The sequence below is a fragment of the Streptomyces sp. So13.3 genome, assembly GCF_005860785.2.
Taxonomy (GTDB): Bacteria; Actinomycetota; Actinomycetes; order Streptomycetales; family Streptomycetaceae; genus Actinacidiphila; species Actinacidiphila fildesensis.
Genome location: NZ_CP048835.1, coordinates 6,075,504 through 6,133,174 on the forward strand (window position 1 = coordinate 6,075,504; position 57,671 = coordinate 6,133,174).

Consider the following 57,671-nt stretch of genomic DNA (forward strand, 5'->3'; position numbering starts at 1 on the left):
GCGGCCAGGTACGGTAAGTCGACCCGGACCCTGCCCACCCGGCTGTGGACGTCCCAAGGAGCTGCAAGGTGTTCTTCGACATAGGCCCGATGGAGATGATCGCGCTTGTCATCCTTGCGGTGCTCGTCTTCGGCCCGGACAAGCTGCCGAAGGTCATCCAGGACACGATGTCGTTCATCCGAAAGGTGCGGGCCTTCTCGGACAGCGCCAAGGAGGACATCCGCAAGGAGCTGGGGCCCGAGTTCAAGGACTTCGAGTTCGAGGATCTGAACCCCAAGACGTACATCCGCAAGAACATCCTGGAGAACGAAGAGCTCGGTCTGCAGGATCTGCGCAACGGTTTCGACTTCCGCAAGGAGATGGCCGAGGTCACGGATGCCGTGAACGGCACCGACACCACGGCCGCGGCCGCCGCCGGCGCCGCGGGTGCCGCCACGAGCACCCCGGACCGGCTCCGCAAGCGCGAGACGCTGGACAAGGACGAGCCCCCGCCGTTCGATTCCGACGCGACCTGAGTCAACCTGTTTGTCCCGTTCCACCCCTTGGGGTGGCTATTCTCCATGTGTCCGCCATCACCGTGCGCCGTTTTGGCCTCCGGGCCCGGCTCCGGTCCGGCAAGATGGCGGAGCCCAAAAGGGCATGGAGGAGGCGCCACCCCGATGGAGACGAAGACCGGCACAGCGGATCGAGCGGTCGACGGCTACTTGATGGCCGACTTCCCGTGGTACGGGCTGGACGAGGCGTTCACCGGACGCCGCTGGCTGACCGCGGTCGGCACCAGCGCGGACGGAACCGTGGAGCACGGCTCGATAGGGCATGGCGACGAACCGTCCATCAAGGCGGAGACCACCGACCCCCAGGCCCAGCGGTTCGCCGTGGTCGTGACGGTCGCCCGGCGTCCCGGCCGGCGCAGCTCGGACGGCACCGGCGTACTGGAGGCCACCTCGGTGTCCTCGGCGGCCTGGCTGGCGGGCTCCGGCCTGCTGTCCTGCACCTGGCCCAGCCATATGGAACGCGCACTGCGCCAGGACTGGCTCGACCAGCAGATCGCGACCGCCTGGGACCTCGCCGACGATCTGGCCGGCCCCCACTGGTCGACCCTGACGCTCCCGGTGGACGGCGAGCCCACCACGTTCCACTACCGGGAGTCCGCGTACGGCTGGGTCCTGGCGGGCTCCGCGCGCGGCGCCCACCTGGGCGCGTACGGGCGCGGCATGAGCGCGTACGGGCTGGGACTGGCCGTGGTGAAGGACATCACCTCGTACGACGGCTGACGGCCGGCATGACGGTGCCCCCGACCGCACTGCGGCCGGGGGCACCGTCATGAACTCAGAACTTGTTCCGCGGGGTGATCCCCAGCGACATACCCGCCAGGCCGCGGGCCCGACCGCCGAGCTTGCCGGCGATCGCCTTGAGGGCGAGCGCCGCGGCGGAGTCCGGGTGGCTCAGGACGACCGGGCGGCCGTCGTCGCCGCCCTCGCGCAGCCGTACGTCGATCGGGATCTGGCCCAGCACCGGCACCGTCGCGCCCGTGGTCCTGGTCAGGCCCTCGGCGACCCGCTCGCCGCCGCCGCTGCCGAAGACGTCGACGATCTCGTCGCAGTGCGGGCACGGCATCCCGGACATGTTCTCCACGACGCCGACGATCTTCTGGTGGGTCTGCACCGCGATGGACCCGGCGCGCTCCGCGACCTCGGCGGCCGCCTGCTGAGGCGTCGTCACCACGAGGATCTCGGCGTTCGGGACGAGCTGCGCGACGGAGATCGCGATGTCGCCGGTGCCCGGCGGCAGGTCCAGCAGCAGGACGTCCAGGTCGCCCCAGTACACATCGGCGAGGAACTGCTGCAGCGCGCGGTGCAGCATCGGGCCGCGCCACACCACGGGCGCGTTGCCCGGGGTGAACATGCCGATCGAGATGACCTTCACCCCGTGCGACGACGGCGGCATGATCATGTTCTCGACCTGCGTCGGCCGGCCCTCGACACCGAGCATGCGCGGTACCGAGTGGCCGTAGATGTCCGCGTCCACGACGCCGACCTTGAGGCCGTCGGCGGCCATCGCCGCCGCCAGGTTCACCGTCACCGAGGACTTGCCGACGCCGCCCTTGCCGGAGGCGACCGCGTAGACCCGGGTCAGCGAGCCGGGCTGGGCGAAGGGCACCTCGCGCTCGGCGGTGCCGCCGCGCAGATTGCCGGCGAGCTCCTTGCGCTGCTCGTCGCTCATGACGTCCAGCTCGACGGTGACACCGGTGACGCCCGGTACCCCTTCGACTGCCGTGGTGACATTCGTGGTGATCGTCTCGCGCATCGGGCAGCCCGACACCGTCAGATAGACGGCGACCTTCACGGTGCCGTCGTCCGCGATGTCCACGGATTTGACCATGCCGAGATCAGTGATCGGCTTGTGGATCTCCGGGTCGTTCACCGTCGCGAGCGCCGCGCGCACGGCGTCGGCGGTCGGAGCGGATCCGTGAATGTCGGTAGCCATACGGTCGATGGTACGGCGCTCACCGGTCGGTTCCGGCGTCGCCTTCGTCACGCCGCTCTTCCAGTTCCTTCAGCAGATCCTGGAGCTCGGAACGGATCCAGTCGCGGGTGGCGACCTCCCCGAGGTTCATCCGCAGCGACGCCACCTCCCGCGTCAGGTATTCGGTGTCGGCGATGCTGCGCTCGTTCTGTTTGCGGTCCTGCTCGTGGGTGACGCGGTCCCTGTCGTCCTGCCGGTTCTGCGCGAGCAGGATCAGCGGGGCCGCGTACGACGCCTGGAGCGAGAGCATCAGGGTCAGGAAGATGAAGGGGTACTGGTCCCAGCGCATCGAGTCCGGAGCGAAGACGTTCCACAGCACCCACAGGATGATGAGGACCGTCATCCAGACGATGAAGCGCCCGGTGCCCAGGAAGCGCGCGATCCGCTCCGAGAACCGGCCGAACTCCTCCGGGTCGTAGGCCGGCAGCAGCCGCCGCCGGGTCGGGCGGGGCTGGTCCAGGCGGACCCGGTGCCGCGGCGCGGCGGTGGAGCCGCCCGGTGTCTTCGCGCGCTCGCGCTCCACGTCAGCGGGCATCGGCGGGCCTGTTCTCGTCCGGGCGGGCCTCACCGACGTGGTACGCGCCGGCCGCGCCGTGCAGCTCGGTCTCGCGCCAGTCGTCGGGCAGCAGGTGGTCCAGCACGTCGTCGACCGTCACCGCGCCGAGCAGCGATCCGCTCTCGTCCACGACGGGTGCCGAGATCAGGTTGTACGTGGCGAGGTAGCTGGTCACCGCGGACAGCGGGGTGCCGGGCGGCAGCGGCAGCAGGTCGGTGTCGACGATGGAGCCGACCAGGGTGAAGGGCGGGTCGCGCAGCAGCCGCTGGAAGTGCACCAGACCCAGGTACTTGCCGGTCGGGGTCTCGTCGGGCGGCCGGCAGACATAGACCTGGGCGGCGAGCGCGGGGGACAGGTCGGGGTTGCGGACCCGGGCGAGCGCGTCGGCGATCGTCGCGTCGGGCCGCAGCACGATGGGCTCGGTGGTCATCAGGCCGCCGGCCGTGCGCTCCTCGTAGGAGAGCAGCCGGCGCACATCGGCCGCGTCCTGCGGCTGCATCAGCGTGAGCAGGCGCTCCTGGTCGACCTCGGGCAGCTCGGAGAGCAGGTCGGCCGCGTCGTCCGGGTCCATCGCCTCCAGGACGTCGGCCGCGCGCTCCTCCTTGAGCTTGCCGAGGATCTCCACCTGGTCGTCGTCCGGCAGCTCCTCCAGGACGTCGGCGAGCCGGTCGTCGTCCAGGGCGGCGGCGACCTCGCCGCGGCGCTTGGGCGACAGGTGGTGCAGCACGTTCGCGAGGTCGGCGGGGCGCAGCCGCTCGAACGTGGCGAGCAGGTTCTCGGCGCCCTGTCCGTGCTCCTCCAGGGAGAAGCCGGTCACGGCGGACCAGTCCAGGGTCAGCGTCTCGCCGCGCCTGCGCAGCGCACCGCCCTTGCCCCGGCGGACGAAGACCTTGTCGATCTCCCAGTCGCGGCGGGCCGGCAGCTGCACCATCGAGATGTCCAGCACCGTCACCTCCTCGCCGGTCGCGACGATCCTGACCCGCCGGTCGAGCAGTTCGCCGAGGACCAGGGTCTCGGTCGGCCGCTGCTCGAAGCGCCGCATGTTGACGACGCCGGTGGTGATCACCTGGCCGGACTCGACGCCGGTCACCCGGGTCATCGGCAGGAAGATCCGCCGCCGGCTGACCACCTCGACGACCAGCCCGAGCACCCGCGGCGGCTTCCCGCCGACCCGCAGCATGACGACAAGGTCCCGGACCCGGCCGACCTGGTCGCCGCCCGGGTCGAAGACCGCGACACCGGAGATGTGGGAGATGAACACGCGCGGGGCACCTGCGGCCATGCGGTGCCTCCTGGCGTCGTGCGGGTCACGGTTCGTCGCTGTCAGGCTAACCCGCTCGGATCTTGGCTGCTGCACGGTGCTGCTCCGCGGGGCGGCGGGCGACCCCGGGCAGGCACCGGGCAGGCACCGGGCAGGCCCTGGCAGGCCACAGGCTCCAGGTCGCCCGTGGAATGGTGCGGTCCGGGTCTCGGCAGGGAGCTGTACGCTGCGGTAGCTTCGGGTCTCCCCACCACCGTTCCCCTGCCGCTGGAGGAAGAGAACACGTGTTTCCCGGCCGCCGATCCGTTGTTCTCGTCGGGGCGCTGTGCGCCGGACTGACCCTCGCCGGCTGCGGCGACCCGGACGCCGGGACCAACGGGGTCGCCAAACTGCCCCCCAAGACGATCGAGCAGCGAGCCCGCGACGCCGCCGCCGCGGCACAGACCGTCCGGCTGTCCGGCACCGTGGTCAGCAAGGGGAAGACGTACAAGCTCGACATGCGGCTGCGCGGCAACGGCGGCGTCGGCGACGTCTCGACGCAGAGCAGCACGTTCCAGCTGCTGCGGGTCGACGACGACCTGTATTTGAAGGCGGGCGCCGACTTCTACGGTGACGCCGGCTCCGACAAGAACAGCCAGGCCGCCGCGGCGAAGCTGAAGGACAAGTACGTCAAGGTGCCGGCGGGTGACCCCGCCTACCAGCAGTTCAGTGGCTTCACGGACAAGAAGGTGCTGCTCGACGCGCTCTTCGCGCTCAACGGCGAGCTGTCCACCGGCGACCAACGCAAGGTCAACGGCACCCGCACCATCGCCCTCGCCGCGGACGGCGGCGGAGGCGGCACCCTCGACGTCTCCCTGGAGGGCAGCCCCTACCCGCTGCGGTACGAACGCGCGGGCGGCTCCGGCACCCTCACGCTCGCCGACTGGGGCAAGGACTTCGCCCTCGTGGCGCCGGACGCCGCCCATGTCGTCGACTACGGCAAGTCCGTGACAGGCACCTCGGGCGGCTGACGCCGCCCCGGCCGTACGGTCCGGCTACCGTCAGCCGCGCTTCCTGCGGCGGGCCAGCAGCCGCGGCAGCGCCTCCGGCATCGGCTGCCGGGTCGTGGCGGGCGACGGAACGGGGCCGGCCGCACCCGAGCCGTCCGGCATGGTGCCGGGCTGCTCGCTCGGCGGTCCTGACGGTACGAGCCGCAGCACCTGGCACTCACGCGCCCAGCGCACGGTCATCGTCTCGGCGTCCGGTGCGTTCAGCCGCTTGCCCTTGAGCTCCTCGACGGCGGCGGTCCACCCGTCGCTGTCGGGGACGAGCGCGGAGACGGTGGCGGGCCACGCGACCAGCCGGCCGCCCTTGTCCTTGCTGCGCACCGTCACGACCGCGGTGCCGCCGTCGGTCAGCCCGCCGAGCGGCTGCTCCCCGGGGCCGCCGCCGACCACGCACATCGCGCCGTCCACCCAGGCGTGCCACACCGCCTGCGGCGGGCGGCCGGTCGGGGCCTGGACCCAGACCAGGCCGGACTTCTTGGTGGCCTCCTCGACGAGGGCGGTCTGTTCGGCGGTTTCCGTCATGGGGCTCACCTTATTCGGTGCGCCCTTCCCCGCGGCGTGCTCCGCGGCGTTCCCTGCGGCCCTCCAGGCGGGTCCAAGCGCTGGACGACAGGAGCATGCTCTTGTCACGGCCCTTACGCTGGTCGGAGACCCTGTTCCGACTGAGGAGAACCCGTGTCCGCCGAGCCGCGCACCGTCGCCCCGCCAGTCGCCGTGCCCCCCGCGGCAGCGGTCGCGCACCGGCCGCTGGACCTGACGCTGCTGGCCGTCGCCATCGCCGGCGTCTCGTTCTCCGCGCCGCTGATCGCGGCGACCGCCGCCCCGGCGCTGGCCATCGCGTTCTGGCGGAACGCCATGGCGATCGGGGTGCTCACCCCGTTCGTGCTGCGCAGCAACCTCGGCGAGCTGCGCCGGATGGGCCGCCGCTCGCTGCTGCTGTCGGTGGCGGCGGGCGCGACGCTCGCACTGCACTTCGGCCTGTGGCTGCCGAGTCTGTCGATGACGTCGGTCGCGACCTCGACCGCGCTGTGCACCACGACCCCGATCTGGACCACGATCATCCTGCGGATACGCGGCCACCGGCCGCCCCGCATGGTGTGGGCGGGCACCCTGCTGGCCGTGGTCGGCGTCATCATCCTGACCGGTATCGACATGTCGACCGACACCCGCGCGCTGGCCGGTGACGCGCTCGCGCTGGGCGCGGGCATGGCGGCGGCCGCGTACGTCCTGCTGGGCGCCGAGGTCCGCAGGACCGCCAGCACCACCGCGTACACCTACATCTGCTACTCGACGACCGCGGTCGCGCTGCTCGTCGCGTGCCTGGTCTCCGGCGCCTCGCTGGGCGGGTACAGCGGTGAGACCTGGCTGAAGCTCGTCGCGCTCACCGTCGCCGCGCAGCTGCTGGGCCACTCGCTGCTGAACCGGGTGGTGCACGGGCTCGGCCCGTCCACCACCTCGACCGCGATCCTGCTGGAGACACCGGGCGCGGCCCTCATCGCGGCACTCTGGCTCGGCCAGACCCCGCCGGCGATGGCCTACCCGGCGCTCGGAGTGATCCTCGCCGGCCTGGCACTGGTGATCCTGGCGGACCGGAAGGCCGGCCCGGTGCCGGCAGACCTGCCGGCGACGCCCGGGGGAGCCTGACCACCACCACTGCCGGCAGCGGCCACCTACAGCCAGCCGTTCCGGCGGAATCCGCGGTGGATGCTGAAGCAGATGGCGACTGTCGCGCACAGGACCATCGGGTAGCCGTAGCGCCAGTGCAGCTCCGGCATGTGGTCGAAGTTCATGCCGTACACCCCGGTGATCATCGTCGGGACGGCGAGGATGGCCGCCCATGCGGTGATCTTGCGCATGTCCTCGTTCTGCGCGACGGTCGCCTGCGCCAGGTTCGCCTGCAGGATCGAGTTGAGCAGATCGTCGAAGCCGACCACCTGCTCGTGGACCCGCGCCACGTGGTCGGCGACATCGCGGAAGTACTTCTGGATCTCGGGGTCGATCAGCCGCATCGGCCGCTCGCTGAGCAGCTGCATCGGCCGCAGCAGCGGTGAGACGGCGCGCTTGAACTCCAGTACCTCGCGCTTGAGCTGGTAGATCCGGCCGGCGTCGCCACCGCGCGCGGACTTGCCCTGCGCGGCGGAGAAGACGTCGATCTCCACGTCGTCGATGTCGTCCTGCACGGCCTCGGTGACGGCGAGATAGTCGTCGACCACCTGGTCGGCGATGGCGTGCAGCACGGCCGAGGGGCCCTTGGCGAGCAGCTCGGGGTCCTCCTCCAGCCGGTGCCGCAGCGCGCGCAGCGAGCCGTGGCCGCCGTGCCGGACGGTGATGACGAAGTGCCGGCCGGTGAAGACCATGACCTCGCCGCTCTCCACGACCTCGCTGGTCGCGGTGAGTTCGGTGTGCTCGACGTACCTGATGGTCTTGAAGACGGTGAACAGGATGTCGTCGTAGCGCTCCAGCTTGGGGCGCTGGTGGGCGTGCACGGCGTCCTCGACGGCCAGCGGGTGCAGCCCGAACACCTCGGCGATGCCGGCGAACTCCTGCTCCGTGGGCTCGTGCAGACCGATCCAGACGAAGCCCTCGCTGCGGCTGCCGGTGCGCACCTTCTCCAGCGCGACGGCCGGGTCGATGTGGTCGCTGCAGCGCGCGCCGTCGCGGTAGACGGCGCAGTCCACGACCGCGCTCGTCGCGCTCGGCGTACGGGTCGCGCCGTAGTCGTATGAAACGGCGCTCTTGCGCAGGGAGGGACGGACCACTGCACGCAGGTCACGGATCATCGACATGGCAAGCTCCTTCACGGACTGGCCGACGGCACGGAAGCCGCACTGAAATGCTGATCAAGGCAGGGTGATCACAAGGCAGTTCAGGGCGCTCTTCCGGCGCGATGCCCGCGGCGGGCGCGGATCCATGGGGAAGTGAGAACTTCCGTGTTTCCCGGCGACGGTGCTGGGTATGGAACGCGAAGACTCAGCCGGCGAGGCGGCGGAAGGAAGAGCGGGCAGGACTGCAAGGTCGACTATGATCCATGTCAACCCCACCTCCTCCGGCCGATCCCCGCTGAGGGATGACGTATACCCATGGCAGCGCCGGACTTCACGGCGGGCCAACGCCCCACCTTAGCAAGCGCCCGGAGCGCTCCTGCCCGGCTTTGCCTGTTCCATACGGTTCCCCTACCTGTCGCGGGCACGGCGGACCTATGCTCCGCGGTATGGGCGATCTTCTTCAGCTGGTCGAGGCGCGACTGCACTCGGCGTTCGGTGAGCGGCACAGCAGGGCGGCGGTGACCTTCCTCGGCACCGACCGTATCGAGGTGCTGCGCTTCGTCGACGGCGATGTGCTGCGCTACGCGACGCTCGGCATGTCGCGGCAGCCGATGAGCGATCCCCTCGCCACCGTCGCCGACCCGCTGCGCGGCCCGCGCGCCGAACTGGTGCTGTCCGTACGGGCCGGGCTCGCCCCCGTGGACCAGGTGCTGCGGCCGCTCGCCGTGCTCGCCGCCTCGCCCCAGGTCGAGGGCGTCGTGGTGGCTCCCGGTGCCTCGCTGGACGTCGGCGGACCGCTGTGGACCGGCGCGCCGTTCTCCGCCGTGCTGGTCGCGGAGCCCGGCGGCCTGGTCGAGGACCTCGGCCTGGACGAACCGCTGGACCCGGTCCGGTTCTTCCCCGTGCTGCCGATGACACCGAACGAGGCGGCCTGGAAGCGCGTCCACGGCGGCGCCGCGCTGCAGGAACGCTGGCTGAAGTACGGCACGGATCTGCGCGACCCGCTGCGGGCGTCGGTACCGCTCACCGACTGACCCGGCCGACCCGTCCGGACCCGCCCGTCGTACGTCCCGCCGCACGTTCCGTCCCCACAAGTCCCGCCCCTGGAGCCCGTCCCGCCGTGCGTACGGCTGATCTCTCGACGCCGGACGGGTGATCGTCCTTGACGCGGGCACGTCGCGGGAGGACCGTTGGGCTCTATGAGGGGCGAACCCAGTTGCCCGAAGTGTGGTGGCCGGGTGCGAGCGCCCGGCCTCTTCGCCGATGCCTGGCAGTGCGGCGTGCACGGGACCGTGTATCCGCTCCAGCCGGTCGTCCCGCCGAGCGTCGAGGCGCTCGGGGTGGTGGTGCACCGCGCGAAGGTACCGGTGTGGATGCCCTGGCCGCTGCCGGTCGGCTGGCTGTTCTCCGGGGTGGCCTCCGCGGGCGACGACCGCAGCGGCGGGCGGGCGACCGCCGTGGCCTGCTCCGGTCCCGGGCCGCTCGGCGGCCCCGGTGAGCTGCTGCTGATCGCCGAGGAACTGGGTGTGGGCCTCGGAGCGCGCTACGCGGGCATCCAGGGACCCGATCCCGGCCCCTCGATGTGTGTGGACCGGTCCCCACACACCAAGGTGCTGGCCGCGGGCCGGCCCACCCCGCTGTGGCATGTGGAGGACGCGCCCGGTGACCGGGCGGTCTTCGCGGGCGAGGCGCTCGGGCTGTGGCTCTGGGCGATCGTGTGGCCCGAGCAGTCCGGGCTGATGATGTACGACGAGCTGGTGCTCACCGATCTGCGGGACGCGGGGGCGGAAGTCGACCTGCTGTCGTGCGGTGCGCTGTCTCCCCGGCTGCTCTCCTGAGATTCGCAGGTTCCCCGGCCCGCTATCCTTATTTTCCGAAAGCCTGTGCCGTATACCGCCTAGCGCCGTTGGGAGCCGTGCCGTGCGCATCGACCTGCACACCCACTCCACGGCCTCGGACGGTACGGACACCCCCGCCGAGCTGGTGCGCAACGCCGCCGCCGAGGGTCTCGACGTCGTGGCGATCACCGACCACGACACGGTCGGCGGCCATGACGAGGCCGCCAAGGCGCTGTACGACCTCGGGTCGCCGCTGACGCTGGTGACCGGCGCGGAGCTGTCCTGCAAGGTCGACGGCATCAGTATGCACATGCTGGCGTACCTCTTCGACCCCGTGGAGCCCGAGCTGTTCCGGGAGCGCGAGCTCGTACGGGACGACCGGGTGCCGCGTGCGCGGGCCATGGTCGGCAAGCTCCAGGAGCTCGGCGTCCCGGTCACTTGGGAGCAGGTCGCCGCGATCGCCGGTGACGGCTCCGTGGGCCGGCCGCACATCGCGACCGCGCTCGTCGACCTCGGCGTCGTGGACACCGTCTCGGACGCGTTCACGGACCGGTGGCTGGCCAACGACGGCCGCGCGTACGTCGGGAAGCACGAGTTCGACCCCTTCGACGCCGTACGCCTGGTGAAGGCGGCCGGCGGGGTCACCGTCTTCGCGCACCCGGGCGCCCACAAGCGCGGCGAGACCGTTCCGGAGCGCGTCATAGCCGCTCTGGCGGCGGCCGGACTCGACGGCATCGAGGTGGACCACATGGACCACGACGAGGCCACCCGGGCCCGGCTGCGCGGCTTCGCCGCCGAGACGGGGCTGCTCGCCACCGGCTCCAGCGACTACCACGGCAGCCGCAAGGCCTGTCGGCTCGGGGAGTTCGTCACCGACCCCGAGGTGTACCGGGAGATCGCGCGCAGGGCGACCGGCGCGGTCCCGATCAGCGCCGTCTGGCGCTCCTCCCGCCCCCCGGCGGCCCCGGCGCCCGCGTCCCGCCGCCTCCCTCGCCGCTCGTTCCCGCCGTGCGTCCTGATGCCCCGGCCTCAGACGCCGGCGCCCCGCCCGTTTTGCCGGCCCACCGCGGAAAGCCCCCACTGAAATGCTCGACGTCACCCTCTTCGGGTCGGTCTTTGTCACGCTCTTCGTGATCATGGACCCGCCCGGGATCACCCCGATCTTCCTCGCGCTGACCTCCGGGCGCGCCACCAAGGTGCAGCGCCGGATGGCCTGGCAGGCGGCCTCCGTCGCCTTCGGCGTCATCACCGTCTTCGGCCTCTTCGGCCATCAGATCCTCGACTACCTGCATGTCTCGGTCCCCGCGCTGCGGATCGCCGGCGGTCTGCTGCTGCTGCTCATCGCGCTCGACCTGCTCACCGGCAAGATGGACGAGCCGACCCAGACCAAGGACGTGAACGTCGCGCTGGTGCCGCTGGGGATGCCGCTGCTGGCCGGGCCCGGTGCGATCGTGACCGTGATCCTGGCGGTGCAGAACGCCCACGGCTTCGGCGAGCAGGCGTCGGTGTGGCTGGCGATCGCCGCCATGCACGTCGTGCTGTGGCTGGTCATGCGCTACTCGCTGGCGATCATCCGGCTCATCAAGGAGGGCGGTGTGGTGCTGGTGACCCGGCTGTCCGGGATGCTGCTCTCGGCCATCGCCGTTCAGCAGGTGGCCAACGGGGTGCTGGGGTTCGTGCACGGCGAGGGCTGACCCGGACGGCCCCCGTGGCGCCCACCGGACGCAGAAGCGCCCCTGTACGTCTTGCGTACAGGGGCGCCGTCGTCGAATGCTGTCTCAGATCGCCGGTCGGATGTAGATCCGCTGGCCGATGGCCGCGGCCTGTTGGACGATCTTGTTGACGGCGGCGGCGTCCACGACTGTGCTGTCCACAGCGGTGCCGTTCCGGTCGTCGAGTCGCATGATCTCGAAGCGCATGGTGCTTCTCCCTTCGTCGCACTGTCCATGAGTAGTCAACGAACCCCCTCACTAAAACATTCCCTACGCTAATGAAAACTTTTCCGAGCCTAAGTACTCACGAGTACGGGACAATGGCGGACCTATGGACAACGACAACGCGCTGGCCGCCATGGCCGCCGGTATCGAGCGCACCAACGAGCTCCTGCAGCGGGTCCTGGCCGAAGTCGCCACCACCCCCGCCACCCACGCCGTGTTCGTGGACGCCGGCTACGTCTACGCCGCCGCGGGCCGCCTCGTCGCGGGCACCGAGGACCGGCAGACCTTCGACCTGGACGCCGAGGGCATCATCGAGGCGTTCATCGACAAGGCGCGCTCGCTCTTCCCGGACAGCCGGCTGCTCCGCGTCTACTGGTACGACGGCGCCCGCCGCCGGATCCACACCCGCGAGCAGGAGCGCATCGCCGAACTCCCCGACGTCAAGGTCCGGCTCGGCAACCTCAACGCCAGCCGCCAGCAGAAGGGCGTCGACTCCCTCATCCGCACCGACCTCGAATCGCTCGCCCGGCACCGCGCCATCAGCGACGCGGTCCTCATCGGCGGTGACGAGGACCTGGTGTCCGCCGTCGAGGCGGCCCAGGGCTACGGCGCGCGGGTGCACCTGTGGGGCATCGAGGCCACCGAAGGACGCAACCAGGCGGACCCCCTGCTCTGGGAGGTCGACAGCCAGCGCACCTTCGACCTCGAGTTCTGCAAGCCGTATCTGACCCGGCGACCCGTGCCCGAGTACGGTGACGCGCCGGTGCCCTCGCGGGCGGACGTGCACTTCGTGGGCGCCCGGGTGGCCGGCCAGTGGCTCGCCGTCCGGGGCCGCGACACCCTCGCGGAACTGCTGCCCGGCCGGCCCTATCTGCCGCCGGCCTACGACCAGGAACTGCTCGTCGAAGCCGAGGGATTGCTCGGCATCTCGCTGCGCGCCCACGCCGACCTGCGACGTTCGCTGCGCGACGGCTTCTGGGACCACCTCACCGCCCAGCTCTGACTCCTCACTCGCCCTTCGGGCTCCAGAAATCGATCAGCGCCTCGGCCGTCGCCTCCGGCTGGTCCACATTCGGTGAGTGCTCGGCGCCCTTGATGACCACCCGCCGCGCGCCCAGCCGCAGCGCCATCTCGTCGAGCCACTCCGGCGGCCACGCGTAGTCGACGTCGCCGGAGAGCACCAGCGTGCGGATCGGTACGGCGGCCAGCTCGGCGACCCGGTCGGGCTCCGCGATCAGCTGCTTGCCGGTCGCGATCAGCTGCTCGGGGACATTGCCCATCCAGCGCCGGTACAGGAACTCCGCGATGGCGGGCGGGACGTCCGGCGCGTCGGCGTTCTCCGCGTCCATGTCGCGCATCGCCTGCCAGACCGCCTCCATCCCCATCGCGGGCAGCGCCTCGACGAGCATCCGCGTCCTGGCCTGCTGCTCGGCGTCGATGGCGGCCGGCCCGGAACTCATGATCGTCAGAGACGTCCACGGCGGTGCCGCGTCGATCGCCGCCGCCCGCACGATCAGCCCGCCCAGCGAGTGGCCCAGTACGTGCACCGGACCCGAACCGCCCAGCGCCTCGGTCTGCGCGAGGACGTCGGCGGCCAGTTCGGCCTGGGTGTACGCGCTCTCCTCGGGCGGGCCGCCCGTCTCGTGCTGCCCTCTGCCGTCGACCGCGACCACCCGGTAGCCGGCCAGTGCCAGCGGTTCGAGCAGCGCGATGAAGTCCTCTTTGCTCCCGGTGAACCCGGGCACCAGCAGGGCGGTGCCCAGGACCGCCGTTCCGGCGTCCAGCACCGCGAAGTCGCCCCTCGCGGTGGCGAGGCGGTACGCACGGGCCCCTTCGGGCAGCTCCAGTGTCGGCGGTCTGCTCATGCCGTGAGATTACGCGACGCGTGTGTACGACAGGTTGCGGACAGCGACAGAACGCCGACGCCCCCGGTGGAGAACCGGGGGCGTCGGCGTTGCTGGTGGTGCTGTTCCGCTGTGCTGTTCCGCGGGTCGGTCAGCTGTCGGCCGGCTCGGCCTTCGCGGGACGGGTACGACGACGGCGGCGGGCCGGCTTGGCCTCGTCACCCTCGGCGGTGGGAGCCTCGGCCGGAGCGGCCTCGACCATGGTCGCCGGAGCGCCCTCCGCGGCCGGAGCGGCGGCGCGGGTACGGCGACGGCGGCGCGGGGCCGCCTTCGCCTCGCCCTCGGTGTCCGCCACGTCGATGACCGGGGTCACGGCCGCGGCCGCATCCACCGCGACGACGGCGGTCTCACCGGCACGGGTGCGGGTGCGCTGACGCGGGGTGCGGGTCCGCGGCGGACGCTCCTCGGTCACGGTCGCCGCTGCGGCGACGGCGGGCTTGCGCCCACCGGTCCTGCCGCGGCCACCGGTCTCGCCGAGGTCCTCGACGGTCTCCGCGCCGAGGCCGGCACGGGTCCGATCGGCCCGGGGCAGTATGCCCTTGGTGCCGGCCGGGATGTTGAGCAGCTCGTACAGGTGCGCGGAGGTGGAGTACGTCTCCTCCGGCTCGTCGAACGGCAGGTCCAGCGCCTTGTTGATGAGCTTCCAGCGCGGGATGTCGTCCCAGTCGACCAGCGTGATCGCGATACCGGTCTTGCCGGCGCGGCCGGTGCGGCCGACGCGGTGGAGGTACGTCTTCTCGTCCTCCGGCGACTGGTAGTTGATGACGTGCGTCACACCGTCGACGTCGATACCGCGGGCGGCGACGTCGGTGCAGACCAGCACGTCCACCTTGCCGTTGCGGAACGCGCGCAGGGCCTGCTCACGAGCACCCTGGCCCAGGTCGCCGTGGACCGCGCCGGAGGCGAAGCCGCGCTGGGCGAGCTGGTCGGCGATGTCGGCCGCGGTGCGCTTGGTGCGGCAGAAGATCATCGCGAGGCCACGGCCGTCGGCCTGCAGGATGCGGGAGACGAGCTCCGGCTTGTCCATGGAGTGCGCGCGGAAGATGTGCTGCGTGATGTTCGCGACAGTCGCGCCCTCGTCGTCCGGCGAGGTGGCACGGATGTGCGTGGGCTGCGACATGTAGCGGCGGGCCAGGTTGATGACCGCGCCCGGCATGGTGGCCGAGAACAGCATCGTCTGGCGCTTCGGCGGCAGCATGGCCATGATCCGCTCGACGTCGGGCAGGAAGCCCAGGTCCAGCATCTCGTCGGCCTCGTCCAGGACGAGGGCGCGCACCGACTTCAGGTTCAGCTTCTTCTGGCCCGCGAGGTCCAGCAGCCGGCCCGGGGTGCCGACGACGATGTCGATGCCCTTCTTGAGGGCCTCGACCTGCGGCTCGTAGGCGCGGCCGCCGTAGATGGCCAGGACGCGCACATTGCGCACCTTGCCGGCGGTCAGCAGGTCGTTGGTGACCTGCTGGCACAGCTCACGGGTGGGGACGACGATCAGGGCCTGCGGCCCGTCGGGGAGGTCCTCGGCCTTGGCGCGGCCGGCCTCGACGTCGGCGGCGACCGTGACGCGCTCCAGCAGCGGCAGGCCGAAGCCCAGCGTCTTGCCGGTGCCGGTCTTGGCCTGGCCGATGATGTCATTGCCCGCCAGGGCGACCGGAAGGGTCATCTCCTGGATCGGGAACGGATTGATGATGCCGACAGCCTCAAGGGCTTCGGCGGTCTCGGAAAGGATTCCGAGGCTGCGGAAAGTCGTGGTGGTCAGGATGCTTGCCTCTTCTGTGAGACGCGGCACTGGGCTGTGAGGGGGGTCGAGCGTCCGCGTCCGGAAAGGAACGCCGGGCGCTGACCGCGCAGGTGTCGTCCAGCCGTGGGTGGCTGAGAAGCGCGGGACCGCTGCCCTCGCACATGCCGCGAGTGGGCCCCTCCTGCTGTCAGGAGGGCGGTCGGTGTAGGAGCCGATCGGGCCACCGACCGGGCATCCAGATACTGCGTACAGTGCACAGGAAATTGCCGAAAATCGGCGGAGTGCATTACCACTCTACCCCGGAAACACGCAGCTGCACCCGATCAAATGTTTCGGCGGGGGCTACGGGGGTGGTCCGGCGGGACCCGGACTTGGCTATTGTGCGCAGCATGGAGACGCCTGACGAGACGACCGCACCTGCCACCGGAATCGCTGCCCTGGACTGGGCCGGAGCTTCCGCGGACCCCCACTACCGGGCCGCGGTGGTGGATCTGCTGGGTGCGCTGGCCTACGGCGAACTGGCCGCGTTCGAACGCCTCGCGGACGACGCGAAGCTCGCGCCGGAGCTTGAGGACAAAGCTCAGCTGGCCGCCATGGCGGCGGCTGAATTCCACCACTTCGAGCGGCTGCGGGACCGGCTTTCCGAGATCGGGGCCTCCGCGAAGGAAGCCATGGAACCCTTCGGCGCCGCGCTGGACGAGTTCCACCGGCAGACCGCTCCGTCGGACTGGCTGGAGGGTCTGGTCAAGGCCTACGTCGGCGACTCGATCGCCTCGGACTTCTACCGCGAGGTCGCGGCGCGGCTCGACACCGACACCCGCACGCTCGTGCTGGCCGTACTGGACGACACCGGCCACGCCAGCTTCGCCGTCGAGAAGGTCCGCGCCGCCATCGAGGCGGACCCGCGGGTCGGCGGCCGGCTCGCGCTGTGGGCGCGGCGGCTGATGGGTGAGGCGCTGTCACAGGCGCAGCGCGTCGTCGCCGACCGGGACGCGCTGTCCACGATGCTCGTCGGGGGAGTGGCCGGCGGTTTCGACCTGGCCGAGGCCGGCCGGATGTTCACCCGGATCACCGAAGCGCACACCAAGCGGATGGCGGCACTCGGGCTGGCTGCCTGACCCTCGCTCAGGCCTGGTCCTCAGCTGTGGTCCTCAGCTGTGGTCCTCAGGCCCGCCCCGCGACCGAGTGGCGGAGAAAGCGCCGGTCGTCAGCGGGGCGGAGGAGCAGGCTGAGCAGCGCCGCCGCGACGAGCGCCGACACCGGGAGCGTCACGGCCGCGTGGCCGGCGCCGAGAACCGTACGGGTGATCAGACCTCCGACCAGGGCCGCGATCGGACCGGTGGCGAGGACGAGGACGCGGGACGGGAAGCGTTCGGGCAAGAAGTGCGTGGCGGCGTAGGCGATGCCCAGACCGAGCGCGGCGAATGCGACTGCTTCCCACATGTACGGGGTCCTTCCCGAGGGGGCCGACCGTTGCATAACGGTCCTACCCCTTCGGGGAGCCGGACAAAACGGAGGGCTCGCACCCGATTACGGTGCGAGCCCTCCGCCGTCGTCACATCGACGCGCCGAAGCCGACCTTCCGGCTGGCGGGCTGGCCGATCTCCACGTACGCGATCTTGGCTGCGGGGATGAGGACCTTGTGGCCCTTCTCGTCCACCAGGCTCAGGAGCGGCGACGCGCCGGAGAGGGCGTCAGCGACGGCCTTCTCGACCTCCTCGGCCGACTGCACGCTCTCGATGCTGATCTCGCGCGGCGCGTGCTGCACGCCGATCTTGACCTCCACGGCTCTGTACCTCCAGGTCTGGCGGTGTGCGCGTCTTCGCGCCGTACGCAGGAAACACTAGCCGGGCTCGGAGGGGTGGAATCCGAAGATGATGAACGCCGGTAGCGAACAGCGACGGGGAATAACCGGCGGTGGCCGTCCGCGGCAGCCGTCAGTGGTGGCCGGCGGCCGTCAGTGGTGGCCGTCCGTGCCGTGCAGCGGGAAACCGGCGATACCGCGCCAGGCCAGCGACGTCAGCAGGTTGACGGCGGTGTCCCGGGGGATCTGGCTGTTGCTGGAGAGCCAGTAGCGGGCCACGACCTGGGAGACGCCGCCGAGGCCGACGGCCAGCAGCATCGACTGTTCGCGGGGCAGCCCGGTGTCCTCCGCGATGACCTCGCAGATCGCCTCGGCGCACTCCAGCGAGACCTTGTCGACGCGCTCGCGGACCGCGGGCTCGTTCGTCAGGTCCGATTCGAAGACCAGCCGGAAGGCGCCGCCCTCGTCCTCCACGTACGCGAAATAGGCGTCCATGGTCGCCTCGACGCGCAGTTTGTTGTCGGAGGTGGAGGCCAGTGCGGTACGCACCGCTTGCAGCAGTGACTCGCAGTGCTGGTCGAGCAGCGCCAGATACAGCTCCAGCTTGCCCGGGAAGTGCTGGTAGAGCACCGGCTTGCTGACGCCGGCCCGCTCGGCGATGTCGTCCATCGCGGCGGCGTGGTAGCCCTGGGCGACGAACACTTCCTGGGCCGCGCCCAGGAGTTGTTCGCGGCGGGCCCGGCGGGGCAGGCGGGTGCCGCGCGGGCGTGCCTGAGTGTGCTCGATGGCTGTCACGCCGCCTCCCAATCTGTTGAAGGAACACTGCGGGTGCCATCGTACTTTTCGGTAACGGGGCTGTGCGCGGTGCGAGAGCACATTCTCACTACCTGGAACCTTTCAGCGATAGTCCTCCTCGTCCAGGTTGACGACACGACGTTGTTCCGCGACGTCCGCGGGATCGGCGGACGCGACGGGCGAATCGGAGTCCTCCCCGGCCGGGACGTCGTCGCGGTGGACGACATCGGTGTGCTGCTCGGCGGCATCGGCTTCGGGGGTTTCGATGTCCATCTCGATGGCCGGATCGTCGGCGGCGGCCTCGAATTCATCCTCGGAAATCTGGACTTCGTCGGACACGGTGACTCCCTTCCTTACTGTCGAGCGTAGGAGCGCGGGGTCCTGAGCGCAGCCTGTGAGGGCGAACACACAGGCGCATGCGTGATCGTCTCGTAACATTGCCCCATGTCCTCGACGGAGTCTCCTCAAGCTGCGATCGCTCCCGCAGCCGTCCCCCCGCAGGGGCCGCGGCTCGGACCAGGGGAAACGCAGCGAAATGTGAGCCTGCCCGGTCTCTCTCTGGTGGTCCGCGAGCGGACCTCGGAGCGCGACGGACTCGAACCGGCCGTTCTTGTGCACGGACTGGGCGGTTCGTCGCAGAACTGGACACAACTGATGGACCGGCTGGCCGACCGGCTCGACAGTCAGGCACCGGATCTGCCCGGCTTCGGCTTCTCGCCGCCGCCGGACGACGGTGACTACTCGATCGCCGGACACGCCCGGGCGGTGGTCCGGCTGATCGAGTCCGGCGAGCGGGGTCCGGTCCATCTGTTCGGCAACTCGATGGGCGGCGCGGTGGCGACGAAGGTCGCGGCGGCCCGTCCCGACCTGGTCAGGACGCTGACACTGGTCTCGCCCGCGCTGCCGGAGCTTCCGCCGCAGCGCACCGCGTGGCCGACGGCGTTCGTCTCGATGCCGGGGATCCCGGCGCTCTATCTGCGGGCGACCAAGGACTGGCCGGCCGAGCGGCGGACCCAGGAACTGCTCACGCTGTGTTACGGCGACGCCTCGTCGGTCGGTGACCGGGCGCGGGCGGAGGCGGTCGAGGAGTACGAACGGCGGATCGCACTCCCGTACTTCTGGGATGCGATGGTCCGTTCGACACGGGGCATCGTCAACGCGTACACCTTGGGTGGACAACACTCTCTGTGGCGGCAGGCGGAGCGGGTACTCGCGCCGACGCTGCTGGTCTACGGGGGGCGCGACAAGCTGGTCTCCTTCCGGATGGCGCGGAAGGCGTCCCAGGCGTTCCGCGACTCCCGGCTGGTGACGCTGCCCGACAGCGGGCACGTCGCGATGATGGAGCACCCTGACGTGGTGGCACGGGCCTTCCGGGACCTGCTCGATCAGACGGACGGTCACGCGGTGAACGAAAAGACGGGCGCTCGCGTAATGAACGACACGACGAGCGACGCGGCGAGCAGGAGCTGATTGAGGGCGTGGGGAAACACAGCGCGGGCGGCGGCCGGCAGAGCCGCGACAACGACATATCGAGCACCCTCGGTGGCGGTCGTGCAGGCCAGGGCCGCAGACGCCGGGGTGACGTCGGCGTTCCCGTCTCCGTCCCGTCCCAGGCTCCGGCGCCGGGCGCCCGCTACGACGGCGGTTACGTCGTCGGCGACCACCCGGACTCCCGCCCGCACCCCGAGCACCGTGAGCACGCCGCCTGGGGCGCCCAGGACGGCTGGGCGGCGGAGAGCGGCCGTGGCCGGAGCACCGGCTACCGGCCGGACGAGCTCCCGGACCCGTACGACACGGGTCAGTGGCAGACGTTCGACGAGCCCGTCCTCCCCGTCCCGGATCCGTACGACACCGGTCAGTGGCAGACGTTCCAGCAGTCCGTCCACCCCGTCCAGGACCCGTACGACACCGGCCAGTGGCAGACGTTCGACGAGCCGGTCCTCCCGCCGCAGTCCTTCGAGGCCCCGCCCGGCCGCCGGATACCCCGGCAGCGCATCGAGCAGGAGACGGTTCCGGAGCCGGAGCCGGAGCCCGTCCTGGACTCCGACCTGCCGGAGGCCACGGCCGCCGACACCGGCCGGAAGAGCGGTGGCAAGGGCCGTACGTTCACCGGGATCGCCGCCGCCGCGGTGGTGACCGTGCTCGCCGTGGTCGTCGCCGGGCAGGTCGGCAGCGGTGGCGCCGGACACAGCGAGGCCGGGGCCTCCGACGGCGCGACCCGCGACGGCAGCGACGCGGCCTCACGGTCGAAGGACCGTCCGACGCCCGGCGTCGCACCCTCCAACGCACCCGCCGTGGCCGTCGCCGGCTACGACCAGCTGATGGCCAGGCAGTACCCGCTCGACGCCAAGCTGGCCCTGAGCGGCCAGTTCCAGACGATGCCGGGACACGACCCGGCGCCGGGCAAGGGGAAGGTGCTGCGCTTCCGGGTGGACGTGGAGAAGGGCCTGCCGCTCGATTCCGCGCTCTTCACCCGGACGGTCTTCACCACCCTGAACGACGACCGGAGTTGGGGGCACGGCGGGACCAAGACGTTCGAGCGGGTGTCATCGGGCCCCGTCGACATCGTCGTCACGCTCGCCAGCCCCGGCACCACTGCTAAGTGGTGTGCGAAATCCGGCCTGGACATCACCGTTGACAATGTGTCATGTGACGCCGCGTCCACCGAGCGCACCATGATCAACGCGTTCCGCTGGGCACAGGGCGCCGTCACGTTCGGCCCCGACCGGATGCACGAGTACCGGCAGATGCTCATCAACCACGAGGTCGGCCACCGGCTCGGGCACGGCCACGTCGGCTGCCCGAAGGCGGGCGAGCTCGCGCCGGTCATGATGCAGCAGACGAAGTTCCTGTCGCTCGACGGCGGCCCCACCTGCAAGCCCAACGCCTGGCCGTTCCCGAAGGCCTGACCAGCGGTTTCGACCGCCTGAGCACGAATGATCCCGCCGACCGGATTTTGACATCGGCGGGATCGTCGTTCACTCTTCTCCCATGTCGCACCGCCACGCACCCGAGGACGCCAGCATCAAGCTGGTGCTCATCGGCGTGGCCGAAATCTGCGTAGCCGACATTCTCTGTCGGTGACCCACGGTTCGGTCGCGTAGAGGCTTTCCGCCTCCGCCCCGAGCTGTCCATCCGTGGGCAGACGCACCCCCCTGAGTTCGAGCCATTTCTCCGTTGAGGGGAAGCGGCTGCTGCTGCCCGCGGGTATTCGTTGAATCCTGCCGTCATACCTCGCAGCCGCGAAAGGCCGATCTCTCATGCGTCAACTGTCCCTCATATCCCGCCGCGTGGCAGCGGTAGCCGTTGGTCTGGCCCTCGCCGGAGGGGCCGCCGCCTGCGGCCCGAAGGACAGCGGCGGCGCCAAGGCCTCCACCGACGCCAAGCCCGCCAAGGGCGGCACCCTCTACGTGCTGAACAACCAGGCGCAGGAGGACTTCGACCCGGCCCGCCTGTACACCTCGGGCGGCGGAAACGTTCCCTCGCTGGTCTACCGCACGCTCACCACCCGCACCCGGGCCAACGGCGCCGAGGGCTCGAAGGTCGCCGCGGACCTGGCCACCAACACCGGCGAGCCGAGCAAGGACGCCACCGTCTGGACGTACCACCTCAAGGACGGCCTGAAGTACGAGGACGGCTCGCCCATCACCACCGCCGACATCAAGTACGGCATCGAGCGCTCCTTCGCGGCCGAGCTGTCCGGCGGCGCGCCCTACCTGCGCGACTGGCTGATCGGCGGCGCCGCGTACCAGGGCCCGTACAAGGACAAGAACGGACTGGCCTCGGTGGAGACGCCGGACGCCAGGACGATCGTGTTCCACCTGAACAAGCCCGAGGGCGAGTTCCCGTTCCTGGCCACGCAGACCTCGTTCGCCCCGGTGCCGAAGGCGAAGGACACCGGCACCAAGTACGCCGAGCACCCGGTCTCCTCGGGCCCGTACAAGGTGATCAAGAACGAGAACAACGGTGAGCACCTGGTGCTGGAGCGCAACCCCAACTGGTCGGAGGCCACCGACGACCAGCGCAAGGCGTACCCGGACAGCATCGACGTCCAGTCGGGTCTCGACCAGGCCGTGATCAACCAGCGACTGTCCACCGGCACGGGCAAGGACGCGGCGGCCGTCACCACCGACACCAACCTCGGCCCGGCCGAGCTGGCCAAGGTCAACGGTGACAAGGCGCTCGCGAGCCGGGTCGGCACCGGCCACTTCGGCTACACCGACTACATCGCCTTCAACCCGAAGGTGAAGCCGTTCGACAACCCGAAGGTGCGCCAGGCCATCGCGTACGCGGTCAACCGCACCACCGTGGTCAACGCGGTCGGCGGCTCCTCGCTCGCCGACCAGGCCACCACGTACCTGCCGGAGCAGGCGTCCTTCGGCTACACGCCGTACGACCCGTTCCCGGCCGGCAAGACCGGGGACCCGGTCAAGGCCAAGCAGGTGCTGGCGGAGGCCGGCTACCCGAACGGGATCACCGTCTCGCTCACCCATGACGTCACCAAGGCCGACGAGCAGGGCCCCGAGGTCGCCACGGCCGTCCAGGACGCGCTGAAGGCGGCGGGCATCACCGTCAAGCTCGACGGCCAGGAGCACAAGGCGTTCAGCGACAAGATCCACAACGTGTCGACCGAGCCGGGCTTCTTCCTCACCGGCTGGGGTGCGGACTGGCCGTCCGGCGGCCCGTTCCTCGGCCCGATCTTCGACGGCCGGCAGATCGTCAAGGACGGCTCCAACTTCAACAACGCGCAGCTCGACGACCCGGCGGTCAACAAGGAGATCGACGAGATCAACAAGCTGACCGACCTCAAGGCCGCGGCGGTCCGCTGGGGCGCGCTGGACAAGAAGATCGGCGAGCAGGCCGTCACCGTGCCGCTCTTCCACCCGGTCTACAAGCGGCTGTTCGGCAAGGACATCAAGAACGTCGTGATCAGCGACTGGACCGGCGTCCTGGACATCTCGCAGGTCTCGGTCAAGTGACCACCCAGGACCTGACGGCCGTCGAGGCGGGGGCGGCCGGCAACCCGGCCGCCCCCGCCCCGGGGGCCCGGCAGGTCTGGCGGCGGCTGCGCGCCCAGCGCGCGGCCGTCGCCGGGACCGCCGTCATCGCACTCCTCGTCCTGGTGGCGCTCGCCGCACCCCTGCTGAGCGCCATCGAGGGCCAGAACACCACGGCCTACCACCCCGAGCTGGTCGACTCCGCCTCCGGCGGCGTACCGCTCGGCTCCTTCGGCGGGATCAGCGGCGACCACTGGCTCGGTGTCGAACCCGGCACCGGGCGCGACATGTTCTCCCGGCTCGTGCACGGCGCCCAGATCTCGCTGGCCGTCGCACTCGGCGCCACCCTCGTGCAGATCCTCGTCGGCGTCGGCACCGGCCTCGCCGCCGGGCTCGGCAACCGCTTCGTGGACAACCTGCTCAGCCGCGTCACCGACGTCATGATCACCATGCCCGCGCTGGTCTTCGCCATCGCGCTGATGGCCGTGGTGCCCGACAGCTTCCCGCGCCCGCTGCTGCTGGCGCTCATCATCGGCTTCGTCGCGTGGGGCAGCATCTCCAAGCTCGTCAGGGCCCAGGTGCTCAGCCTCAAGTCACTGGACTACGTGGCGGCCTCCCGGCTCGCCGGCTCCGGCACCTGGCGGATCGCCCGCCGCGAACTGCTGCCGTCGCTCGTCGCACCGGTCATCACGTACGCCGCCCTCCTCATCCCGGCGAACATGGTCATCGAGTCCGGGCTCTCGTTCCTCGGCATCGGCGTGAAGCCCCCCACCCCGTCCTGGGGCCAGATGCTCTCCAGCGCCAACACCTGGTACGAGGCCGATCCCGCGTACGTGCTGCTGCCCGCCGCGATGCTGTTCATCAGCGTGCTCGCCTTCACCGTGCTCGCCGACGGCATCAGGACCGCCCTCGACCCCCGGGCCGCCAGCCGGCTCCGCATCGGCACCGGCCGCAAGCGCGAGGAGGCCGCGTCATGATCCGCTTCCTGCTGCGCCGCACGGTCTCCGCCGCGGTGGTTCTGCTGGTGCTGGCCGTCGTGCTGTACGCCGTGTTCTACCTGGCGCCCGGCGACCCCGCGCAACTGTCCTGCGGGCCCAAGTGCTCGCCCGCCCAACTCGTGCAGATCCGCGAGCAGATGGGCCTGAACGACTCGGTGTACGTACAGTTCTGGCACTTCCTGCAGGGCATCGTCACCGGTCACGACTACAGCACCGGCACCGGTACGGTGCACTGCTCCGCGCCCTGCTTCGGCCAGTCGTACCGTACCGGCGAACTCGTCAGCGACATCCTCATCGCCAAGCTGCCCGCCACCGCCTCCCTCGCCATCGGCGCGATGGTGCTGTGGCTGCTGCTCGGCATCGGCACCGGCGTGCTGTCCGCGCTGCGCCGCGGCCGGCCCACCGAACGGCTGCTCACCGGGCTCACCCTCGCGGGCACCGCCACCCCGGTGTTCATCATCGGCATCCTGCTGCTGATGCTCTTCTGCTCGGTGCTGCAGTGGCTGCCCTACCCCTCCTACGTGCCGTTCACCGACGACCCGCAGCAGTGGGCCTGGAACCTGCTGCTGCCCTGGCTGGCGCTCGCCCTCGTCGAGTCCGCCAAGTACGCGCGGCTGACCCGCAGTTCCATGCTGGAGACGCTCGCGGAGGACCACATCCGTACCTTCCGCGCCTACGGCGTCAGCGAGCGCGCGATCATCGGACGGCACGCGCTGCGGGCCGCCCTCACCCCGGTGATCGCGCTGTCGGCGCTCGACCTGGGGACGATGTTCGGCGGCGCCCTGCTGACCGAGTCGCTGTTCAACGTGCCAGGGCTCGGCCAGAAGCTCGTGCAGTCCGTCGAGCTCAAGGACCTGCCGGTCGTGGTGGGCATCGTGCTCGTCATGGGCTTCGCCGTCGTCATCGCCAACGCCGCCGCGGACGTGCTCTACGCGCTGGCCGACCGAAGGGTGGTGCTGGCATGAGCGCGGCCACCGATTCCGCAGTGGATCCCGCCGCCACGGCCGGCCTCGCCGAGCCGCTGGTGGAGGTCAGGGACCTCGTCATCGACTTCCCGACCGCGTCCGGCACCGTACGGGCCGTCGACGGTCTCAGCTTCCGGCTCGAAGCGGGCGGCGCCCTCGGCATCGTCGGTGAGTCGGGATCCGGCAAGAGCGCCACCGCGTACGCCCTGCTGGACCTGCACCGGGGGACCGGCGCGCGGACCGGCGGCACCGTACGGGTCGCCGGGACGGACGTCCTCGGCGCCGACGACACCGAACTGCGGCGGCTGCGCGGCGGCCGGGCGGCGATGGTCTTCCAGGACCCGCTCTCCTCGCTCGACCCGTACTACGCGATCGGCGACCAGATCGCCGAGGTCTACCGCGTCCATGTGAAGGCCACCCGGCGGGCGGCCCGCGAGCGGGCCGTCCAGGTGCTGGACCGGGTCGGCATCCCGGACGCGGCCCGGCGCTCGCGCGCCCGGCCGCACGAGTTCAGCGGCGGCATGCGGCAGCGCGCGCTCATCGCCATGGCGCTGGCCTGCGAACCACGGCTGCTGATCGCCGACGAGCCGACCACCGCACTCGACGTCACCGTCCAGGCCCAGATCCTCGACCTGCTGCACGAGCTGCGCGCCGAGACCGGCATGGGGCTGCTGCTCGTCACCCACGACCTGGGTGTCGTGGCCGGCACCGTCGACGACGTACTCGTCATGCGGAACGGCACCGCCGTCGAACGCGGCGCGGTGAGCGCCGTCCTGGACGACCCGCGCGAGCCCTACACGCGGGCACTGCTCGCGGCGGTGCCGCAGGTGGACGCGGCGCGGCCGGTCGTCCTCGTGAAGCAGCGGACGGGCGACGAACGGAAGGCTGCCGTGGAAGCGCCGCTTCTCGAAGCGGTCGGTCTGCGGCGGGAGTTCGGCAAGCGCCAGGACACCGTGACCGCCGTGGACGGCGTGTCGCTGACCGTCCGGCGCGGCGAGACGCTCGGCATCGTCGGGGAGAGCGGCAGCGGGAAGACCACCCTCGGCCGGATGCTGGTGCGGCTGCTCGACCCCACGGCCGGTGAACTCCGTTACGACGGCCGGGACATCGGCAAGCTCGGCGACAAGGCGCTGCGACCGCTGCGCCGCGAGCTGCAGATGGTCTTCCAGGACCCGGTCTCGTCGCTGAACCCGCGGCGCAGCATCGGCGAGTCGATCGCCGACCCGCTGCGGGCGGCGGGAGAGCTTTCGGACAAGGCGGTCGTCGAGCGGGTGCGGGAACTGCTGGAGCGGGTCGGTCTGGAACCGGACTGGTACCACCGGTACCCGCACGAGTTCAGCGGCGGTCAGCGGCAGCGGGTCGGGATCGCGCGGGCGCTGGCACCGGCCCCGAAGCTGATCGTCTGCGACGAGCCGGTCTCGGCGCTCGACGTGACGACCCAGGCCCAGGTCGTCGCGCTGCTCGGTGAACTGCAGCGTGACCTGGGGCTCTCGCTGGTCTTCATCGCGCACGACCTGGCGGTGGTGCGGCAGGTCAGCGACCGGGTCGCGGTCATGCGCGCCGGGAAGATCGTCGAGGAGGGGCCGGCGGACGTGGTGTACGACTCGCCCCAGCACGCGTACACCAAGGGCCTGCTGGCGGCCGTGCCGGTGCTCGACCCGGTCGAGTCCGCGGTGCGGCGCGCGAGCCGGAAGGGGCTCGCCGAAGTCTGAGAAACGCTTCCCGGGAGTCCGGGAAACGCTTCCTGCCGGAGCGCGGCACGGTCGCGGACAGGGTGAGTGGAGTGTGTTGTTCCGCGCACCCTAAGCGACGACAACGCGTTGTGGTGCGAGAAGTTACGACCGTTCACCCCTTCTGGTGGCGCGGCGGACAACCGTCCGTCGCGCCACTGTCGTACCGGCATACCGTCGTCGCGCCGGGCAGACGTATCCGCCCTCCCGGCCATGCATCCGGCGGACCGGCGAAGGAAGGGGGGCGTACACATGCGCATCGCGTTGCTCACCGAGGGTGGCTACCCGTACGCACGAGGTGAAGGTGGCGCCTGGTGCGACCGGCTCGTGCGCGGGCTTCCGGGCCACGAATTCGAGGTGTACGCGCTCAGCAGGTCCGAGCGGACGGAGGCCGGGGGACGGGTCGAACTGCCGTCGCAGGTACGGCGGGTGCGCAGCGAGCGCCTGTGGGGCGCGCCGCCGGAGGACGACGGCAGCCGCGGCCGGGCGGCCCGCCGGGCGCGCCGCCACCGGTTCCTGCACCACTACCGGGAGCTGGCCGCCGCGCTGGCGGGCGGCGACGAGGGATCCACCGCGGGCTGCACCGATGACGTCATCGGCGTGTCCGGTGCGGGAGCCGACGGCTACGGAGGTGCCCGGGCGGACCGTTTCGCCTCCGGTCTGTACGGGCTGGCCGAACTCGCCCACGAGGACGGCGGACTGCCCGGGTTGCTCCGGTCCGAGCACGCGCTGCGCGCCCTGGAGGACGCCTGCCGCGCTCCCGGCGTACGACCCCTGCTGGCCACCGTCGGCGTGGCGGACCTGCTCACCGCCGCCGAACTTCTGGAACGCGCCTTGAGACCGCTGTCCGCGCCCTGGTACGAACCGGACGAGCTCGGCGCCGCCGATCTGTGCCACGCCGTCTCCGGCGGTCCCGCGACCCTTCCCGGCCTGCTGGCCAAACGGTTCTTCGGAACGCCGCTCCTGGTCACCGAGTACGGCGTCCGGCTGCGCGAGGCGCTCCTCGCGCACCGCGCCTCCGGCCTCTCCGCCGAAGTCCGCGCGCTCCTCACCGCGTTCCACCGGCTGCTCGCCGGTGAGTCCTACCGCGAGGCGGCCCTGATCACCCCGGGCAGCACCCATGCCCGCCGCTGGCAGGAACGCTGCGGCGCCGACCGCTCCCGGCTGCGGACCGTCTACCCGGGCATGGAGGCCGCCCGCTTCGCCCGCGCCGGCGAAGCCGCGGAAGCGGCCGGCGCGGACGTCCAGGGCGGGCACACCGACCCCACGCTCACCTGGGTCGGCCGCCCGGACCCGGCCAAGGACCTCATCGCGCTCCTGCACGCCTTCGACGCGATACGCACGGCGGAACCGGGCGCACGGCTCCGGATCCTGCATGTCCGCGGCGGCGTCGACTCCTACCTGGCGGGCTGCCGCACGCTGGCCGCCCAGCTCTTCCCCGACGAGGCCCAGGACGCGGTGACGGTCGGCGAGAGCCCCGTCACCTTCGAGGAGATCGGCTCACCCGGCGCACCACAGCTCGCCGACGCGTACGCCTCCGGTGACGTCGTCGTGCTGTCCAGCATCGTCGAGGGCTTCCCGCTGAGCCTCGTCGAGGCGATGTTCTGCGGCCGCGCGACGGTCTCCACCGACGTGGGCGCCGTCCGCGAGGTCATCGGCGGCACGGGTCTCGTCGTACCGCCCCGCAACCCCAAGGCGCTCGCCGACGCCTGCCTCGCGCTGCTGCGCGAGCCCGACCGCGCCGCCCGGCTCGGCGCCGCCGCGCGTGAGCGGGCGCTCGAACTCTTCACCGTCGAGCGGTGTGTGGGCGCGTTCCGCGAGATCTATCTGGAGCTCGTCGCGCACTGTCCGGTGCGCCGCGAGCCGCTGCTCGACACCGACGGCGTGCCGCGCCCGTTCTCCGAGCCCGCCGAGGCCCATGTCCCCGGCCGCCTCACGCCCGTGCTGCCCGCCCCCACCTGGGCCCGCCGCCCGCAACCCGCGGGCTTCCCGTTCCCGGGAGGTGACCTCGCATGACCGCCACCGGAGGCTCCGCGCAGGCCGCCCTCCTCGCCCGCATCCTCTCCGACGTCCCCACCGACCCGACCCCGCCCAACGAGACCTTCCCAGGCGCCGACCTCCTCCCCCCGGCCTTCCGCCGGGCGGCCTCCGGCCCGGTGGATGATTCCGCGACCGCCGCGGAAGAGGTCCTGACCGACGGCACCGACGGCACCGACGGCACCGACGGCACCGACGGCACCGACGGCGTCGACCGCCCGGCCGGCGGTCGGGCCGGTGACCCGGCTCCGGCCCCGGAGTCCGAGCCGGAGCGCGAACCGGAGCCGGAGCAGGAGGACGGCATCGCGACGGCCGAAGCCGCAGCCGAGGGCCTGAGCGGCTGCGTGGGTCCTTCCGACGAGGCGGATCCCGCCGCGGCCCCGGACCGCGTGAACGCGGACGACACCATCGCGTGGCCGGAACACGAAGCCGCCGCCGAAGCCGCCTCCGGGGCGGAGCCGCTCATGGAGGCGCCCAGCCGCGGACTCGACGCGGCGGGCGACATCCGTGCGCGGGTCGTGGCGGCCCTGGGCTACGGCCCGGGAACGGACGGCCGCACGCCTCTGGCGGAGCCGGCTGTGGAGGGCGGGGTGTTGTTCTCGGGGGCGCGGCCCAGCCTGGCGGAGGCGGCTGCGGACGACCGGGTGTTGCTCTCGGGGGCGCGGCCGGGGCCGGTTCTGCCGGTCGGTGGCGGTGGGGTTCCCGCCTCGGCGGCGGGTCCGAGTGGCCGGGATACCGGTGGGTCGCACGCGCCGGAGTTGCCCGTCGTTGGCGGGGGTTCGTACCGCCCGGTGGAGGCGGCTGCGGACGACCGGGTCCTGCTGTCGGAGTTGCAGCCCGAGCTGATCCTGCCGGTCGGTGAGGGCGGGGGTCTCGCCTCGGCGGCGGGTCCGGGCGCCCGGGATGGTGTCCTGCCGGATCGCGACTCCGAACCCGCCGGGAGGGCCTCGGTGGCGCGGCGGCGGGGGCCTGCTGATCCGGTGCGTGGGGTGATGCACCGGCATGAGGAGTTGTGCGCCGGGGCGGTGGATGTGCTGGAGATCGCCGCAGGGCTGGAGGCGCACGGTGTCACCGACCGGGTGGCGGGACGGTTCCGGCACCGGGACGTGTTCTCGCTCGCGGACGAGTTGTACGCCCGCGTCCCGCACGGCGCCGCGGGGGAGCGGGCCGGCGGGCAGCGGGTGGCGGCGCGGGTCGGACCGGTACGGGTCGGGCTGCTGCATGTGGTGCCCGGCGCGGGCTGCGCCGCGGCGGCCGCGTTCGTGGTGCGGTCGCCCGCCGTCGGCGCGGTGATCGCCCTGCTCGTCGCGCTGGCCACCTGGGCGGCGCTGCGACGCGGCCCGCTGCGTACCGCGAGCGCCGGCGGGGCGCTCTCGGGCGGGTGGCTGCTGGCGTTCGCGCTGTGCGGCGGTCCGCTGCTGACGAGCCTGCTCGGCGCGCCGTTCGACCCGCCCGCCGGCGGCCCGTTCGTGGCGCTGGCCCTCACCCTGGCGCCCGCCGCGTGGTGCGCCCACCGGTTCGCGCTGCGGGCGCGGGCCGAACTCACGCCGAGCCGCGGGCTCGGGGAGTTCGCCGCCCGGGTGCGCCCGCTGCTCGCCGGCACCCTCGTGCTGTATCTCGCGGTGTTGCTCGCCCTCCTGTGGGCCGCCGCCGCGCTGGCCGGTCCCGCCGGTGTCGCCGGGGCGGGCGCCCTCGGGATGCTGCTGTTCACCGCCCGGCTGCTCGCGGTGCACGGCTTCACGAGGGCGGCCGCGTGGGGGACCGGCGCGCCGGCCGCGGCCGAGGGAGCCGCGCTCGGCGCAGCCGTACTGCACCACGTGCCGGGCCTGGCCGCCGTCTCGGCCCCGGTCGAGTGGCTCGGCCCGGCGGCGATACCCGTCCTGGCCGGCGGCTGCGCCGCCACAGTCCTCGTAGTGCATGCCTTCCGCGCCCTCACCCGGGCCTCGGCGCACGGCACCGGTGCCCGCACGGGCACCCCCGCCGCCACCCACCCCCGTACGACAGACCTCCGCAACACCAACCAGGAGAAACGTTGATCACGCACCGAACGACCTCGCTCCGCCCACCGCGCGGGACAGCGCACCGGCAAGGACACCGGGTGGGGGGTGTCGGCCGATGAGAGTGCTGCTGCTTGGAGCCGATGGATTCCTGGGCCGGCACGTGGCCGAACGGCTGCTCGCCGACCCCGCCGTACAGCTGACCGCGCTGGGGCGCAGCGACGACGCCGATGTGCGGTTCGACCTGGCGAGCGGGGCGCCGGGAGCGCTGGCGCGGTTCCTGGACGCCGTGCACCCGGGCGTCGTCGTCAACTGCGCGGGCGCGACCCGCGGCGGGGCCCGGGACCTGACCCGGCACAACACGGTGGCGGTGGCGACCGTGTGCGAGGCGATGCGGCGCAGCAGCACCGGCGCGCGCCTGGTCCAGGTGGGCTGCGCCGCCGAATACGGTCCTTCGCCGGTCGGCGCGTCCACCGCCGAGGACGCGGTGCCGCGGCCGGGCGGCCCGTACGGGGTGAGCAAGCTCGCCGCGTCCGAGCTGGTGCTGGGCTCGGGTCTCGACGCGGTGGTGCTGCGGGTGTTCAGCCCGGTCGGCCCCGGCACGCCGACGAGTTCACCGCTGGGGCGGGTGGCCGAGGCGCTGCGCCGGGCGATGCAGAGCGGGGACGGCGAGCTGAAGCTCGGCGGGCTCGCCGTGCAGCGCGACTTCATCGACGTCCGTGACGTCTCGCGGGCGGTGCACGCGGCGTCGCTGTCGGCCGCGCAGGGCCTGGTGAACATCGGCTCCGGCCGGGCCGTACGGATGCGCGACATGGCGGCCGGGCTCGCGCATGTCGCGGGCTACGACGGCACCCTCCACGAGCTGGACGAGCCGCAGGTCGCGCCCGGCCCGCCCCCGTACCCCGACGGCTGCGGCATCTGGCAGCAGGCGGATGTGCGGACGGCCCGTGACCGGCTGGGCTGGCGGCCCCGCATCGGCCTCGAGGAATCGCTGGCCGACGTCTGGATGGAGGCGGCATGTCGCGTCTGACGCCGCCGCACTTCTGGGGTGCGGGGCTGCGCGACCGCTCCGGCGGGGCCGGCCCGGGAGCGGGCGGCCAGGCCCGTTCCGACCGGCTCGGCTTCGGCGTCCCGGTGAACGCGCACCCGCTGGTCGCACCGGCCGAGTGGGGTGAACTCGCCCGCCCGGGAACCCCGTTGCACTGGGTGGTGCTGAACGTGGCGCGCGGCCCCGGCACCCGGCCCGACCCGCTGTACACGGAGGCGGTGGCGCGGCTCCGGGAGAGCGGGGTGCCGGTCCTCGGTCATCTGGACGCCGGGCTCGGCGCCCGGCCGTTCGGCGCGCTCGTCTCGGACGCCTCCCACTACCTGGACTGGTACCGGGTGGACGGCTTCTACCTGGACCGCGCGCCGACGGAGCGTTCCGCGCTGAACGAGTGCCGCCGGGTGACGACGACGCTGCGGGCACTGCTGGCGGGGGACGACGGGGACAGCGCTGACAGTGATAGTGGCGACGGTGGTGACGGGCACATCGTGCTGGGGCACGGCATGCATCCGTATCCCGGGTACGCCGAGATCGCCGACCAGCTGGTGACGTTCTCCGGCCCCTGGACCCGGTACCGCTGGTCCGAGGCCCCGCAGTGGACGGCCGCGTACCCGCCGGAGCGCTTCGCGCACCTCGTCCACGGAGTGCCGCGGTCGCATCTGGTGACGGCGATGCGGATCGCCCGCTGGCAGGGCGCCGCCACCGTCTGCTTCACGGACCGCACCGACCGGGACGGCACCGACCCGTGGGAGGGGCTGGCCGGCTACTGGGACGAATCGGTGCGAACGTTACGAAAGCAGCCGCCGCCCAGTATCTGATCCCCTTCGGTCTCGCTCCTCGGACCGGGTGTCTCGGAATGAAGACCGGCGTGGCAGTGTTACGGAGAGAACCACCCGTACACCCGTATGCCTACCGATCCGGAGTCCCCGTGTCGCTGCCACCCCTGGTCGAGCCGGCTGCCGAGCTCACCGTCGACGAGGTCCGCAGGTACTCGCGCCACCTGATCATCCCCGATGTGGGGATGGACGGACAGAAGCGGCTGAAGAACGCCAAGGTGCTGTGTGTCGGCGCCGGCGGCCTCGGCTCGCCGGCCCTGATGTACCTGGCCGCCGCCGGTGTCGGCACGCTCGGCATCGTGGAGTTCGACGAGGTCGACGAGTCGAACCTGCAGCGCCAGATCATCCACAGCCAGGCGGACATCGGCCGTTCCAAGGCCCAGTCCGCGCGCGATTCCGTCCTCGGCATCAACCCGTACGTGAATGTCGTTCTCCACGAGGAGCGCCTCGAGGCCGAGAACGTCATGGAGATCTTCTCCCAGTACGACCTGATCGTCGACGGCACGGACAACTTCGCGACCCGCTACCTGGTCAACGACGCGTGCGTGCTTCTGGACAAGCCCTACGTCTGGGGCTCGATCTACCGCTTCGACGGGCAGGCGTCCGTCTTCTGGAGCGAGCACGGCCCGTGCTACCGCTGCCTCTACCCGGAGCCCCCGCCCCCCGGCATGGTCCCCTCCTGCGCCGAGGGCGGCGTGCTGGGCGTGCTCTGCGCGTCCATCGGGTCGATCCAGGTCACCGAGGCGATCAAGCTGCTCGCCGGTATCGGCGACCCGCTGGTCGGCCGTCTGATGATCTACGACGCGCTGGAGATGACCTACCGCCAGGTCAAGGTCCGCAAGGACCCGGAGTGCGCGGTCTGCGGTGAGAACCCGACCGTCACCGAGCTGATCGACTACGAGGCCTTCTGCGGCGTCGTCTCCGAGGAGGCCCAGGAGGCCGCCGCGGGTTCGACGATCACGCCGAAGCAGCTCAAGGAGTGGATCGACGACGGCGAGAACATCGAGATCATCGATGTCCGCGAGCCGAACGAGTACGAGATCGTCTCCATCCCGGGCGCCAAGCTCATCCCCAAGGGCGAGTTCCTGATGGGCACCGCCCTGCAGAACCTGCCCCAGGACAAGCGCATCGTCCTGCACTGCAAGACGGGCGTCCGCTCCGCGGAAGTCCTCGCCGTCCTGAAGTCCGCGGGCTTCTCGGACGCGGTGCACGTCGGTGGCGGCGTCATCGGCTGGGTACACACGGTCGAGCCGCACAAGCCGGTCTACTAGCGGTATCGCTGGTCGCGCATATGTTGAGGGCCCGCACACCGGAAACGGTGTGCGGGCCCTCACATGCGTGATCAGGAGCAGGTCGTGCCCTTCGCGGGGACCGTTCCCTCCAGCAGGTAGGCGTTGACGGTCTCCGTCATGCAGGTGTTGCCGCTGTTGTACGCGCCGTGGCCCTCGCCCTTGTAGGTGATCTCGATCCCGACGTCCGGGCCGAGCCCGGCTGCCATCTTCCCGGCGCCCTCGTACGGCGTGGCCGGGTCGCCGGTGTTGCCGATGACGAGCATCGGCGCCGCGCCCGGGGCGCTGACGTCAGGCGTCTGCCAGTTGCCCGGTACCGGCCAGCCGGTGCAGGCCGGGAGGCTCCAGGCCAGGAACTCGCCGAAGATGGCGGAGGCCTGACGGAACGCGGGCAGCTTCTCGCGCACCTGCTCCTGGGTGTAACGCTGCTTGGCGTCGGCGCAGTTGACCGCCGTGTTGGCCGGCATCAGGTTGTTGTACCGGCCGTTCTGGTCCCGGCCGGCGAACGAGTCGGCGAAGGCGAGCAGCAGATTGCCGCTGCCCGTCGCCTTGGCCTCCTTGAGCGCCATGGTCAGGTACTTCCAGTCGTCCTTGGAGTACAGCGTGGCGGCGATCCCGTTCGTCGCGATGGTCTGGGTGACCTTGCGGCCGTCGTCGGTCGGCAGCGGCTTCCCGTCGAGCTTCGCCAGGAACGCGGAGATCCACTGGTCGCCGGCCTGCCGGCTGCGGCCGGCCGGGCAGTTGGCGGTGTTCTTCGCGCAGTCCGTCAGGTAGTTGTCCAGCGCGAGCTGGAAGCCCTTCGCCTGGCCGATGCCGGCCTGCTCCGGGTCGAGCGTCGGGTCGACCACCCCGTCGAGGACCGCGCGGCCCACCGTGCCCGGGAACAGATGGGCGTAGACGCCGCCGAGCTCCGTGCCGTATGAGATGCCGAAGTAGTGCAACTGTTTGTCACCCAGCACCTGGCGCATCAGATCCATGTCGCGGGCGGCACTGATCGTGTCGACGTGCGGCAGCACGTCGCCCGAGTTCTGCACGCAGGCCGCGACCAGCTTCCGCAGATCTGCCTGCTGCGCCTGTACCTCGTCGGGTGTGTCCGGGGTCCCGTCGATCTGCCGCGAGACGTCCGTGGCCCGGTCGTCCAGGCACTTCACGCCCTGGCTCTCGCCGACGCCGCGCGGATCGAAGCTCACCAGGTCGTAGCGCGACCGCAGCTTCTCGTAGTCCTTCCCGAACGACGGCAGCGCGGCCACGCCCGACCCGCCGGGGCCGCCGAAGTTGAACACCAGCGACCCGATCCGGCCGCTGCCGGTGGCCTTGGCGCGGATCATCGCGAGACCGATGGTCGGCCCGTCCGGCTTCGCGTAGTCCAGCGGCGCCTTGAGCGTCGAGCACTGCCATTCGCTCCCGGGCGCCTTGCCGTCCGTGCCCTGCGCCACACTCGGCGCCGGGCACCGCCGCCAGCTCAGCTTCTGCCCGGTCAGCGACCCGGGCAGCGCGCCGGCGCCGCAAGCGGCGGCGTGCTGCCTGTCACGGAGGCCGTAGCCGCGGGCTTGTCGTCCGCGGCCTTCGAGTCCCCGCCCCCGCACCCCGCCGCCCCCAGCGCGATGACCAACGCGACACCCACCACCGCGTCCCGCCGCACCCGTACGTTGCTCATGGATCTCCCACCCGTCGTTCCCAATGCGCGGATGATCCCATACAGGCGGATAGGTCTGCTTGCGGTTGCGGCACGGCGGTGGGTGGCGGCGGGGCGGACGATCAGCGGACGACGCTCTGGATCTCGCGGACGGTGACGGCCTTCGGCTCGTTGATGACGCCGTTGGGCAGCCCGGTCGGCACACCGCCGTCGGAGCCGACCCAACTGACCTTCCACGTCGCGGTGACATTGAGCTGGTACGCCCCGGAGTGCTCCGTCGAACGGAGATACGTGACGCCGCAGGGCGGATTGCCGGTCGCTCCCCTGGCGTACGCGGCGCCCACCTTGCCGTCCGGGGCGATCGGGCACTCACCCGAAGCGGGGAACACGGTGGCATCGGACGTACCGGGCTCGATCCGCACACTGCTCGCCTGCGCGGTGGTCTCCGCCCAGATCTCCTGGCCGCCGCCGAGGTTCACGGACGCGCGGACCTTCACCGGCGTGTACTTCTCCCGCAGCCACACCCACGTCGGCAGGTTGACCGTCTGCGTTGTCGTCGGGCTCATGGTGATGGTCACGCCCGGGAGACGCGTGCTCGCGAAGGCGAGTTTGGAGAGCATCTCCGGGGTGATGACGTGCCTCGTCGCGCCCGGCGGCCGCTCGCCGTTCGGCACCCACAGCGGATTCTGGTCGTTGCACGACATCTGGTCGAACGCGCTGGCGGCGGGGTTGGTGGACACGGCCCACCACTGGCCCTTGCCCTCCTGCTCGATGTTGAAGTCCTTGTAGCCCTTGACGCCGGGGTAGTCGTAGCCGTCCTGGTAGTGCGCGAGGTCCATGCCCATGGCGGTGGAGAAGCTGCCGTGGACGTTGGGGGACTGCTCCTTGTAGCTCTTGGTGTACTCGTCCTTGAACTGCTGGGCGCTGTACTTGGGCCCGAACCAGCAAGGCGGCGGCGTCCAGGACGTATCGACCGAGGCGATCCGCTTGCGGCCGGGGTCGGTGGCGCCGGGTGTCACGGGAACCACCGAGTATCCGGCGGCGGCGTTGAGGTTGCGGGTGTCGTTGCCACCCGACACATGTGTCTTCGGCGGAATGGGAATCGTGTCGTTGGCGTAGCTCGTTCCCGCCGCGGAAACGACGGTGACGGCAGCGAGGGCCAGCGCCCGGCGCAGCGGTATCGAGCCACCTATTGCTTGCACTGCAGGGCACTCTCCTTCACTTCGATGGATGCCGCCTGCCACAGATCGACGTTGGGCCTGAACTTGATCAGGACGATGTCGTAGAACCTGTAGCTCTCATTGTTCTCCGGGGTGACGGCGACCTTTCCGGTCGGGATCGCCTTGCTGTACAGCTTGGCCTGGTTGTTGCAGAAGGTGACCTCGGCGGAAGTCTTGTTGGCCGCGACCTTGATGACGGGACGGTAGTAGTGGTCGGTGCCGGTGAGCGTGCTCTTGGCGTCCACATGGCGCTGGACATAGCTCTTGCCGTACACGAGCGCGCTGTCCGTCGCGTAATTGGCCAGGCCGCTCTTCGTCACGCTCTGCTTCACGACTCCGTGCACCAGTGACTGCATGAAGTTCGCCGTGGCGGCCAATGCGACCGCCTGCGTGTGGTCCGACGGCCTCGGCCAGTCGAAATTCAGCTTCAGGTCGGCGGGTAGTGCCAGGCTCGGGTCGATCGTCAACGGGGCGGCGGTCGGCGCGGCAGTGGTCGCGGCGGTGGACGGTGCGGTCGTCGGGACGCCGTCGATCGTGTCGGACGTGCCGTCGGATCCGCCCCCGCCGCAGGCGGTGAGCAGCAGGGCGGTCGCCGTCGCGAGGGCGGCGGCGGTGAGCGCTGTGGGGGCTCGCATAAAAGTGAAGGGCTCCCGGTCGGTGGGTGGGCACCGTCGGGTCAGCTCGCTGTACGTCCCCGTGGTCCCCGTACGTAGGACGTACGACGTTACCCAAGTCACGCGGGGGGATCGAGGGAGGGTCTGTGCCTAATACGTCACGTTCATGTCACTGCCGGCGAGCGGGTCGCGGGGGCCCGGCCGGACGGGCCCCCGTGACCGTCACCAGTAGCGGTTCTCGATCATCGCCTCCAGGGAGGTGCGGTGCATGATCAGGTCGTCCGGGTCGCTGGGGAGGGGGCGTTCGCCGAAGTGGATCTGGCGGTAGCCGATGCGGAGCATGACGTTGGCGTGCCGGAGGGCCGCGTACAGGGTGTGGAAGTCCAGGTCGCGGGGGGTGTGGCCGGTGGCGTCGCGGTAGCGGTCGGCGATGGCGTCGCGGGTCATGAAGCCGGGGAGGCCCGGGTAGCCGGTCTGTTCCGTCAGGTCCTGGAAGAAGCGGTGGAGGTAGATCATCCAGCCGAGGTCGAGCTCACGGGGGCCGAGGGCGGCCATCTCCCAGTCGAGGACGGCGACAGGGTCGAAGCCCGCGTAGAGGATGTTGCCGATGCGGGCGTCGCCCCAGCTCAGGACGGTGGGGCCGGGGTCGTCCGGCCACAGTTCGTCGAGCCGGTCGAAGGCGCGCTCGATGAGCGGGGAGCGGGGGCGGCCGTCGACGACCCAGTGGTAGTACTCGCGTTGGGCCGTCACATGGTCGCGCAGGGCGTCGCCGGAGGGCCCGGCCAGGAACGCGACCGGTTCCACCGGGACGGTGTGCAGCTCGGCCAGGACGTCGACGGTGGAGCGCTGGAGGTGCTCGCGGTCGGCGGGTTCGGCTTCGTAGAGCCAATTGTCGCCGTAGGTGTACGGCATGACGTCGGGCGGTACGCGGCCCTCGACGCGTTCCATGACGAAGAACGGCGCGCCGAGCGGGTCCGGGTCGGTCTCCAGCCACAGCAGGGCCGGGAGCGGGGTCTTGCTGTGCTGGGCGACGGCCTGGATGGTGCGGTACTGGCGCTCCATGTCGTACACGGGGAAGGCCGCGTACGCGTCGGGGTCCGCGGCCAGCCGCAGGACGCAGGGGCGCAGCTGCTGGCGGGCGGTGCCGGCCCGGTGCGGCACCGCGAGGTCGAACAGAACGGTCTCGCTGGACATGCCGTTGGAGGACGGGACGTGGAAGGTGCGGGTGTGCGCGCCGGGTTCGCGGGCGTGCAGCCAGGCGTCGAGCCGCTGCCGGAGGAGCTGGGGATCGCGGGTGCTGGTGGTCATGTGCGGTGCGGGGGGTGGGGTCGGGCTCGACACGGGTCCTCCTTGCGGGCCTTGCCGGACAGGGCTTCGGCTACTCCCCATTCCTTGCCGGAATCGGCGGGGAGTACGCGGGGCTGCTCCAAAGGGCTACGAGCCGTGGGCTGACAGGGTTACGGCGCCACCGAGTCGAAGCCGGTGAACCCGCTCGGGTCGTGCCGCCCGAAGCTGCCGTGCTCGAAGATGCCGTAGCCGGTGGCGCCGTCCCAGGTGAAGCGGGCCGCGTGGTCGATGACGCCGTACGCCGCCAGGCCCAGGCCCGCCGGGTCCGCCAGGTCGTACGTGCGGCGGTCCAGCCAGCCGCGGCCCTTCCACTCGCCGTGCTGCCAGTCGTCGGCCGGCGGGTAGCCGGCGCCGACCGCGAGCGGGCTGCCGCCCAGCAGTTCGACGTGGATCTCGATCGGCTTGCGGTCGGCTCCGGTGAGGTGGATGACGGCCGACTCGGGGTGCCGGCTGCCGGAGCGGTACGTGATGTCGACGTGGGCGCGCCCGAGTTGCTCGTCGGGGCGGCCGGCGTCCGCGGGGTGTACGAGGACGGCGCTGTCGAGGGTGCGGTAGCCGTCGGCGTCCTCCTGGAGGATCACCATGACGAAGCGGTCCTCGAAGCGGATCGGGATCCACAGCCAGTGGAAGCCCTCGGCACGGAACTCCTCGGCGGCCCGGCCGGGCGCCTCGCCGGGGATGGGGCGGACGCCCCAGCTGCGGTCGCGGGTGGCGGTGAAGCGGCCGCGTTCCACGGTGATCTCCTGGCCGCCGGCGCGGATCACGCCGTGGCAGCTGCCGGCCTGGCAGAACCGGTTGGCTTCGAGGAAGAGCCGGTCGCCGGTGTACTGGATGTGGTGCGGCTCCTCGACGGCCGGGAAGTCCGCCTCCCAGACCAGGTCGAAGGAGAGGCTCGAAGCCTCGTCGCCGTCCGGGTCCGCGCCGTCCGGGTCCGGTTCCTGCGGTTCGCACACCAGCCGCAGCCGTTTGAGCGGTTCCTGGACCTCGATCCGCAGCGGTCCGACCTGCTGCCGCATCCGGTCCTCGCCGAGCGCGTCCGAGGCTCTGACGGCGATGAGCCGGTCGCCCTGGAGCAGCGTCGCGTAGGCGTCGGTGACGCCGAGGTTCGGGTAGACGCCGAGGCCGGTGATGAGCAGCGCCCGGCCCTCGTGGTCGAAGACCTGGAAGATCGACCGGTCGTAGGCGTTGCGGTCACCGCTGGCGACATGGCGCATGGATCGGGCGATCTGGTGCACGGGGTACTCGTCCAGCGGAACGGGGCGTTGGGGCACGGCCGTCTCCTCCTCCTCGGTCTCCTCGGTGTCGAGAATTCCCTGACGGTACGTCAGTTATGGAGGCCGGGCCTAGATCCGTGCACGTATCACTCGGATTTCGGGCCGTACGCGGCGGCGAGCGCGGCGAACGACTCCTTCGGCTCCCACGCCAGGTCCGGATGGGCCGTTCCACGGCCCGACGGCAGCATCCTGACCACGCCGTACGCGGCCGGATCGAGGTCATGGCGCGGGCCGGGGGAGGCGGCGGGGGAGAAGCCCGTGTCGTAGTTGATGCCCTTGGCGCGCAGGGGAGTTCCTTCCGGAGGCGAGAGGGGGAGCGACGTGTGTCAGGCCGCGACGGTCTCCGTCGCCATGGCACTCGCCTCCGACGCGGCGCCTTCGTCGGCCGCCTTCACCTCGCCCGCGATCATCCGCTCGATCGGGTTGGTGGCGATGCCGCCGACCACCGCGGCGAGGAGGACGGACGCGATCAGCAGGACGGTCGACAGCCAGACCATGGTGGAGACCGGGAGGATGAAGGCCAGCACGATCCGCGCGACGCACTCGCTCAGCATGGAGACGCCCCAGATCGTGCTGAACAGCAGCTCCGCCCGCCGGAAGCGGGCGCTTCCGGCCGACAGCCGGTCCCAGGCGAGGATGTTGGCGGCCTTGCCCTTCGTCATGAACGGCTTCAGGCCGACCGACATCAGCCGCTTCCCGGTGGCGGCCGCGATCAGTACGGAGATCCCCACCACGCTGCTGAGCGCCGAGTCCTTGACGATCATCAGCCGTGCGTCGCCGGTGACGAAGCTGAGGACGATTCCCACCAGGTTGACCACCAGCATGATGCCGGCGAGCCCGTTGAACGACCGGTCCCGGGCCGCCGCGACGACGGTGCGGACAGCGGGGACGATGCTGCTCAGCATGAGCGACGCGACCAGGCCGACGCCGAAGCCGTTGTGCAGCAGGTAGTACGAACCGAGCGGCACGGCGATGTCGAGGACGAGCGGCTTCAGCATCGTGACCAGCGGGTTGGACTCCTGCTCGGTCTCAGCGGCCTTGCTCTGCGTCTGCGTCCGCGTCTCCTGCTGCACCTGCTGGACCTGCGTCATGTCCGGGCTCCTCCGTGAGAACTTCTGGTAGGAAGAGCTTCGCGCGGAGGGTGGTGCGCTCGGCAGAGCTGGATCTCCAGGCTTCGGCAGTACAAATGTCCTGGCCGGATCGCGGCGATCCGGCCAGGACATCCGTTACTTCCGTGGAGACGGCCGCGCCGTCGGATGCGCGGGCCGCACCGTCACCTCAGATCGATCGAGAAGATGCCGCGGCCGTGCGTCGCCGCGTACAGGCGCCCGTCGGGGCCCGTCCTGATCTGCAGGACGGCCACGGCGGGAAGGTGCCCCACGCGCTTCCAGCCGGTGCCGCCGGGTGCCCGGTAGATGACGCCCAGGTCGGTCGCGAGTACCAGGCCGCCGCCCGGGAGGGCGACGATGGAGTCGGACGGCACGTCGGGCATGTTCGACGAGATGTCCTTCCACGTGGTGCCGCCGTCCGTGGACTCGAAGACATGGCCGACACCGGCACCGGGACCTTCGGTCCAGTGCCGGGAGAAGCCATTGACCGCGAGGTACACGTGGTCGGCGTTCCTCGGGTCGATGGCGAAGCCGGAAAGGTATCGGTTGGGTACGGTGCCGTCCGCCCCGGTCGCGGGGAGGTCGATCTGGTGCCAGCCGGTGCCGTCCGCGTTGCCGACGGCGATGCCGCGCGTGAAACCCTGGTTGTTGCAGGGGCCGCACCACGCCGCGTAGACCTTGCCGCCGGAAGCGGCCACCGCGGTGGCGGTGTGGCCCTCTCCGAGGTCGAAGGCGTTGGTCCACTCGCCGGAGCTGCGGATCGCGTAGCCGTGGCTCTGCGTCCAGACGTGCCGGCCGCCGGCCACCCAGGCGTTGCTGTTCCTGATGTCCGCCGCGAGCGGGGCGATGAAGCGGGCCTCCCCGGTGGCGTTGTCGGCCGGGGCGACGGAGTACGAGGTGGCCTTCGTCGGGTCGGTGGTCCATGAGCCGTCGTTCACGGCACAGTTCTGGGTGACCTGAACCGCCAGATAGACGTATTCCTGGGCGATGTTGCAGCCGTTGGCCGGGTCGGTGATCGTGTCGGCGCCGTCGCCGCCGAAGTTGGAGCCCATGACGGTGTCGTGCGGACGCAGAACGGACTGCCCGTTGTCCTGCAGGCCGCCGTTGACCGCCACCCCGCGGAAGGCCGGGTCCTTGCCGATGCCCACCGAGTAGTACTGCAGGGTGTCGATGGTGCCGTCATTGAGCGAGGCCCAGTCCGTGGCATGACCGGACGAGTCCTGCGCGCCGTTCACCGGGCGGCGGTAGACGCCACCGTCGTTGCCCGCGTAGAAGTACGTTCTGCCGTGGTAGCTGCCGATGGCGGCCGCGTGCTGGTCCGGGTGGACGGTCTGGCTGCAGGCGCCGGTCTGCCGGGACGGATCAATGCTCCAGCAGGGGAAGTTGAAGTTCCAGTACGGTCCGACGGCCGACCAGGTCGCACCGGCGTTCGTCGTCTCGAAGACCTCTTCCAGACCGGCGTAGAGGTGGTCCGCGTTGTGGGGGTCCACCTGCAGAAACTGGTTGTACCAGGCCTGCACGCCCGGCATGAAGCCACTGCTGTTCAGCGCCGATCCGGCGGCGCTGAGGGTCGGATAGTCCGCGATCCGGGTCCACGGACCCAGCGGAGAGCCGGACTTGGAGGTGTAGATCCCCGCCAGCGAGCTGTCCGGATTGGCGGCCTGCTGAGCGGGGGACTGGTCGATGGCGTAGTAGCGCGAACCGTCGGCCGAGCGGGCGAAGGTGACGTTGCCGACGTCGGTCGCGGCGGTCGGCAGATCGCCGAGTGACGTGACGCGTTGCCAGCTCCCGCCGGTCTTCGCGTAGAAGCCGTTGTACGTGTCGCCGCTGCGCCAGCCGACGGCGAGGACCACCCGCGAGGGATGCTTCGGGTCGATCGCGACGTCGTTGGCGATGTTCTTGTACGGCGCGGACGGGTCGTTCGCCTGCGAACCTCCGGGCAGGAAGTCCGGATTGGGGGCGAACTCCAGTTTCCAGGGGCCGCCGGTGTGGCTGACGGAGTGGCTCCACACGCCGCGGCTCGTCGACGCCCACACCGTGTCGCCGCCGAAGCGCAGGGTGTGGACGGTGGTGTTGTCCAGTTCCTTGCCGCCGACCCGGCTGTACGCCGAGAACGTGCCGTGCCGCGGATCGGACAGCAGGTACACACCGCTGCCGAGGTAGGCGTCCGCGTTGGTCGTCGCCTCGCCGGTGCCCAGCCAGAGCCTGCCCGCGCTGTCCAGCGCGAGTGCCCCGGTGGCCTGGGCGGGCAGGGCGTCGCTGATGGCCTGCCAGTTGCCGCCGCCGGTACGGGATCTCCACACCCCGCCGCCCGCACTGCCCTCGTAGACATAGCCGGCGTTGTCGGCGACCAGGGCCGCGGTGCGGCCGGTGACGTTGCCGGCGCCGCCACTGGAGTTGGAGTCGATGTCGCGGTAGCGCGGATCGTCGGCGTTGTAGACGAGACCGGTGTCGTGCCGCCAGGTCCCGCCCGTGTTCGGGAGGGCGTTGAGGGCCGCCCAGGCGGCACCGTACGCGCTGGGCTGGATGACGCCGGGGGAGGTGCGGGCCTCGGCGAACTGATCCGCACCCTCGGCTATCTCGTCGGCCTCACCGCCCTCGTCGCCGTCGGTGGCGGCCGTGGCGGCACGTGCGAGGGTGCTGGTGACGGAGTGCGGTCTGGGGCTGCCGTGGCCGGGTGCGGCTCCGGCGGGTACCGCGATGAGCGCGGCTGTCGCGGTGATGGCGCAGATCGTGAGCCATCGCCTCTTGCGGGTTGGTGCCGACATCAGTTCCTCCCCGGTGGAGCCCGGATGGGCCGGTGCGAAGGTGTGCACGCCAGACCCGACCACGGGAGGGGGAGGAAGAGATGCTGAAAGGAGGGAACTTGGGCAAATTTTGACGAGAACCTGTCAGTCGATCAAAGCTGCCCCGACCTGGAGGCGACGGGCATCGTCCGCCGGCGGCGGTCGCTCAGAGATCGCCCTTGCGGCTGAGGTAGTTGAAGGAGAGCCAGCCCGGCAGGACGGGGAGCCAGAAGGTCAGGAGCCGGAAGAGCAGCACCGCCGGCGTGGCGATCGTGCCCGGCAGGCCGGCCGCGATCAGACCACCGGTGAGGGCGAACTCGACCGCGCCGACACCGCCGGGGGTCGGCGCCGCGGAGCCGAGGGCGTTGCCCGCGAGGAAGACGACCGCGATCGTCGAGTAGCTGAGGCTGCCGCCGAAGGAGCGTACGCAGGCGTCGAGACAGATCACGAAGGTGACGGTGACCATCAGCGTGCCGCCGATGCCCGTCACCAGCTTCGCCGGGCGCTGCAGCACGTCGAGCATGCGTGGGATGACGCCCGCGAACAGCGCCCGTACCCGGGTGGAGACGAACTTGCGCAGGGTCGGGATCGCCGTCCCGACCAGCACCAGCACACCCGCGGTGAGGAGCCCGGCCATGACCGTGCGGGACGGTGACAGCGACGGCGTCTTCTCGGTGCCGGTGATGTAGCCGAAGGTCAGCAGCAGCAGGATGTGCGAGCCGAGACCGACCAGCTGGGACGCGCCGACACTCGCCACCGCGAGGCCCGGCCGTACGCCCGTCTTCTGCAGATACCGGGTGTTGAGGGCGACGCCGCCGACCGCCGCCGGGGCGACGAGCTTCACGAACGATCCGGCGATCTGCGCCATGACCGTCCTGAACAGCGACAGCCGCTCCGGGACGAAGCCGGCCAGCGCGCAGGCCGCCGCCACATAACTGAGCGCGGAGCCGACCACGGCGACGGCCGCCCAGCCGTAGTTCGCTCGGGAGATCGTGTCGGCGATCGGCACCGAGCTGATCTGCGACAGCAGGAAGTACGCGGCGAAGGCGCCCGCGATGACCGTGACGAGGGTGCGCGGCTTGATCCGCTCCAGACGGACCGGCTCCACCGGGGCCTGCGGCCGGATGAGCAGCACCTGCTGGCGGATCCTGGAGAGCAGATCCTCCTCGCGGGCCTCGTCCTGGGCCACTTCGATGGCGCGTTTCTCGGCCCGTTTCTCGGCCTTGGCCGAGCCGCGCGAGGGGGCGGCCGCGGCCGCCGCGGCCCGCGCCTCCTTGTCGGCCGCGGACGCGGCGAGCACGGCGTCCCGCTCGCGCTGCGCCCGCGCGCGGTTCAGCTGCTTGAGCTCCGCGCGGGTGGAGCGGCTCAGCGCGATCGGCTGGAGCAGCGGCAGGGAGTTCGCGACCGCGTCGGGGCCGAGGACGGCGACGGCCGACTTGACCGCCGGTTCCGGGCCGACGCGCAGCGCGACGGTGGTCAGCAGCTGGGCGATGTCCATCCGCAGCACGATGTCGCCGGCCGCGATCTCGCCGCCGCGCAGATCCGTCAGAAAGACCTTGCCGGAACGATCCACCAGAAGGGATTCGCCGACCAGCCGCCGATGGGCGATCCGCCGCGACTGGAGCGCCTTGACCTGCTGCCAGGCGTTGTACAGCAGCGCGTCGGTGAGCTCCTCGTCCGGCAGCGAGTTCAGCCGGCGGCCGCCGATGTGCTCGTAGACGAGCATGACGGCGTCCGGGCCCAGCTCGGAGGTGGCGATCAGCTTCGGCGCGTTGGCCCCGGCGGCGATGGCCGCGTACGCGAGCAGCGCCTCCTGCTCCAGGGTCTGGCGCAGCGACTGCAGGCTGCGGCGCTGGTTGATGCCGCGCAGCGAGATGCGGCGCCACACCCGGTAGAAGAAGCCGTGCGCCTGCTGCTCGCGGTCCACGACGGTGACGTCGAGCGGCGGTCCGTCCTCCAGGGTGACGAGATAGCCGCGGCCGCGTTCGGAGTCGGGGGTCTCGGGGACCTCGTCGTCCGCGCGGCGGGTGGTCAGCGGCGCGAAGCCGACGCGCCGCAGGCCGGCGAGCAGGTTCTGGCCGGTCGGCCGGACGTTCGGCGAGCCGACCGAGTACAGGGTGCCGTAGGCGACGGTCCAGCCGATGAGCACCGTCACGATGATCGAGAACGGCGTCGTGTAGCCGCCGACCAGCACCGCGAACGCGTCCAGCAGCAGCACGAACCACAGCAGCACCCGCCAGCGCGGGCGCCGGGCCATGCCGACGGCCGTCATATAGGCGATGACCGGTGCCAGATAGCCGTGCACGGGGTCGGTGATCCCGCCGCCACCCGGCGCGATCTGGGTCATCGCGGCCCTGATCGGGTCCGGTGCGGCGTTCGTCACCCACAGGTCGGTGGCCAGCGCCACGCCGTGGGCGAGGACGGCGGCGAGCACGCCGTCGGCGATCCGCAGCCCGTCCCGTTTGATCAGCCGCTCGATCGCGAAGGCGACCGGGACGATCAGTACGGCGATGCTCGCGGTGAGGCCGGCGAAGGTGCTCAGCGCGTCGGGCGAGTTGCGCGCGCCCTTGGCGATGTCCGCCTCGACACCGCTGGTGGTGGCATGGGCGAAACCGGCGATGGCCATGACCACGGCGATGCCGAGCAGACCGAGCAGGAACCGCATGAGGTCGGCGGGGCGGTGCACGCGGGCGGCGAGCAGCGGCTCGTCGCTGGAGACGTCGTCGCTGTGGACGACATCGGTCTCTTCGGCGGACTGGGCGGGCTGGTCGGACCGGGCGGGCTCGTCGGCTGCTACCGGTTCGGTCGCTTCGAGCGGTTCGGCGTTTTCAGCCGCTTTGACTGGTTCGGTCGCTTCGGTCGGTTCCGTTGCTCCGGTCGCTTCGGGTTTGTCCGAGGGGGTTTCGTTCGAGGCGGTCGAGGCCTCAGGACCGGTGCTGCCGTTGGCGCCGCTGTCGGCTCCGGGTGTCACGCTGTCGGGCGACGGCACGTCAACGGGGCGGCCGGCCGAAGTGGCCGCCGCGTCCTGGTCCTGCTGTCCCGCTGTCTCGTTTTGTTCTCGTATCACCAGTCACCCCGCGGACGATGGTGGCATGAGCAGTGCGGGGATGCGCGCTGAACCCCCCGTTGTCGGTGGCCTGAGGCAGGATGGGCCGGATGAGTGAGCGGACGAACGAGGAGACCGCGCCCTCCGAATACGCAGAGCGGGTGCTGGAAACCGCCGAGGCCATCCCGCCCGGCCGGGTGATGACGTACGGGGATGTCGCCGAGTGGCTCGACGAGGGAGGGCCGCGGCAGGTCGGCCGCGTCATGGCGCTGTACGGCGGCGCCGTGCCGTGGTGGCGCGTGGTGCGTTCCGACGGCCACCTGCTGCCCGGCCATGAGCTGCGCGCGCTGGCGCACTACCGGGAGGAGGGCACGCCGCTGCGGGAGGCGGCGCGCTCCGCCGAGGGTCATGTGCCGCGTATCGATATGCGGCGGGCCCGGTGGGACGGCGCGCCCACCGGGGAATGACGACCGGATGCTCACAGTTTCCAGCTTCGGCCATGGCGGGCCGGAATATGCGGTGGGCCGTCCGTACGGAGTACGTGAACGCGTGGGCGAACGAGGTCGTGAATGAGGTGAGGGAGTATGCGGTCGAGCACCTGACCGAGAACCCGACCGGGAACCCGACCGAGTACGTGACGAAGAAGTACGCGACGAAGCACGTGACCGAGTCCACGCCCGAACACCGGTGGGACCGGCTGCGGCCCGTGCGCCGGGAGGCGTAGCGTCGACAGCTGACCGCACCGGCCCCACGGTCCGGGTCACCGTCCGGACCACCGGGCGGTACGAGAAGCCCCCGCAGGACCTGCAGCACCCGAGCCACCCACAGCACCCACGGAACCGGCGAACCACGTGACCTCCTCCTCCCTCCGACCGGCGCAGCGCGCGCCGCACCGGGGGATCGACACGGGCACCGCCGCCTACCGTCTGCTGCGGACCCCGCCCGCGCGGACCGCGCCTCCTGTTCTGGACGCGTCACAGCGCGCGGTGGTTGAGCACCGGTCGGGACCGTTGCTGGTCCTCGCGGGACCGGGCACCGGCAAGACCACGACGCTCGTCGAGGCGGTCGCCGAACGGGTGCGGCTCGGCACCGCCCCCGAGCGGATCCTCGTCCTGACGTTCAGCCGCAAGGCGGCGGTCGAGCTCCGGGACCGGATGGCCGCCCGTATGGGGGGCACGGCCACCGCACAGGCGACCACGTTCCACTCCTTCTGTTATGCCCTGCTCCGCGCGCACCAGGACCCGGAGCTCTTCGCCGATCCGCTGCGGCTGCTGTCCGGGCCCGAGCAGGACGTCGTCGTCCGTGAGCTGCTGGCGGGACAGAGCGCGCTGGAGAAGGACGGGCGCGGCCGGATCCGCTGGCCCGACGACCTGCGGGCCGCACGCACCACCCGCGGCTTCGCGGACGAGGTGCGCGCCGTGCTCGCCCGCAGCCGTGAGCTGGGCCTGGGCCCGGCGGCACTGCAGGACTTCGCCCGGCGGATCGGCCGCCCGGACTGGTCGGCGGCGGCGTCCTTCCTCGCCGAGTACCTGGACGTGCTCGACCTCCAGGGCGTCCTGGACTACGCCGAGCTGCTGCACCGGGCGGTGCTGCTCGCGGAGCGCCCGGAGGTCTTCGAGGCCCTGGCCGGGCAGTACGACGCCGTCTTCGTCGACGAGTACCAGGACACCGATCCGGCGCAGGTCCGGCTGCTGCGCGCGCTGGCGGGCCAGGGCCGCACCCTCGTCGCCTTCGGTGACCCCGACCAGTCGATCTACGCCTTCCGCGGCGCCGACGTGAACGGCATCCTCGAATTCCCGGACGCCTTCCCGCGCCGTGACGGCCGACCCGCCCCCGTCCACGTCCTCACCGTCTCGCGGCGCGCCGGCGCCGCCCTGCTGGACGCCACCCGCCTCGTCACCCGCCGGATGTCGCTGCCGCGACTGCCCGCCGCGGCCGTCCGCGCCCACCGCGAACTGACCGCGGTCCGGGACGGCGGCACGGTCGTCGTCCGCACGTACCCCCTGGTGGGCGCCGAGCTCGACGGCATCGCCGACACCCTGCGCCGCGCCCATCTGGAGGACGGCATCCCGTGGCGCGACATGGCCGTCCTGGTCCGGGCAGGGGCCCGCTCCATCCCGGGCCTGCGCCGCGCGCTGACCTCCGCGGGTGTCCCCATCGAGATAGACGGTGACGATCTGCCGCTCCGGCACGAACCCGCCGTCGCCCCGCTCCTGCTGGCGCTGCGCGTCGCCGCCGCGGGCGCGCAGGGCGCACCCGTCGTACCCGCCCAGACCCGGATCGGCGAGCACGAGGAGCCGGCAGAACCCGAAGAGGCGGCAGAACCGGAGGAGAACGAGGCAGAGTCCGCGGGCGAGCCCGATCCAGAGCCCGACCCCGAGCCCGACCCCGCGTCCGTGAGCGTCGAGGACGCGATCACGCTGCTGACGTCACCCCTCGGCGGCATGGACGCCGCGGACCTGCGCCGGCTGGGGCGGGCCCTGCGGGAGGAGGAGCGGGCCGCCGGCCGTACCGTGCCGCGGCCCTCCGATCTGCTGATCGCGGAGGCGCTGGGAGAACCGGAGCGGCTGGTGGCGCACGATCCGGCGTACGCGCGCGGCGCGCAGCGGCTCGGCATGCTGCTGCGGAAGGCGCGGGAGCTGTTGGCGGGCGGCGGCACCGCGGAGCAGGCGCTGTGGGAGCTGTGGGACGGATCGCCGTGGCCGCAGCGGCTGGAGCGGTCGGCGACCCGTGGCGGCACGGCCGGGCGGAACGCGGACCGGGACCTGGACGCGGTGTGCGCGCTGTTCGAGACGGCGGCGCGCGCCGAGGAGCGGACCGGCGGCCGTGGGGCGCTGAACTTCCTGGAGGAGCTGGACGCGCAGGACATCGCCGCCGACACGCTGAGCCGCCGGGCCGTCCGTACCGACGCCGTACGCCTGATGACCGCGCACCGGTCCAAGGGGCTGGAGTGGCGGCTGGTGGTGGTCGCCGGAGTGCAGGAGGGGCTCTGGCCGGACCTGCGCCGCCGGGGTTCGCTGCTCGAAGCCGACCGGATCGGCCGCGACGGGCTCGCGGAGCCGCTCACCCCCGGCGCCCTGCTGGCCGAGGAGCGGCGGCTGTTCTACGTGGCGGCGACCCGCGCGAAGGAGCGGCTCGTCGTCACCGCGGTCAAGGCGGCGGCGGACGACGGCGACCAGCCGTCCCGCTTCCTGACCGAGCTCGGCGTCGAGCCGCAGGACGTCACGCACCGGGCGCGCCGTCCGCTGGCCGTCTCCGCGCTCGTCGCGGAGCTGCGCGCGACCACCGTCGACCCGGCCGCGTCCCCGGCGCTGCGCGAGGCCGCCGCCCTGCGGCTGGCCCGGCTCGCCTCGCTGAACGACGCCGGGCACGCGCTCGTACCGTCCGCGCACCCCGACCGCTGGTGGGGCCTGTACGAGCCGACGCGCTCGGCCGTTCCGCTGCGCGACCGCGATCAGCCGGTGGCGCTGTCGGGCAGCGCGCTCGACCAGCTCGCCAACACCTGCTCGCTGCAGTGGTTCCTGGGCCGCGAGGTGAAGGCGGAGCCGCCGTCGACCGCCGCGCAGGGCTTCGGCAACGTCGTGCACGTGCTGGCCGACGAGGTCGCCTCCGGGCGGACCCCCGCCGACCTGGACGTACTGATGGCCCGGCTGGACACCGTCTGGGACGCCCTGGCCTTCGACGCGCCGTGGAAGTCCCTCCAGGAGAAGCGGAACGCGCGGGACGCGCTGGAACGCTTCCTGCACTGGCACGTGATGGAGCGCGGCCGGGCGTCCGTCGCCACCGAGCACGGCTTCGACGTCGTCATCGAAGCCGGCGAGGTGCAGGTCCGGATCCGCGGCAGCATGGACCGGGTCGAGGCGGACGCGGACGGCAACGCCTATGTCGTCGACTTCAAGACCGGCAAGTCCAAGCCGACGGCGAAGGAGGTCGAGCGCCACCCGCAGCTCGCCGTCTACCAGCTCGCGGTCCGGGAGGGCGCGGTCGACGAGCTGTTCGGCGGCGACCGTCCGCTGCCGGGTGGCGCCGAACTCGTGCAACTGCGCCTCGGCGCGGCGAAGAAGGACGGCGGCGACACCGTGCCGGCCGTCCAGCGCCAGCAGCCGCTCGCGGAGAAGCGGGCGGAGGCGGCGGAGGCCGGCGGCGAGGGGGAGTGGGTGGTGGAGGACCTGCTGGCCGACGCGGCCGGCCGGGTCCTGGACGAGCGCTTCACCCCTGCCACCGGCCAGCACTGCACGCACTGCGCGTTCCGTGCGGCCTGCAGCGCGCAGCCGGAGGGCCGGCACGTCGTGGAGTAGGCCGCGAAGCACCCCGTGCCGCCGCCGCGTGACCTGTGCCTCGATCGTGCAACCCTTTCGGCCGTTCGTGCGTCCGTTCGACGTAAGGGCAAGTGTGGGTATGCGGGTGGGTTGAAGGAAAGTGGCCGTCGTGGCGTTGAGGCGCAGTGTTGTCGCAGTCGTAGTGGTCTGCGGTATGGCCATGGGGGCGCTGTCCGGCTGCCAGGGCACGGCGGACCGCGGGCGGGCGGTCCACGCGGCGTCCAAGCCGGCGACCGCGACCGGCACCCCGTCGGACGGCTCGCTGGAGGGACTGACGGCGCCGGAGATCTCCCGCCGGATGTCGTTGGCGATGAATCTCGTCACCTCCATGACCATGGAGTTCTCCGGAGTCCTGCAGAGCAAGCAGGTCCAGGTGAAGATCGCGGCGACCACGGACGGCGTTTGCGCGGCCGCGGCGCGGCTGAACGGCGGGACGATGCAGATCATCAGAACCGCCGACCGGACCGCGTACATCAAGGGCGATGCCAGGTACTGGACGTCACTGAGCCCCAAGGGCAAGTCGTTCGGGGCGCTGGCGGCCAACCGGTGGATCAGGTTCCCCTTCACCTCCGCCCCCGGCAAGCGGCTGTCCCAGAGCTGCGAGGTGGCGAACGTCCTGAAGACCCTGCAGCTGGCGCACGAATCGGCCACGAAGGGTGCCCCGGCGACGGTCGACGGAAAGCCGGTGGTCACCATCAAGAAGAAGGACCGGCAGGGGGCCGTCACCTATTACGTGGCGGCGCACGGCCCTTCGTACCTGCTGAAGCTCACGGACCAGACCGGGGGGACCATGACCTTCGGATCCTTCGGCAAGCCGGTCAACGTCGAGGCCCCGCCCGCGAACCAGACGATCGACTTCAGTCTGCTCGGCGGGGACTCCGGCCTGGGCCTCAACGCCTGAGAGGGCCGGGTCAAACCCGTTGCGCCCGCATGTTTATCTTGTGCTTATCAGCATGATGCGTGTGGGTGGAGGAGAAGTCCGGTGGCAGTACAGCGGAACGTCGTGGCGGCCTCACTGGTCTGTGCGGCCCTGGTGGGCGGAGTGACCGGCTGCGGGGGCGACAAGTCCGACGACGCGGTGATCGGCTCCAAGCCGAAGCCGTCCGTCTCGGCGAGCACCACCGCGGCGACGGGGCTCGACGCCCTGACCGCGCGGCAGATCTCGGACAAGGCCGAGGCCGCGCTCAAGTCCCTCACCTCGGTGAAGGTGGACTTCGCGATGATGGACACCGGAAAGCCCATGCAGTTCAAGGCTTCCATGTCCAAGGCGGGCGAGTGCGCCGGTGCGATGAGCCAGGGCAAGTCGACGATGCAGTTCATCGGCACGCACCACACCAGCTACATGAAGGCCAACGACACCTTCTGGCGCGAAGCGGGCGGCAAGGAGGACGGCGACGCCACGGTCGAGCTGCTGCACGGCAAGTGGGTGAAGGTGCCCGGCGACGCCGCCAAGGACAAGGACCTGGCGTCCTTCTGCGACCTGGACTCGTTCCTCGACAACATGTCGTCGGACGACAAGGACGGCACCTTCAGCAAGGGCGCCCCGACCACCATCGACGGACAGCCGGTCGTCACGATCATCCAGAAGAAGGCCGGCGACTCGGAGAAGACCACCATCTACGTGGCGGCCCAGGGCGAGCCGTACCCGTTGAAGATCGTCAACGAGGGCGGCAAGGAGCCGGGCCACGCCACCTTCGGCGACTTCAACAAGCCGGTCAAGGCGGTGGCCCCGCCGGCCTCCCAGACGGTGGACATCAGCAAGTTCCAGGACGACGGCGGCAAGAACGTCTGACGGAGGCGGGGCACGGGCGCCGGGGCACGGGCGCCGGGGCACGGGCACCTGGGCACGGGCCACCTGGGCACCTGGGCACGGGCCACCAGGGCACGGGCCACCTGGGCACCTGGGCACGGGCCACCAGGGCACGGGCCACCAGGGCACGGTCGCCGCGAGGTGCACACCGCGGGGTGAACGCCCGGCGGCAGGCGTCCGTGCCCAGGTGGCAGCCGGTTGTCGGTGGGGCCGGATAGCCTCACTGGGGTGGCAGCACGCATCACGGACCCCGAGCAGCTCAAGGCGCTCCTCGGCATCCCTTTCACCCCGGAGCAGATGGAGTGCGTCACCGCACCTCTCGCCCCGAACGTGATCGTGGCGGGTGCGGGCTCCGGCAAGACGACGGTGATGGCCGCCCGGGTGGTCTGGCTGGTCGGGACGGGGCAGGTCGCCCCGGAGGAAGTGCTCGGCCTGACGTTCACCAACAAGGCCGCCGGTGAGCTCGCCGAGCGGGTCCGCAGGGCGCTCGTCCAGGCCGGGATCACCGACCCGGATCCGATCGGCCCGCCCGGTTCCGGGGAAGCACCCGGCGAGGGCGCGACCGGCGAGCCGCAGATCTCCACGTATCACGCGTTCGCCGGCCAGCTCCTCAAGGAACACGGGCTGCGCATCGGGCTCGAGCCCACCGCCCGGCTGCTCGCCGACGCCACCCGCTACCAGCTCGCCGCGAAGGTGCTGCGGGCCGCGCCCGGCCCGTACCCGGCGCTGACCAAGAGCCTGCCCTCCCTGGTCAGCGACCTGCTGGCGCTGGAGGGCGAGCTCAATGAACACCTCGTTCCGCCCGACCGGCTGCGCGCCCACGACACCGGCTGGCTCGACACCCTGGGCCCCGTCAAACTCACCAACGCGGACCTGCGCAAGCTGCCGGAGACCGCGCAGGCCCGGCAGGACCTCACCGGGCTCGCCACCGCCTACCGCGAGCAGAAGCAGCGCCGCGACCTGCTGGACTTCGGCGACCAGATCGCCCTGTCGGCGACCGTGGCCCGGACCCGCCCGGAGGTCGGCAGGATCCTGCGCGAGCAGTACAAGGTGGTGCTGCTCGACGAGTACCAGGACACCTCCGTCGCCCAGCGGCTGCTGCTCGCAGGGCTGTTCGGCGGCGAGGGCACCGGCCACCCGGTCACCGCCGTCGGCGACCCCTGCCAGGCGATCTACGGCTGGCGCGGCGCCTCCGTCGCCAACCTCGACGACTTCCCCGCGCACTTCCCGAACGCCGACGGCACCCCCGCCCGCCGCTTCTCGCTCAGCGAGAACCGCCGCAGCGGCGGCCGCCTCCTGGACCTCGCCAACGGCCTCGCCACCGAACTGCGCGCCCGGCACGAAGGCGTCGAGGCGCTGCGCCCGGCGCCCGGCGCCGAGCGCGACGGACTGGTGCGCTGCGCGCTGCTGTCCAGCCAGGCCGAGGAGATCGAGTGGCTGGCGGACTCCCTCGCGCACCTGGTGCGCACCGGCACCGAGCCCGGCGAGATCGCCGTCCTGTGCCGTACGACGGGCCACTTCGCCGACATCCATGCCGCACTCGTCGCCCGTGACATCCCGGTCGAGGTGGTGGGCCTGTCCGGGCTGCTGCATCTGCCCGAGGTCGCCGACCTGGTCGCCGTCTGCGAGGTCCTGCACGACCCGACGGCGAACGCGTCGCTGGTCCGGCTGCTCACCGGTCCCCGCTGGCGGATCGGCGCCCGGGACCTGGCGCTGCTCGGCCGCCGGGCCCGGGTCCTCGTCCGGTTCGGCGCGGGCGGCGCGGAGGACGACCCCGAGCGGCGGCTGGCGGCGGCCGTCGAAGGCGTCGACCCGGCCGAGGTGGTCTCGCTCGCCGACGCCCTGGAGACGTTCCTCGACGCCGACCCGGGCGACGAGCTGCCGTTCTCACCCGAGGCGCGGGTCCGGTTCGCCCGGCTGGCGGCCGAGATACGGGATCTGCGGCGCGCGCTGGCCGACCCGCTGATGGACGTCCTGCACCGGGTGCTCGCGGTCACCGGCCTGGAGGTCGAGCTGTCCGCGTCCCCGCACGCGCTGGCCGCCCGCCGCAAGGAGACGCTGAACGCCTTCCTGGACATCGCCGCCAATTTCGCCTCCCTCGACGGTGAGGCGACCCTCCTGGCGTTCCTCGGCTTCCTGCGCACCGCCGCCCAGTACGAGAAGGGCCTGGACAGCTCGCTCCCCGGCGGCGAGAACACCGTGAAGGTGCTCACCGCGCACAAGTCGAAGGGCTTGGAATGGGACGTCGTGGCCGTCCCGGGGCTGGTGAAGAAGGGCTTTCCGAACGAGCGCGGCCGTGAGCTGTGGACCGCCAACGCCAAGGTGCTCCCGCACACCCTGCGCGGCGACGCGGCGACCCTCCCCGATGTCGACGAATGGTCGAAGGCGGGCCTCGACCAGTTCCGTGACGCGATGAAGGAGCACAACCGGATCGAGGAACTCCGCCTCGGCTATGTCACCTTCACCCGGCCGCGCTCACTGCTGCTCGGCTCCGGCTACTGGTGGGGGCCCACCCAGAAGACCCCGTACGGCCCGTCCGCGTTCCTGGACGCGCTGCGCGTGCACTGCGAGGCGGGCCACGGCGAGATCGAGCACTGGACGGAGCCCCCCGCGGAGGACGCCGTCAATCCGGCGCTGCAGACCTCCGTCGAGCACGCCTGGCCGCTCCCGCTCGACCCCACCGCCCTCGACCGCCGCCGCCAGGCGGCCAGGACGGTCCTCGCGTACCTGGACGCGCCGGAGGAGCACGCGTTCGCGGACGCGGAAGCGGGCACGTTCGCGGACGCGGAAGGGGAGATGGAGGACGAGCCCGCCTGGGCGGACGAGGAGGAGTGGGAGGACGCCGACTGGGACGAGCTCTCGGCGGAGCGTCCCGCGGGCCTCGAGCATCCCGAGAGCCCCGATGCCGATCCCGATCCCGATCCGGTGCCGGTGGCGGAGCCGGTGCCGGAGCGTCCCGTCGACCCCGACCACGCGGTTCCCGACCCCAGGGTTGCTGAGACCGCCGTTGCCGGAGCTCCCGCACGGGCGCACCTGCTCCCCGAGGAGTCCCGTCTCGTCGCCTCCTGGGACCGGGACCTCGACGCCCTCGCCGGGGAGCTGCGGCGCGCCCGGGCGACCGTCCGGGACGTGCCGGTGCCTCCCGTTCTCACCGCCTCGCAGCTGATGCGGCTGGCCGCCGACCCGGACGGGTTCGCGCGCGAGCTCGCCCGCCCCATGCCCCGTGCCCCGCAGCCCGCGGCGCGCCGCGGCACCCGTTTCCACGCCTGGGTCGAGTCCCGCTTCGACGAACGGCCGCTCTTCGCCCCGGAGGACCTGCCCGGAGTCGAGGGCGGTGACGAGATCGACGACGAGCGCGACCTCGCCGCCCTCAAGGAGGCGTTCCTCGGCACCCCGTACGCCGACCGCTCGCCCTACCGCGTCGAGGCGCCCTTCCAACTGGCGCTGGCCGGCCGCATGATCCGCGGCCGGATCGACGCCGTCTACCGCACCGAAGGCACCACGGACACCACAGGCACCACAGGAACCACAGGCGCCACGGACACCGAAGGTGCGGACGGGGACGCCGGCGCGGGCGCCACCTACGAGATCGTCGACTGGAAGACCAACCGCTCCCGGTCCGCCGACCCGCTCCAGCTGGCCCTCTACCGGCTCGCCTGGGCCGAGCAGCACCAACTGCCGCTGCACCGGGTGACCGCCGCGTTCCTCTACGTCCGCACCGGTGAGGTCGTCCGGCCCGCGTCCCTGCCGGACCGTGCCGCCCTGGAGCGGCTGCTGCTCGACGAGCCGGGCTGAGAGCCGGGCTGATGCCGCCACCTCCGGGCGGAGGGGTCCGGCGCGCCGGTTAGGCTCGACGTCATGAGTACCGCCCCGGACAGCGCAGTCCACGCCTACATCGACGCCCACCGTTCCGCGTTCCTCGCCGACCTCGTCGAGTGGCTGCGGATCCCGTCCGTCTCCGCGGACCCCGACCGCGCGGACGATGTGCTGGGCAGTGCGCGATGGCTGGCGGCGAAGCTGGCGGAGACCGGCTTCCCGACCGCCGAGGTCTGGGAGAGCGACGGGCTGCCGGCGGTCTTCGCCGAGTGGCCGTCCGGCGATCCGCAGGCGCCGACGGTGCTGGTCTACGGCCACCATGACGTGCAGCCCGCCGCCCGCGAGGACGGCTGGGACACCGACCCGTTCGAGCCGCACACCGCCGACGGCCGGATCTACGCCCGGGGCGCGGCCGACGACAAGGGCCAGGTCCTCTTCCACACGCTGGGCCTGCGCGCCCACCTCGCCGCGACCGGCAGGACCGCGCCGGCCGTGAACCTCAAGCTGCTGATCGAGGGCGAGGAGGAGTCCGGTTCGCCGAACTTCCTCACCCTGATCCGGAAGCACGCCGACCGGCTGGCCTGCGACGCGGTGATCGTCTCCGACACCGGGATGTGGTCGGAGGACACCCCG

General features: G+C 71.6%; 48 protein-coding genes (1 of these 48 only partly in view). 28 read left to right on the top strand and 20 right to left on the bottom strand.

What is annotated here, in order from left to right:
• Nucleotides 1–68: 68 nt before the first annotated feature.
• Nucleotides 69–515 (top strand): sec-independent translocase, encoded by a 447-nt coding sequence (locus tag C8250_RS27505; protein ID WP_138351000.1) that lies wholly within the window; start codon nt 69–71, stop codon nt 513–515.
• A gap of 144 nt (nt 516–659) precedes the next feature.
• Entirely contained in the window at nt 660–1,274 is a 615-nt protein-coding gene (locus tag C8250_RS27510) for a hypothetical protein (protein ID WP_138350999.1), read from the top strand.
• 55 nt (nt 1,275–1,329) lie between these two features.
• Here the strand turns inward: C8250_RS27510 and C8250_RS27515 are convergent, their stop codons facing one another.
• The 3 genes from C8250_RS27515 to C8250_RS27525 are packed head-to-tail and all read right to left on the bottom strand — an operon-like array spanning nt 1,330 to nt 4,364.
• Complete coding sequence (locus C8250_RS27515; RefSeq protein ID WP_138350998.1) at nt 1,330–2,487, bottom strand: Mrp/NBP35 family ATP-binding protein; 1,158 nt, start codon at nt 2,485–2,487, stop codon at nt 1,330–1,332.
• A 19-nt stretch (nt 2,488–2,506) separates the two neighbouring features.
• Nucleotides 2,507–3,061 carry a DUF1003 domain-containing protein gene (locus tag C8250_RS27520; protein WP_138350997.1) on the bottom strand — a complete coding sequence of 185 codons (555 nt, stop codon included), beginning with the start codon at nt 3,059–3,061 and terminating at the stop codon, nt 2,507–2,509.
• Nucleotides 3,051–4,364 (bottom strand): CBS domain-containing protein, encoded by a 1,314-nt coding sequence (locus C8250_RS27525; RefSeq protein WP_138350996.1) that lies wholly within the window; start codon nt 4,362–4,364, stop codon nt 3,051–3,053. Before C8250_RS27525 ends, C8250_RS27520 begins: the two co-directional genes overlap by 11 nt.
• Before the next feature lie 263 nt (nt 4,365–4,627).
• Here C8250_RS27525 and C8250_RS27530 point away from each other — a divergent pair, with 263 nt between their 5' ends.
• A complete protein-coding gene (locus C8250_RS27530) occupies nt 4,628–5,353 on the top strand; it encodes a hypothetical protein (protein WP_138350995.1) in 726 nt (241 codons plus the stop codon).
• A gap of 30 nt (nt 5,354–5,383) precedes the next feature.
• On the opposite strand, the gene C8250_RS27535 is transcribed toward C8250_RS27530, so the two are convergent.
• Complete coding sequence (locus tag C8250_RS27535; RefSeq protein WP_138350994.1) at nt 5,384–5,911, bottom strand: hypothetical protein; 528 nt, start codon at nt 5,909–5,911, stop codon at nt 5,384–5,386.
• Between the two features lie 192 nt (nt 5,912–6,103).
• Here C8250_RS27535 and C8250_RS27540 point away from each other — a divergent pair, with 192 nt between their 5' ends.
• The gene (locus C8250_RS27540; RefSeq protein ID WP_244809859.1) at nt 6,104–7,033 is read left to right on the top strand and encodes a DMT family transporter; all 930 of its coding nucleotides are present in this window, start codon (nt 6,104–6,106) and stop codon (nt 7,031–7,033) included.
• Between the two features lie 26 nt (nt 7,034–7,059).
• On the opposite strand, the gene C8250_RS27545 is transcribed toward C8250_RS27540, so the two are convergent.
• Nucleotides 7,060–8,175: a magnesium and cobalt transport protein CorA gene (locus tag C8250_RS27545; protein ID WP_138350992.1), complete on the bottom strand. Its 1,116-nt coding sequence runs from the start codon at nt 8,173–8,175 to the stop codon at nt 7,060–7,062.
• A 425-nt stretch (nt 8,176–8,600) separates the two neighbouring features.
• Here C8250_RS27545 and C8250_RS27550 point away from each other — a divergent pair, with 425 nt between their 5' ends.
• The 4 genes from C8250_RS27550 (at nt 8,601) to C8250_RS27565 (ending at nt 11,686) form a co-directional block, all read left to right on the top strand.
• Nucleotides 8,601–9,188 (top strand): suppressor of fused domain protein, encoded by a 588-nt coding sequence (locus C8250_RS27550; protein ID WP_138350991.1) that lies wholly within the window; start codon nt 8,601–8,603, stop codon nt 9,186–9,188.
• Between the two features lie 165 nt (nt 9,189–9,353).
• Nucleotides 9,354–9,992, top strand: coding sequence for a DUF6758 family protein (locus tag C8250_RS27555; protein ID WP_138350990.1), 639 nt, complete (start codon nt 9,354–9,356; stop codon nt 9,990–9,992).
• Between the two features lie 82 nt (nt 9,993–10,074).
• Nucleotides 10,075–11,076: a PHP domain-containing protein gene (locus tag C8250_RS27560; RefSeq protein WP_244809392.1), complete on the top strand. Its 1,002-nt coding sequence runs from the start codon at nt 10,075–10,077 to the stop codon at nt 11,074–11,076.
• Nucleotide 11,077: 1 nt separating this feature from the next.
• Nucleotides 11,078–11,686 carry a MarC family protein gene (locus C8250_RS27565; RefSeq protein WP_138350988.1) on the top strand — a complete coding sequence of 203 codons (609 nt, stop codon included), beginning with the start codon at nt 11,078–11,080 and terminating at the stop codon, nt 11,684–11,686.
• Between the two features lie 84 nt (nt 11,687–11,770).
• Here the strand turns inward: C8250_RS27565 and C8250_RS27570 are convergent, their stop codons facing one another.
• Nucleotides 11,771–11,911, bottom strand: a complete 141-nt coding sequence (locus C8250_RS27570; protein ID WP_187145002.1) for a hypothetical protein — start codon at nt 11,909–11,911, stop codon at nt 11,771–11,773.
• A gap of 124 nt (nt 11,912–12,035) precedes the next feature.
• Between C8250_RS27570 and C8250_RS27575 the strand changes: the two genes are divergently transcribed.
• Complete coding sequence (locus C8250_RS27575; RefSeq protein WP_138350987.1) at nt 12,036–12,932, top strand: NYN domain-containing protein; 897 nt, start codon at nt 12,036–12,038, stop codon at nt 12,930–12,932.
• A gap of 4 nt (nt 12,933–12,936) precedes the next feature.
• Here the strand turns inward: C8250_RS27575 and C8250_RS27580 are convergent, their stop codons facing one another.
• Together C8250_RS27580 and C8250_RS27585 are read right to left on the bottom strand one after the other, a co-directional pair.
• Nucleotides 12,937–13,794 (bottom strand): alpha/beta fold hydrolase, encoded by an 858-nt coding sequence (locus C8250_RS27580; protein WP_138350986.1) that lies wholly within the window; start codon nt 13,792–13,794, stop codon nt 12,937–12,939.
• 130 nt (nt 13,795–13,924) lie between these two features.
• A complete protein-coding gene (locus C8250_RS27585) occupies nt 13,925–15,490 on the bottom strand; it encodes a DEAD/DEAH box helicase (protein WP_244809394.1) in 1,566 nt (521 codons plus the stop codon).
• A 467-nt stretch (nt 15,491–15,957) separates the two neighbouring features.
• On the opposite strand from C8250_RS27585, the gene C8250_RS27590 reads away from it, so the two are divergent.
• Nucleotides 15,958–16,686, top strand: coding sequence for a ferritin-like fold-containing protein (locus C8250_RS27590; protein ID WP_138350985.1), 729 nt, complete (start codon nt 15,958–15,960; stop codon nt 16,684–16,686).
• Between the two features lie 46 nt (nt 16,687–16,732).
• Here C8250_RS27590 and C8250_RS27595 read toward each other — a convergent pair whose 3' ends face one another.
• The 4 genes from C8250_RS27595 to C8250_RS27610 all read right to left on the bottom strand — a co-directional run bounded on the left by C8250_RS27595 (nt 16,733) and on the right by C8250_RS27610 (nt 18,506).
• Nucleotides 16,733–17,011 (bottom strand): hypothetical protein, encoded by a 279-nt coding sequence (locus tag C8250_RS27595; RefSeq protein ID WP_138350984.1) that lies wholly within the window; start codon nt 17,009–17,011, stop codon nt 16,733–16,735.
• Between the two features lie 112 nt (nt 17,012–17,123).
• The gene (locus C8250_RS27600) at nt 17,124–17,354 is read right to left on the bottom strand and encodes a DUF3107 domain-containing protein (RefSeq protein WP_138350983.1); all 231 of its coding nucleotides are present in this window, start codon (nt 17,352–17,354) and stop codon (nt 17,124–17,126) included.
• 171 nt (nt 17,355–17,525) lie between these two features.
• Nucleotides 17,526–18,167 (bottom strand): TetR/AcrR family transcriptional regulator, encoded by a 642-nt coding sequence (locus C8250_RS27605; protein ID WP_138350982.1) that lies wholly within the window; start codon nt 18,165–18,167, stop codon nt 17,526–17,528.
• Nucleotides 18,168–18,269: 102 nt separating this feature from the next.
• Nucleotides 18,270–18,506: a hypothetical protein gene (locus tag C8250_RS27610; RefSeq protein WP_138350981.1), complete on the bottom strand. Its 237-nt coding sequence runs from the start codon at nt 18,504–18,506 to the stop codon at nt 18,270–18,272.
• A gap of 105 nt (nt 18,507–18,611) precedes the next feature.
• Between C8250_RS27610 and C8250_RS27615 the strand changes: the two genes are divergently transcribed.
• The 11 genes from C8250_RS27615 to moeZ all read left to right on the top strand — a co-directional run bounded on the left by C8250_RS27615 (nt 18,612) and on the right by moeZ (nt 34,043).
• Entirely contained in the window at nt 18,612–19,637 is a 1,026-nt protein-coding gene (locus tag C8250_RS27615; protein WP_138350980.1) for an alpha/beta hydrolase, read from the top strand.
• Between the two features lie 8 nt (nt 19,638–19,645).
• Nucleotides 19,646–21,076, top strand: a complete 1,431-nt coding sequence (locus tag C8250_RS43720) for a DUF3152 domain-containing protein (protein WP_244809396.1) — start codon at nt 19,646–19,648, stop codon at nt 21,074–21,076.
• A gap of 351 nt (nt 21,077–21,427) precedes the next feature.
• A complete protein-coding gene (locus tag C8250_RS27625) occupies nt 21,428–23,146 on the top strand; it encodes an ABC transporter substrate-binding protein (RefSeq protein ID WP_138350979.1) in 1,719 nt (572 codons plus the stop codon).
• Nucleotides 23,147–23,157: 11 nt separating this feature from the next.
• A complete protein-coding gene (locus tag C8250_RS27630; protein WP_164607196.1) occupies nt 23,158–24,141 on the top strand; it encodes an ABC transporter permease in 984 nt (327 codons plus the stop codon).
• A complete protein-coding gene (locus C8250_RS27635; protein ID WP_138350977.1) occupies nt 24,138–25,127 on the top strand; it encodes an ABC transporter permease in 990 nt (329 codons plus the stop codon). Before C8250_RS27630 ends, C8250_RS27635 begins: the two co-directional genes overlap by 4 nt.
• Nucleotides 25,124–26,839, top strand: a complete 1,716-nt coding sequence (locus tag C8250_RS27640; protein WP_138350976.1) for an ABC transporter ATP-binding protein — start codon at nt 25,124–25,126, stop codon at nt 26,837–26,839. Before C8250_RS27635 ends, C8250_RS27640 begins: the two co-directional genes overlap by 4 nt.
• A gap of 270 nt (nt 26,840–27,109) precedes the next feature.
• The gene (locus C8250_RS27645) at nt 27,110–28,873 is read left to right on the top strand and encodes a DUF3492 domain-containing protein (RefSeq protein ID WP_138350975.1); all 1,764 of its coding nucleotides are present in this window, start codon (nt 27,110–27,112) and stop codon (nt 28,871–28,873) included.
• Nucleotides 28,870–30,930, top strand: a complete 2,061-nt coding sequence (locus C8250_RS27650; RefSeq protein WP_187145003.1) for a hypothetical protein — start codon at nt 28,870–28,872, stop codon at nt 30,928–30,930. The genes C8250_RS27645 and C8250_RS27650 overlap by 4 nt, the downstream gene beginning before the upstream one ends.
• A 79-nt stretch (nt 30,931–31,009) precedes the next feature.
• Entirely contained in the window at nt 31,010–31,921 is a 912-nt protein-coding gene (locus tag C8250_RS27655) for an NAD(P)-dependent oxidoreductase (RefSeq protein ID WP_138350974.1), read from the top strand.
• Nucleotides 31,909–32,754, top strand: coding sequence for a spherulation-specific family 4 protein (locus C8250_RS27660; RefSeq protein ID WP_138350973.1), 846 nt, complete (start codon nt 31,909–31,911; stop codon nt 32,752–32,754). Before C8250_RS27655 ends, C8250_RS27660 begins: the two co-directional genes overlap by 13 nt.
• Nucleotides 32,755–32,864: 110 nt before the next feature.
• Nucleotides 32,865–34,043, top strand: a complete 1,179-nt coding sequence (gene moeZ, locus C8250_RS27665; RefSeq protein WP_138350972.1) for an adenylyltransferase/sulfurtransferase MoeZ — start codon at nt 32,865–32,867, stop codon at nt 34,041–34,043.
• 71 nt (nt 34,044–34,114) lie between these two features.
• Here the strand turns inward: moeZ and C8250_RS27670 are convergent, their stop codons facing one another.
• The 8 genes from C8250_RS27670 to C8250_RS27700 all read right to left on the bottom strand — a co-directional run bounded on the left by C8250_RS27670 (nt 34,115) and on the right by C8250_RS27700 (nt 47,114).
• A complete protein-coding gene (locus C8250_RS27670; protein ID WP_346268775.1) occupies nt 34,115–35,497 on the bottom strand; it encodes an alpha/beta hydrolase in 1,383 nt (460 codons plus the stop codon).
• 322 nt (nt 35,498–35,819) lie between these two features.
• Nucleotides 35,820–36,899, bottom strand: coding sequence for a hypothetical protein (locus C8250_RS43725; protein WP_138350970.1), 1,080 nt, complete (start codon nt 36,897–36,899; stop codon nt 35,820–35,822).
• Nucleotides 36,887–37,552 carry a hypothetical protein gene (locus C8250_RS27675; RefSeq protein WP_138350969.1) on the bottom strand — a complete coding sequence of 222 codons (666 nt, stop codon included), beginning with the start codon at nt 37,550–37,552 and terminating at the stop codon, nt 36,887–36,889. The genes C8250_RS43725 and C8250_RS27675 overlap by 13 nt, the downstream gene beginning before the upstream one ends.
• Before the next feature lie 201 nt (nt 37,553–37,753).
• Complete coding sequence (locus tag C8250_RS27680) at nt 37,754–38,839, bottom strand: phosphotransferase family protein (protein ID WP_138351084.1); 1,086 nt, start codon at nt 38,837–38,839, stop codon at nt 37,754–37,756.
• A 149-nt stretch (nt 38,840–38,988) separates the two neighbouring features.
• Entirely contained in the window at nt 38,989–40,149 is a 1,161-nt protein-coding gene (locus C8250_RS27685) for a hypothetical protein (RefSeq protein ID WP_138350968.1), read from the bottom strand.
• A gap of 329 nt (nt 40,150–40,478) precedes the next feature.
• On the bottom strand, nt 40,479–41,243 hold the full coding sequence (locus C8250_RS27690; protein WP_232484653.1) for a VC0807 family protein: 765 nt from the start codon (nt 41,241–41,243) through the stop codon (nt 40,479–40,481).
• A 182-nt stretch (nt 41,244–41,425) separates the two neighbouring features.
• Nucleotides 41,426–44,029, bottom strand: coding sequence for a glycosyl hydrolase (locus tag C8250_RS27695; protein WP_138350967.1), 2,604 nt, complete (start codon nt 44,027–44,029; stop codon nt 41,426–41,428).
• 184 nt (nt 44,030–44,213) lie between these two features.
• Nucleotides 44,214–47,114, bottom strand: a complete 2,901-nt coding sequence (locus C8250_RS27700; protein ID WP_138350966.1) for a flippase-like domain-containing protein — start codon at nt 47,112–47,114, stop codon at nt 44,214–44,216.
• A gap of 80 nt (nt 47,115–47,194) precedes the next feature.
• On the opposite strand from C8250_RS27700, the gene C8250_RS27705 reads away from it, so the two are divergent.
• From C8250_RS27705 to C8250_RS27735, 7 genes are all read left to right on the top strand, one after another.
• Complete coding sequence (locus C8250_RS27705; RefSeq protein ID WP_138350965.1) at nt 47,195–47,560, top strand: MGMT family protein; 366 nt, start codon at nt 47,195–47,197, stop codon at nt 47,558–47,560.
• A 32-nt stretch (nt 47,561–47,592) separates the two neighbouring features.
• Entirely contained in the window at nt 47,593–47,817 is a 225-nt protein-coding gene (locus C8250_RS27710) for a hypothetical protein (RefSeq protein WP_138350964.1), read from the top strand.
• Between the two features lie 205 nt (nt 47,818–48,022).
• Entirely contained in the window at nt 48,023–51,391 is a 3,369-nt protein-coding gene (locus tag C8250_RS27715; RefSeq protein WP_187145325.1) for an ATP-dependent DNA helicase, read from the top strand.
• Nucleotides 51,392–51,521: 130 nt separating this feature from the next.
• A complete protein-coding gene (locus tag C8250_RS27720; RefSeq protein ID WP_187145006.1) occupies nt 51,522–52,313 on the top strand; it encodes a hypothetical protein in 792 nt (263 codons plus the stop codon).
• Between the two features lie 81 nt (nt 52,314–52,394).
• Complete coding sequence (locus C8250_RS27725) at nt 52,395–53,204, top strand: hypothetical protein (RefSeq protein WP_138350962.1); 810 nt, start codon at nt 52,395–52,397, stop codon at nt 53,202–53,204.
• Nucleotides 53,205–53,450: 246 nt separating this feature from the next.
• Entirely contained in the window at nt 53,451–57,017 is a 3,567-nt protein-coding gene (locus tag C8250_RS27730) for an ATP-dependent DNA helicase (RefSeq protein WP_138350961.1), read from the top strand.
• Between the two features lie 63 nt (nt 57,018–57,080).
• Nucleotides 57,081–57,671: the 5' portion of a M20/M25/M40 family metallo-hydrolase gene (locus tag C8250_RS27735; RefSeq protein WP_138350960.1), read on the top strand. Its footprint extends 828 nt past the window's final position; only the first 591 of its 1,419 coding nucleotides appear in the window; it begins with the start codon at nt 57,081–57,083; the stop codon falls past the right edge of the window.

Excerpts from the sequence above, each read along its gene's own strand:
- C8250_RS27510 (WP_138350999.1), top strand. The coding sequence starts at position 660 with ATGGAGACGAAGACCGGCACAGCGGATCGAGCGGTCGACGGCTACTTG.
- C8250_RS27515 (WP_138350998.1), bottom strand. The coding sequence starts at position 2,487 with ATGGCTACCGACATTCACGGATCCGCTCCGACCGCCGACGCCGTGCGC.
- C8250_RS27520 (WP_138350997.1), bottom strand. The coding sequence starts at position 3,061 with ATGCCCGCTGACGTGGAGCGCGAGCGCGCGAAGACACCGGGCGGCTCC.
- C8250_RS27525 (WP_138350996.1), bottom strand. The coding sequence starts at position 4,364 with ATGGCCGCAGGTGCCCCGCGCGTGTTCATCTCCCACATCTCCGGTGTC.
- C8250_RS27535 (WP_138350994.1), bottom strand. The coding sequence starts at position 5,911 with ATGACGGAAACCGCCGAACAGACCGCCCTCGTCGAGGAGGCCACCAAG.
- C8250_RS27545 (WP_138350992.1), bottom strand. The coding sequence starts at position 8,175 with ATGTCGATGATCCGTGACCTGCGTGCAGTGGTCCGTCCCTCCCTGCGC.
- C8250_RS27550 (WP_138350991.1), top strand. The coding sequence starts at position 8,601 with ATGGGCGATCTTCTTCAGCTGGTCGAGGCGCGACTGCACTCGGCGTTC.
- C8250_RS27555 (WP_138350990.1), top strand. The coding sequence starts at position 9,354 with ATGAGGGGCGAACCCAGTTGCCCGAAGTGTGGTGGCCGGGTGCGAGCG.
- C8250_RS27565 (WP_138350988.1), top strand. The coding sequence starts at position 11,078 with ATGCTCGACGTCACCCTCTTCGGGTCGGTCTTTGTCACGCTCTTCGTG.
- C8250_RS27570 (WP_187145002.1), bottom strand. The coding sequence starts at position 11,911 with ATGCGCTTCGAGATCATGCGACTCGACGACCGGAACGGCACCGCTGTG.
- C8250_RS27575 (WP_138350987.1), top strand. The coding sequence starts at position 12,036 with ATGGACAACGACAACGCGCTGGCCGCCATGGCCGCCGGTATCGAGCGC.
- C8250_RS27580 (WP_138350986.1), bottom strand. The coding sequence starts at position 13,794 with ATGAGCAGACCGCCGACACTGGAGCTGCCCGAAGGGGCCCGTGCGTAC.
- C8250_RS27585 (WP_244809394.1), bottom strand. The coding sequence starts at position 15,490 with ATGACCCTTCCGGTCGCCCTGGCGGGCAATGACATCATCGGCCAGGCC.
- C8250_RS27590 (WP_138350985.1), top strand. The coding sequence starts at position 15,958 with ATGGAGACGCCTGACGAGACGACCGCACCTGCCACCGGAATCGCTGCC.
- C8250_RS27595 (WP_138350984.1), bottom strand. The coding sequence starts at position 17,011 with ATGTGGGAAGCAGTCGCATTCGCCGCGCTCGGTCTGGGCATCGCCTAC.
- C8250_RS27615 (WP_138350980.1), top strand. The coding sequence starts at position 18,612 with ATGTCCTCGACGGAGTCTCCTCAAGCTGCGATCGCTCCCGCAGCCGTC.
- C8250_RS27625 (WP_138350979.1), top strand. The coding sequence starts at position 21,428 with ATGCGTCAACTGTCCCTCATATCCCGCCGCGTGGCAGCGGTAGCCGTT.
- C8250_RS27635 (WP_138350977.1), top strand. The coding sequence starts at position 24,138 with ATGATCCGCTTCCTGCTGCGCCGCACGGTCTCCGCCGCGGTGGTTCTG.
- C8250_RS27640 (WP_138350976.1), top strand. The coding sequence starts at position 25,124 with ATGAGCGCGGCCACCGATTCCGCAGTGGATCCCGCCGCCACGGCCGGC.
- C8250_RS27645 (WP_138350975.1), top strand. The coding sequence starts at position 27,110 with ATGCGCATCGCGTTGCTCACCGAGGGTGGCTACCCGTACGCACGAGGT.
- C8250_RS27650 (WP_187145003.1), top strand. The coding sequence starts at position 28,870 with ATGACCGCCACCGGAGGCTCCGCGCAGGCCGCCCTCCTCGCCCGCATC.
- C8250_RS27655 (WP_138350974.1), top strand. The coding sequence starts at position 31,010 with ATGAGAGTGCTGCTGCTTGGAGCCGATGGATTCCTGGGCCGGCACGTG.
- C8250_RS27660 (WP_138350973.1), top strand. The coding sequence starts at position 31,909 with ATGTCGCGTCTGACGCCGCCGCACTTCTGGGGTGCGGGGCTGCGCGAC.
- C8250_RS27675 (WP_138350969.1), bottom strand. The coding sequence starts at position 37,552 with ATGCGAGCCCCCACAGCGCTCACCGCCGCCGCCCTCGCGACGGCGACC.
- C8250_RS27680 (WP_138351084.1), bottom strand. The coding sequence starts at position 38,839 with ATGACCACCAGCACCCGCGATCCCCAGCTCCTCCGGCAGCGGCTCGAC.
- C8250_RS27690 (WP_232484653.1), bottom strand. The coding sequence starts at position 41,243 with ATGACGCAGGTCCAGCAGGTGCAGCAGGAGACGCGGACGCAGACGCAG.
- C8250_RS27695 (WP_138350967.1), bottom strand. The coding sequence starts at position 44,029 with ATGTCGGCACCAACCCGCAAGAGGCGATGGCTCACGATCTGCGCCATC.
- C8250_RS27705 (WP_138350965.1), top strand. The coding sequence starts at position 47,195 with ATGGGCCGGATGAGTGAGCGGACGAACGAGGAGACCGCGCCCTCCGAA.
- C8250_RS27710 (WP_138350964.1), top strand. The coding sequence starts at position 47,593 with ATGGCGGGCCGGAATATGCGGTGGGCCGTCCGTACGGAGTACGTGAAC.